General features: G+C 39.7%; 46 protein-coding genes and 3 pseudogenes (1 of these 49 running past the window's edge). 31 read left to right on the forward strand and 18 right to left on the reverse strand.

Going from position 1 to position 57,671, the window contains the following annotated elements; genetic code table 11:
• Positions 1-18 precede the first annotated feature (18 nt).
• Positions 19-1,744, reverse strand: a pseudogene (locus ADICYQ_RS15275) (phospho-sugar mutase).
• 199 nt (positions 1,745-1,943) lie between these two features.
• Here ADICYQ_RS15275 and ADICYQ_RS15280 point away from each other — a divergent pair.
• Positions 1,944-2,366: a hypothetical protein gene (locus ADICYQ_RS15280; RefSeq protein ID WP_020892394.1), complete on the forward strand. Its 423-nt coding sequence runs from the start codon at positions 1,944-1,946 to the stop codon at positions 2,364-2,366.
• 283 nt (positions 2,367-2,649) lie between these two features.
• Here the strand turns inward: ADICYQ_RS15280 and trpS are convergent, their stop codons facing one another.
• Complete coding sequence (trpS, locus tag ADICYQ_RS15285; protein ID WP_020892395.1) at positions 2,650-3,624, reverse strand: tryptophan--tRNA ligase; 975 nt, start codon at positions 3,622-3,624, stop codon at positions 2,650-2,652.
• A gap of 71 nt (positions 3,625-3,695) precedes the next feature.
• Here trpS and ADICYQ_RS15290 point away from each other — a divergent pair, with 71 nt between their 5' ends.
• From ADICYQ_RS15290 to ppk1, 7 genes and pseudogenes are all read left to right on the forward strand, one after another.
• A complete protein-coding gene (locus tag ADICYQ_RS15290; RefSeq protein ID WP_051160239.1) occupies positions 3,696-4,568 on the forward strand; it encodes a DUF1573 domain-containing protein in 873 nt (290 codons plus the stop codon).
• A 19-nt stretch (positions 4,569-4,587) separates the two neighbouring features.
• Positions 4,588-4,794, forward strand: coding sequence for a DUF1573 domain-containing protein (locus tag ADICYQ_RS26845; protein ID WP_235114712.1), 207 nt, complete (start codon positions 4,588-4,590; stop codon positions 4,792-4,794).
• A gap of 180 nt (positions 4,795-4,974) precedes the next feature.
• Positions 4,975-5,946 (forward strand): tryptophan 2,3-dioxygenase family protein, encoded by a 972-nt coding sequence (locus tag ADICYQ_RS15295; protein WP_040416574.1) that lies wholly within the window; start codon positions 4,975-4,977, stop codon positions 5,944-5,946.
• Positions 5,947-5,949: 3 nt separating this feature from the next.
• The gene (locus tag ADICYQ_RS15300) at positions 5,950-7,539 is read left to right on the forward strand and encodes an NAD(P)/FAD-dependent oxidoreductase (RefSeq protein ID WP_020892399.1); all 1,590 of its coding nucleotides are present in this window, start codon (positions 5,950-5,952) and stop codon (positions 7,537-7,539) included.
• A 36-nt stretch (positions 7,540-7,575) separates the two neighbouring features.
• A pseudogene (locus ADICYQ_RS15305) lies at positions 7,576-7,935 on the forward strand (CoA-binding protein); the annotation flags it as partial.
• 323 nt (positions 7,936-8,258) lie between these two features.
• Positions 8,259-10,220: a DNA topoisomerase (ATP-hydrolyzing) subunit B gene (gyrB, locus tag ADICYQ_RS15310; RefSeq protein WP_020892401.1), complete on the forward strand. Its 1,962-nt coding sequence runs from the start codon at positions 8,259-8,261 to the stop codon at positions 10,218-10,220.
• Positions 10,221-10,333: 113 nt separating this feature from the next.
• Positions 10,334-12,457, forward strand: a complete 2,124-nt coding sequence (gene ppk1 / locus ADICYQ_RS15315; RefSeq protein WP_020892402.1) for a polyphosphate kinase 1 — start codon at positions 10,334-10,336, stop codon at positions 12,455-12,457.
• Between the two features lie 147 nt (positions 12,458-12,604).
• Here the strand turns inward: ppk1 and ADICYQ_RS15320 are convergent, their stop codons facing one another.
• Positions 12,605-12,814 (reverse strand): hypothetical protein, encoded by a 210-nt coding sequence (locus tag ADICYQ_RS15320; protein ID WP_020892403.1) that lies wholly within the window; start codon positions 12,812-12,814, stop codon positions 12,605-12,607.
• Positions 12,815-12,895: 81 nt separating this feature from the next.
• A pseudogene (locus ADICYQ_RS15325) lies at positions 12,896-13,170 on the reverse strand (DUF202 domain-containing protein).
• A gap of 142 nt (positions 13,171-13,312) precedes the next feature.
• On the opposite strand from ADICYQ_RS15325, the gene ADICYQ_RS15330 reads away from it, so the two are divergent.
• The 8 genes from ADICYQ_RS15330 to ADICYQ_RS15365 all read left to right on the forward strand — a co-directional run bounded on the left by ADICYQ_RS15330 (position 13,313) and on the right by ADICYQ_RS15365 (position 21,922).
• Complete coding sequence (locus ADICYQ_RS15330) at positions 13,313-14,215, forward strand: DUF3078 domain-containing protein (RefSeq protein ID WP_020892405.1); 903 nt, start codon at positions 13,313-13,315, stop codon at positions 14,213-14,215.
• Between the two features lie 756 nt (positions 14,216-14,971).
• Entirely contained in the window at positions 14,972-15,868 is an 897-nt protein-coding gene (locus tag ADICYQ_RS15335) for an AraC family transcriptional regulator (RefSeq protein WP_020892406.1), read from the forward strand.
• Positions 15,869-16,021: 153 nt separating this feature from the next.
• Positions 16,022-17,404: a glycoside hydrolase family 88 protein gene (locus ADICYQ_RS15340; protein ID WP_020892407.1), complete on the forward strand. Its 1,383-nt coding sequence runs from the start codon at positions 16,022-16,024 to the stop codon at positions 17,402-17,404.
• A complete protein-coding gene (locus tag ADICYQ_RS15345; protein ID WP_020892408.1) occupies positions 17,401-18,231 on the forward strand; it encodes a sugar phosphate isomerase/epimerase family protein in 831 nt (276 codons plus the stop codon). Before ADICYQ_RS15340 ends, ADICYQ_RS15345 begins: the two co-directional genes overlap by 4 nt.
• A 10-nt stretch (positions 18,232-18,241) precedes the next feature.
• Positions 18,242-19,384, forward strand: a complete 1,143-nt coding sequence (locus tag ADICYQ_RS15350) for a Gfo/Idh/MocA family protein (protein WP_040416577.1) — start codon at positions 18,242-18,244, stop codon at positions 19,382-19,384.
• Positions 19,385-19,395: 11 nt separating this feature from the next.
• Positions 19,396-20,166: a 3-ketoacyl-ACP reductase gene (locus ADICYQ_RS15355; RefSeq protein ID WP_020892410.1), complete on the forward strand. Its 771-nt coding sequence runs from the start codon at positions 19,396-19,398 to the stop codon at positions 20,164-20,166.
• Positions 20,167-20,279: 113 nt separating this feature from the next.
• Positions 20,280-20,507, forward strand: a complete 228-nt coding sequence (locus ADICYQ_RS15360; RefSeq protein WP_040416581.1) for a hypothetical protein — start codon at positions 20,280-20,282, stop codon at positions 20,505-20,507.
• Complete coding sequence (locus ADICYQ_RS15365; RefSeq protein WP_020892412.1) at positions 20,504-21,922, forward strand: sodium:solute symporter family protein; 1,419 nt, start codon at positions 20,504-20,506, stop codon at positions 21,920-21,922. Before ADICYQ_RS15360 ends, ADICYQ_RS15365 begins: the two co-directional genes overlap by 4 nt.
• Before the next feature lie 240 nt (positions 21,923-22,162).
• Here the strand turns inward: ADICYQ_RS15365 and ADICYQ_RS15370 are convergent, their stop codons facing one another.
• Entirely contained in the window at positions 22,163-23,167 is a 1,005-nt protein-coding gene (locus ADICYQ_RS15370; protein ID WP_020892414.1) for a Gfo/Idh/MocA family protein, read from the reverse strand.
• 653 nt (positions 23,168-23,820) lie between these two features.
• Between ADICYQ_RS15370 and ADICYQ_RS15380 the strand changes: the two genes are divergently transcribed.
• The 6 genes from ADICYQ_RS15380 (at position 23,821) to ADICYQ_RS15400 (ending at position 30,803) form a co-directional block, all read left to right on the forward strand.
• Positions 23,821-24,207, forward strand: a complete 387-nt coding sequence (locus ADICYQ_RS15380; protein ID WP_020892416.1) for a VOC family protein — start codon at positions 23,821-23,823, stop codon at positions 24,205-24,207.
• A 436-nt stretch (positions 24,208-24,643) separates the two neighbouring features.
• The gene (locus tag ADICYQ_RS15385; RefSeq protein ID WP_020892417.1) at positions 24,644-24,889 is read left to right on the forward strand and encodes a hypothetical protein; all 246 of its coding nucleotides are present in this window, start codon (positions 24,644-24,646) and stop codon (positions 24,887-24,889) included.
• Between the two features lie 166 nt (positions 24,890-25,055).
• On the forward strand, positions 25,056-27,863 hold the full coding sequence (locus ADICYQ_RS15390) for a DUF1553 domain-containing protein (protein ID WP_040416585.1): 2,808 nt from the start codon (positions 25,056-25,058) through the stop codon (positions 27,861-27,863).
• Positions 27,860-29,347 carry a DUF1501 domain-containing protein gene (locus tag ADICYQ_RS15395; protein ID WP_020892419.1) on the forward strand — a complete coding sequence of 496 codons (1,488 nt, stop codon included), beginning with the start codon at positions 27,860-27,862 and terminating at the stop codon, positions 29,345-29,347. The genes ADICYQ_RS15390 and ADICYQ_RS15395 overlap by 4 nt, the downstream gene beginning before the upstream one ends.
• Positions 29,348-29,352: 5 nt before the next feature.
• Positions 29,353-29,718, forward strand: coding sequence for a DUF2231 domain-containing protein (locus ADICYQ_RS28800; RefSeq protein WP_020892420.1), 366 nt, complete (start codon positions 29,353-29,355; stop codon positions 29,716-29,718).
• Positions 29,718-30,803, forward strand: coding sequence for a c-type cytochrome domain-containing protein (locus tag ADICYQ_RS15400; protein WP_235114714.1), 1,086 nt, complete (start codon positions 29,718-29,720; stop codon positions 30,801-30,803). The genes ADICYQ_RS28800 and ADICYQ_RS15400 overlap by 1 nt, the downstream gene beginning before the upstream one ends.
• Before the next feature lie 145 nt (positions 30,804-30,948).
• Here the strand turns inward: ADICYQ_RS15400 and ADICYQ_RS27770 are convergent, their stop codons facing one another.
• The 5 genes from ADICYQ_RS27770 to ADICYQ_RS15425 form a co-directional block, all read right to left on the reverse strand.
• On the reverse strand, positions 30,949-31,143 hold the full coding sequence (locus tag ADICYQ_RS27770; RefSeq protein WP_020892422.1) for a hypothetical protein: 195 nt from the start codon (positions 31,141-31,143) through the stop codon (positions 30,949-30,951).
• 22 nt (positions 31,144-31,165) lie between these two features.
• Entirely contained in the window at positions 31,166-31,888 is a 723-nt protein-coding gene (locus tag ADICYQ_RS27775) for a hypothetical protein (RefSeq protein ID WP_020892423.1), read from the reverse strand.
• A gap of 290 nt (positions 31,889-32,178) precedes the next feature.
• Positions 32,179-33,321, reverse strand: coding sequence for a hypothetical protein (locus ADICYQ_RS15410; RefSeq protein ID WP_040416588.1), 1,143 nt, complete (start codon positions 33,319-33,321; stop codon positions 32,179-32,181).
• Positions 33,322-33,480: 159 nt separating this feature from the next.
• A complete protein-coding gene (locus ADICYQ_RS15415) occupies positions 33,481-36,441 on the reverse strand; it encodes a DNA polymerase III subunit alpha (RefSeq protein ID WP_020892427.1) in 2,961 nt (986 codons plus the stop codon).
• A gap of 1,638 nt (positions 36,442-38,079) precedes the next feature.
• Positions 38,080-38,712, reverse strand: a complete 633-nt coding sequence (locus ADICYQ_RS15425) for a hypothetical protein (protein ID WP_020892429.1) — start codon at positions 38,710-38,712, stop codon at positions 38,080-38,082.
• Positions 38,713-39,061: 349 nt separating this feature from the next.
• On the opposite strand from ADICYQ_RS15425, the gene ADICYQ_RS15430 reads away from it, so the two are divergent.
• The 5 genes from ADICYQ_RS15430 to ADICYQ_RS15450 all read left to right on the forward strand — a co-directional run bounded on the left by ADICYQ_RS15430 (position 39,062) and on the right by ADICYQ_RS15450 (position 41,751).
• Positions 39,062-39,460 carry a hypothetical protein gene (locus ADICYQ_RS15430; RefSeq protein ID WP_020892431.1) on the forward strand — a complete coding sequence of 133 codons (399 nt, stop codon included), beginning with the start codon at positions 39,062-39,064 and terminating at the stop codon, positions 39,458-39,460.
• 194 nt (positions 39,461-39,654) lie between these two features.
• The gene (locus ADICYQ_RS15435; protein WP_020892432.1) at positions 39,655-40,293 is read left to right on the forward strand and encodes a class I SAM-dependent methyltransferase; all 639 of its coding nucleotides are present in this window, start codon (positions 39,655-39,657) and stop codon (positions 40,291-40,293) included.
• Positions 40,294-40,312: 19 nt separating this feature from the next.
• Positions 40,313-40,894, forward strand: a complete 582-nt coding sequence (locus ADICYQ_RS15440) for a YdeI/OmpD-associated family protein (protein ID WP_020892433.1) — start codon at positions 40,313-40,315, stop codon at positions 40,892-40,894.
• 72 nt (positions 40,895-40,966) lie between these two features.
• Entirely contained in the window at positions 40,967-41,383 is a 417-nt protein-coding gene (locus ADICYQ_RS15445; RefSeq protein WP_020892434.1) for a VOC family protein, read from the forward strand.
• A gap of 59 nt (positions 41,384-41,442) precedes the next feature.
• Positions 41,443-41,751, forward strand: a complete 309-nt coding sequence (locus ADICYQ_RS15450) for a DUF2200 domain-containing protein (protein WP_235114728.1) — start codon at positions 41,443-41,445, stop codon at positions 41,749-41,751.
• 171 nt (positions 41,752-41,922) lie between these two features.
• Here ADICYQ_RS15450 and ADICYQ_RS15455 read toward each other — a convergent pair whose 3' ends face one another.
• Both ADICYQ_RS15455 and ADICYQ_RS15460 read right to left on the reverse strand, forming a co-directional pair.
• Complete coding sequence (locus ADICYQ_RS15455; RefSeq protein WP_161625606.1) at positions 41,923-43,422, reverse strand: SusD/RagB family nutrient-binding outer membrane lipoprotein; 1,500 nt, start codon at positions 43,420-43,422, stop codon at positions 41,923-41,925.
• A gap of 32 nt (positions 43,423-43,454) precedes the next feature.
• Positions 43,455-46,688: a SusC/RagA family TonB-linked outer membrane protein gene (locus tag ADICYQ_RS15460; RefSeq protein WP_081652373.1), complete on the reverse strand. Its 3,234-nt coding sequence runs from the start codon at positions 46,686-46,688 to the stop codon at positions 43,455-43,457.
• A 608-nt stretch (positions 46,689-47,296) separates the two neighbouring features.
• Here ADICYQ_RS15460 and ADICYQ_RS15465 point away from each other — a divergent pair.
• Positions 47,297-48,034, forward strand: a complete 738-nt coding sequence (locus ADICYQ_RS15465) for a hypothetical protein (RefSeq protein ID WP_020892438.1) — start codon at positions 47,297-47,299, stop codon at positions 48,032-48,034.
• Positions 48,035-48,189: 155 nt separating this feature from the next.
• Positions 48,190-49,017 (forward strand): glycerophosphodiester phosphodiesterase family protein, encoded by an 828-nt coding sequence (locus ADICYQ_RS15470; protein ID WP_020892439.1) that lies wholly within the window; start codon positions 48,190-48,192, stop codon positions 49,015-49,017.
• Between the two features lie 160 nt (positions 49,018-49,177).
• Here the strand turns inward: ADICYQ_RS15470 and ADICYQ_RS26145 are convergent, their stop codons facing one another.
• Entirely contained in the window at positions 49,178-49,978 is an 801-nt protein-coding gene (locus ADICYQ_RS26145) for a helix-turn-helix domain-containing protein (RefSeq protein ID WP_051160242.1), read from the reverse strand.
• A gap of 164 nt (positions 49,979-50,142) precedes the next feature.
• Positions 50,143-51,000 carry a ChaN family lipoprotein gene (locus ADICYQ_RS15480; RefSeq protein ID WP_020892441.1) on the reverse strand — a complete coding sequence of 286 codons (858 nt, stop codon included), beginning with the start codon at positions 50,998-51,000 and terminating at the stop codon, positions 50,143-50,145.
• Positions 51,001-51,209: 209 nt separating this feature from the next.
• Between ADICYQ_RS15480 and ADICYQ_RS15485 the strand changes: the two genes are divergently transcribed.
• Both ADICYQ_RS15485 and ADICYQ_RS15490 read left to right on the forward strand, forming a co-directional pair.
• Complete coding sequence (locus ADICYQ_RS15485) at positions 51,210-51,665, forward strand: hypothetical protein (RefSeq protein WP_020892442.1); 456 nt, start codon at positions 51,210-51,212, stop codon at positions 51,663-51,665.
• 135 nt (positions 51,666-51,800) lie between these two features.
• Positions 51,801-52,643, forward strand: a complete 843-nt coding sequence (locus tag ADICYQ_RS15490) for an oxygenase MpaB family protein (protein ID WP_020892443.1) — start codon at positions 51,801-51,803, stop codon at positions 52,641-52,643.
• Between the two features lie 4 nt (positions 52,644-52,647).
• Here ADICYQ_RS15490 and ADICYQ_RS27440 read toward each other — a convergent pair whose 3' ends face one another.
• From ADICYQ_RS27440 to ADICYQ_RS15505, 4 genes are all read right to left on the reverse strand, one after another.
• Entirely contained in the window at positions 52,648-52,821 is a 174-nt protein-coding gene (locus ADICYQ_RS27440) for a C1orf53 family protein (protein ID WP_020892444.1), read from the reverse strand.
• A complete protein-coding gene (locus ADICYQ_RS15495; protein WP_020892445.1) occupies positions 52,822-53,553 on the reverse strand; it encodes an SIMPL domain-containing protein in 732 nt (243 codons plus the stop codon).
• 216 nt (positions 53,554-53,769) lie between these two features.
• Positions 53,770-55,596 carry a RagB/SusD family nutrient uptake outer membrane protein gene (locus ADICYQ_RS15500; protein ID WP_020892446.1) on the reverse strand — a complete coding sequence of 609 codons (1,827 nt, stop codon included), beginning with the start codon at positions 55,594-55,596 and terminating at the stop codon, positions 53,770-53,772.
• A gap of 21 nt (positions 55,597-55,617) precedes the next feature.
• Positions 55,618-57,671, reverse strand: partial view of a SusC/RagA family TonB-linked outer membrane protein gene (locus ADICYQ_RS15505; protein ID WP_020892447.1) — the 3' portion only. The gene runs 1,099 nt beyond the window's last position; 2,054 of the gene's 3,153 nt are visible here — the last part of the coding sequence; the start codon falls outside the window, past its right edge — the gene reads right to left on this strand; it ends in the stop codon at positions 55,618-55,620.

The following is a 57,671-nucleotide window of genomic DNA, read 5'->3' on the forward strand; positions in this document are numbered from 1 at the left end:
GCATTTTTTATGCTGATTTTATTCAAAAAACTTCTTTAAAGCATTGATTTTTGCTTCAAGAGAAGCTTCGGTTGCTCTGTATGCCTCTCTATTAGGTAATTTCTCATTGACAGAGATATAGTATTTGATTTTAGGCTCGGTGCCTGATGGTCTTGCAGAAATTTTGCTGCCATCTTCTAGATAAAATTGGATAACATTGGATTTTTCCAAATCCAAAACCGATTCCGTTCCATCTGTCATGTCATAGACCTTGCTTTCCTGAACGTCCACAATTTTACTTATCGCTATTCCATTAATTGACTTTGGCCTATTTGTTCTAAAGCCTTTCATCAATTCTTGTATTTGTTCAGCACCATCCTTGCCCTTTTTGGTGATGGAGATAAGTGATTCTTTGTAGAAACCATATTCCATGTATATCTCTGCCAGGACATCGATGATATTCATGTTTTTCTGCTTGTAGTAAGCCATTATCTCAGCTACTATTGCACAGGCAGAAACACCATCCTTGTCTCTAACGAAATCACCCACCAGGAAGCCGTAACTCTCTTCGCCTCCCGCGATAAATTCTTTTTACCTTCATTGGCAAGTATTACTGCAGCAATGTTTTTGAAGCCTGTAAGTACATCATAGTAAGGGACATTAAAACCTTTACTTATTTCCCCCAAAAGACCTGTGGTCACTATAGTACTTACCGTAAATTGATTGCCAGTAAGTCTACCTTGCTCTTGGTACATAGATAGCAGGTAGTAAATAATAAGTGCACCAGTCTGATTGCCATTTAGCAATTCGTATTCGCTTTTTCGTTTTTAACAACGGCAGCGTATCTGTCTCCGTCTGGATCACATGCCAGAACCAGCTCAGCATTTATTTCTTTGGCCAACTTAATAGAAAGATCCAAAGCTTCAGGTTCTTCGGGATTCGGGTACTTTACAGTTGGGAAATTACCATCAGGCTCTATTTGTTCTTTTACCACATGGATGTTTTCAAAACCGAAAACTTTTAGCGCAGCAGGGACCATTTTTCCCGAGGCACCATGTATGGGTGAAAATACAATAGACATGTCTTTTTCCGCCAAATTAGTTAGCGGAGACATGCTTAATTTCTTTACTTCGTTTAAGTAGAAAAGATCAAAGTCTTCTTCAATATATTCTTTGAGCGCATCATTTTTGTTCCAATTAACATCATCGATGGACTTGATTTTTAATACCTCTAAGATGATGTTTTTATCATGTGGAGACACTACCTGGCCACCATCATCCCAATAGACTTTGTAGCCATTGTACTCTTTAGGGTTATGAGAAGCGGTTACCATTACACCACTTTGACAGCCATAATACCTGATGGCATAGGAGAGCATAGGGGTTGGTCGCATTTCTCTGAAATACTTTACTTTTATGCCATTTGCGGTAAGGACATTGGCAGTAGTTTCTGCAAATAGGGTGTTGTTAATTCTAGAGTCATGGGTGATTGCAAGGCTGATTTCTTCACCTGGAAAACTTGCTTTTAAATAGTTTGCCAACCCTTGGGTGGCCATTCCGATGGTATAAACGTTGATTCGATTAGAACCAACGCCCATCAAGCCTCTGAGGCCACCAGTTCCAAATTCTAGGTCTTTATAAAAAGAATCGATAAGATCAGTATTGTCCGGAGCATTTAGTAAGTCCTTTATCTCTTGCTTGCTCTTTTCATCGATGTTACTATTGAGCCAAGCCTCCGCTTTGTTGATTATGGATGAATCTGTCATTTTTTGAAAAAATTAATTTTGGTTTGAGAATTATGTCCAAAATATAAGCATTTATATGGATTTAGCCTTGAAGTGTCTTTAGATTTTTAAATGCCTCAAATATATAGCATAGCTTAAGTACTTTTAATAATTCTAAGTTGGAATATGATTTCAGATTATTTACCTTCATGTAGTTAAAAATATAATAGTAATAGCTTATATGGATTTTGAAAAATTAGATGTGGAGCTCTCCAAGATCGTACAGTTGCGAATTAAGTTGAGCGAAATAACTTATGCAGACCCGAATTATGATGACATTGAGGAGGAATTGCATGACCTTGAAGATGATCTGAATGAGGAGTTTGGAGATGAACTGGAAGGTAAATTAGAGGATATTTATGCCACCTTGGTTTCGGACAATGATGTCCTGCTTCCTTCAGCGTATTTGGCCAACAAATACGTGCCAATGTTACCAGATGCCCGAGGAGTAATCACCTATGATGTTCAGGGGAGAGAGGGTGTTCCAATTGAATCGGAACAGTTTGATGGTCAGGATGTAAGAATTGTTCTGGTACCTAATCCAACCAGGTTTGTCATGGTTATAAATGGCAAATCGTTGAAAGACCTTTGGAGATCGAGATAAGTAGTCTCTTTAAGATTTCCTGACAAATGGTAATTAGTTTAAACCTATAATTTTTGGTTAGAACTGATTACCATTTTTTTTGATTGAAATGGTGAAAAAAATGATCTACGCATTTTCTTTAACCTGCCCTCTCCCGGGAGTGACCCCAACACTTAATAATAAATGTTAGTACATATTTTTTGGGTTCAGCTCAAAAAAAAATCAGATGCCCACGCATCTGATTTCCTTTGATTTTAATCTTCTTAAATATAGCCCATTTGAAAGGGGTATTGAACTTAACCGCCTATCCGAAACCCAGTCGTTTCCTTAGGGTAGCTAAAAGTTGATCGGCTTCTTCCCTGGCTTTTTCTTCTCCAGCCATAAGCTTCGATTCCAGGTCGGGAAGGTTGTTCATATAATAATTGAATTGCTCACGTTCGTTTTTGTAAGTGTCCAGAATTAGTTCTAGTAACTCTTTCTTGGCATGGCCAAAACCAAAGTTTCCCGCAAGGTATTTTTCTCTAAGGTCTAAAGTTTGGTCTTCGTTGGCGATTAACTTATACAGTTTATAAACATTACAAACGTCCGGATCCTTAGGTTCTTCTAAAGGAGTGCTGTCTGTGATGATAGTATTCACATTTTTCTTTAATTGCTTTTCGGGCAGAAAGATGTCAATATAGTTGTTGTAGGACTTGCTCATTTTTTGTCCATCAGTTCCTGGGATGATCATTACCTCATTACTGATACGTGCTTCAGGTACTTTGAGCAGTTCCTCTCCGATACGATGGTTAAAGGTATTGGCAATGTCTCTGGAAATTTCTAAATGTTGCAATTGATCTTTTCCAACAGGGACAAGATCAGCCCCATACAAAAGGATGTCAGCAGCCATCAATACTGGGTAAGTAAATAATCCCGCATTGACGTCCGATAAACGATCAGATTTGTCTTTAAAGCTATGGGCATTAGCCAACATAGGGTAAGGGGTAAAGCAACTCAAATACCAGGTAAGTTCAGTTACCTGAGGGATTCTTGACTGCCGGTAAAAAACGGATCTATTGATGTCCAAACCAAAAGCCAGCCATGCTGCTGCTACAGCATTAACATTGTCTATCCTCGCCACAGGGTCTTTAATTGTGGTGAGGGAGTGGAAATCAGCAATGAATATATAAGACTCATTGTCCTCGTTTTTGGTTAGGGCTATGGCTGGTTTAATTGCACCCAAAATATTACCTAAATGCGGTTTTCCTGAACTTTGTATCCCTGTGAGTACTCTTGCCATTACTGTGTTTTTGACACAAATTTAAGGAATTTAAGCAATAATTTGTGGTTATTTTATCGTTATTTGTCATTATGAAGTACACAGTGTTTTTGTTAATAGTCAGCGTTTTTTTGTTTTCCTCTATAGTAGAGGTTAATAGTCAGGAACTTGAGCAGGAAGGATTGGTCTGGGAAAACAATCTGATAAATATTGGTGCGGTAATGCCAGAGCAAGGGGAGAGGATTGCAGATTTTTATTATTTGAACCAAACTGATTCCAATGCTTATATTAATGAAGTAATTACTGATTGCGGCTGTGCAGTTGTTGCCTATTCTCAGGATTCATTAGCACCCAGTAAGATAGGTCACCTTCAAATTACTTTTGATCCGGAATCTCGTGGAGGTACTTTCTCTAAAATGATTGTTGTTAAATCCAATGTAAAACCATTAGGGGACTCCTTATTTTTAGAAGGGGTAAATGTTCACTTTCCAAGTGATCCTGAATCCCATTATAAAATTAAAAAGGGTGGTTTGGGGTTTGTTTTCGATCAAAACAATTTGGGTACACTTTATACAAATAAGCCTAAATTTAAAGTCGTAGACTTTTATAATTTCAATGACTTTCCTGTGCAGTTGAATTTAAAGCAGGATAGCGTGCCTGACCACGTAAAAGTGCGAATGGTGCCCCCTGTAGTAGAAAGCAATACCAGGGGTGTTTTAGAAATAGAATATGATCCCATTATAAAAAATGACTTAGGTTTTGTTCGCGATTCATTTACGCTCTCCTTTTTGTCAGGTGAACATTTTGAAATACCGATTAATTTATTGGCTACCATTCATGAATACTTTGATCCTTTACCGGTAAGTCAGGTAGATGAAGTGCCCAAATTGTTAATTGCTGAAATGGAAATTAATTTGGGGAAGATAGGTTCTAAAAAATGTGGTTTCACGAATACTAACACTTGAGAATGAGGGGCCAAAACCATTGAATATAAGAAAAATAGTTACCAACTGTGATTGCCTGAGTTTTGACATTCCTACGATGGATATACCAAGTGGAGAAAAAGTTGATCTTGTATTTACCTTTGACCCAAAAGGAAGAAGAGGCATCGATCACAAAACCATAACCTTCTTCAGTAATGATCCACTGACACCTACAAAGACTGTGGTTATAAAAAGTAGAATAAACTGAAATTAATATCCCTAGCGATTTCATGATTCAGGTCATTGTTAATCGATTTTTGGTTTAAAGTGTCGTTGATTACAAAGAAAAACGTATTAATTTGCCTTTTCGAAAGAATTTTTACTCGCTTTATATCGAAAATTATTCTCTATAGCGTATATTAATAAACTAATGCTTCGGCACCTTTGCATGGAAAAAAAATATCCCGAAAAGGAAATTGTAGATAAAATTAAACTACTAGAAGAAAAATTTAGGGCTTCAGGACAGGATTTATCCTCTTATTTGGAAGGACTGTTGCATGCCGATTATCTCAACTACTGGGATTATATAAATTTAGACACGCTACTCACCCTACAACAGCCCCGAACTTCTTTTAAGGATGAAAAGATTTTCATTATTTACCATCAGATTACCGAGCTGTATTTTAATCTTATCCTTTGGGAGATAGAACAAATGGCGGCTGTTGAAAATATAGGGCTGAAGTTTTTTAAAGAGAGGTTAAAAAGGGTCATTATGTATTTTGACTTGCTGATCTCTTCTTTTGCAGTGATGTGGAAAGGGATGGAAAGAGAACAATTCATGAAATTCAGGATGTCTCTGCTCCCAGCCAGTGGTTTTCAAAGTGCCCAATATAGAATGATTGAGATCATGTGTACAGATATTCAAAATCTTGTTTACCTGGAAGAGCGAGAAGACTACAAGGACATTAACCTAACTAGCATCGATAGCCTTTTTGATATTCTCTATTGGCAATATGGAGCCAAAGAATTGGCTACCGGCGAAAAGACACTAACTCTCAAGTCATTTGAAGATAAATATGGCGATGAATTGAAGGAGTTGATTTCTAAATTCAGGAAGAACAACTTGTGGAAAAAGTATGTTTACCTTTCAGATAAGGATGCTGAATTGACAGATTTAATGAAAGAGCTGGATGAGAAAGCCAATGTTTATTGGCCCCTTGCTCATTATAAATCGGCTGTTAAATACCTGCACAAAAACCCAACCGATATCGCCGCTACTGGTGGTACCAATTGGCAAAAGTTTTTGCCTCCTCGATTTCAAAAAGTAATATTTTATCCGGAATTGTGGACAGAATCGGAAATCAAGGAATGGGGCAAGCACTGGGTAGAGACTGAATTGCTTGACGCGGTGGAGAAATAGAATATGAAAAAAGAATTGCAGCTGGTACTCAGCCCTGAAGAAGCCTATAATGAGTTATTGTTTCAAAAAATAGCAGCTGAAAAATCAGGCTTTGCTGGGCAGAAAGATTTAATCATAAGGGCTACAAAAAGATCTATTGATGCAAGGAGCAGAAAGGTTAAGATAAATGTTACCGTAGAAGTTTACAGTGGTCAGGTTCCGGAACCATTGGTGAATAGTGGGAAGTATTATCCCAATGTTAAGCACAGTGACCCATTAATAATTGTAGGCGCAGGTCCTGCAGGTCTTTTTGCGGCCCTAAGGGCCATTGAACTTGGTATAAAGCCAATCGTCTTGGAACGGGGCAAAGATGTACGTGCCAGGAGGAGAGACCTTGCTGCACTGAATAAAGAACATATTGTAAATCCTGATTCTAATTATTGTTTTGGAGAAGGGGGTGCTGGGACCTATTCTGATGGTAAATTATATACCAGATCCAAGAAAAGGGGTGATTTACGGCGCATAATGGAGATCTTGGTTGCACATGGTGCCAATGAAGATATCTTGGTGGATGCCCACCCTCATATTGGTACCAATAAGCTACCTCAACTTATAACCCGGCTTCGTGAAAGTATTATTGAAGCTGGAGGTGAGGTTTTATTCAATACAAAAGTTACTGAGCTCCTCTTAAATAAAGATACCATCGAGGGAGTAATTACAAGCGATGGAGAAAAAATCACTGGTTTAGGCGTGATTTTAGCAACTGGGCATTCTGCCAGAGATGTTTTTCAATTGCTCACAAGGCAGAAAGTATTGATTGAGGCAAAGCCCTTTGCCTTGGGAGTACGTATAGAACATGACCAAAAACTGATAGATAGCATTCAATACCATTGTCCATCAGATAGAGGGCCATTTTTGCCAGCATCTTCTTATAGTCTGGTCCAACAAACTGTCTTGGACGGAAAGCAGCGAGGCGTTTTCTCTTTTTGTATGTGTCCAGGAGGTTTTATAGTACCCTCGGCTTCATCACCGGGTGAAATAGTCGTCAATGGAATGAGCCCTAGTAGAAGAGATGGTAAATTTGCCAATTCTGGTATGGTTGTGGCAGTAGAGTTGGAAGACCTGCCAACTTATCAGAAATATGGCCCACTTGCAGCTTTAATGTTTCAACAGGAGGTAGAGAAGGCTGCATGGGTTGCAGGAGGTGAAACTCAGGTGGCACCGGCACAGAGGATGGTGGATTTTGTAAATAATAAACAAAGTAAAGACTTACTGCCTACCTCATATCAGCCGGGTTTGAAAAGTGTTAATATGAACGATGTGCTCCCCGATTTTATCGCAAAACGTTTGGCCATGGCCTTGCCACTTTTGGATAAAAAAATGAAAGGGTATTATACCAATGAAGCACAAATAGTAGGTGTGGAAAGCAGGACATCCTCACCAGTGAGAATCCCCAGAAGCAAAGAAGGATTTGAACACCCACAGATAAGCAGGCTTTATCCATGTGGGGAAGGGGCAGGCTATGCAGGAGGCATTGTTTCGGCCGCCATGGATGGTGAACGTTGTGCTGAAAAATTGATTGAAAAGTATGGCAAAGCTGGTACTCGTAATTAATAGTTTCAAAGAAGAGGCGAAAAATGGAAAAAGTAAAAAACGGTAGTTTTTGGTGCGAGTCCAAATCCTTCTAGGTATGCACATACGGCAGCTACCATGTTGAAAGAAAGAGATATACCTTTTATTCCTGTTGGGATTAAAACGGGCGTAACTTCAGGAGAAAAAATACTGAATCTAAGAGAAAAACCAGCCCTAACAGATGTTCACACGGTTACCCTTTATGTAGGTCCTCAAAATCAAACGGAATGGTATGACTATATACTTTCCCTTAAGCCTGAAAGAATAATTTTTAATCCGGGAACTGAAAATCAGGAATTAATGGATTTAGCTAAAGAAAGAGGAATCACCGTTTTGCCAGCCTGCACACTGGTAATGTTAAGTACGGGACAATATTAAATTGCAAACAGCGGGGATTTAAAAGTATTTTCAATGTACCTGAAATAATTGGCTGTTCTATACTTGGTGAAAACGATACCTTATAAATACAATGGATGCTGTAATCAATGGAATGGCAATTGACTTTATAGCTATTTATTAATAAGAGCACTTTTTTATAAGCCATTATATAATACACTGCCCAAAGTAACCGGAGGCGCATAATATAGTAACAATAGCCATTAAAAGGGTTACATTCTCGTTTTTTTTGTGTATTTTTGTCTTTAGTTTAGTTTAAAATATTTGAATTTGAAATGGCACTTCTTTTGCCATAAAGTCTAACTATGAGTCAGGAAAAAGCGTCGTCGAATAAAAGCGATTATTCAGCCCAGAATATTCAGGTGTTGGAAGGGTTGGAAGCGGTTAGAAAAAGACCCGCCATGTACATTGGTGACATAGGTGTTAAAGGGTTACATCATTTGATTTGGGAGGTAGTAGATAACTCCATTGATGAAGCACTAGCCGGTCAATGTGACACCATTTCAGTCACTGTTCATGAGGACAATTCTGTTTCGGTACAGGATAACGGTAGGGGTATACCTACAGAGTTTCACAAGAAAGAAAACAGGTCCGCTCTAGAGGTGGTAATGACTGTTTTACACGCTGGTGGTAAGTTTGATAAAGATACTTATAAAGTATCTGGCGGACTTCACGGAGTGGGTGTTTCATGTGTGAATGCCCTTTCCTCTCTCATGACTGTAACAGTCAAAAGAGATGGAAAAGTACATGAACAGGAATATGTTAGAGGTGTTCCTCAATATGTGGTTAGGGAGATAGGGAAAACAGATGATCGTGGAACCCATGTCCATTTTAAGCCTGATCATGAGATATTTCAGGTGTTGGAATACAAGTACGAAACAATTGCAAACCGTTTACGTGAGATGGCCTTCTTAAATGCAGGCATTAATATATCTTTAAAAGATCTTAGAGAAAAAGATGATGACGGTAACTTCAGAACTGATAATTTCTATTCTGAAGGTGGTTTGGTTGAGTTTGTTGAGTACTTGGATGAAAACAAACAAAAGATAATTGAAAAACCAATATATATAGAGTCTGAAAAGAATGGTGTGCCTGTTCAGGTTGCCATGGGCTACAATAACTCCTATACAGAGAATGTTGTTTCCTATGTTAACACCATTAACACTTATGAAGGTGGTACACACGTTTCAGGTTTTAGAAGAGCACTTACCCGAACGCTTAAAAGCTATGCTGATAAATCAGGAATGCTTGATAAGTTGAAGCTGGAAATTTCAGGTGATGATTTCCGAGAGGGACTTACAGCTGTGATTTCAGTAAAAGTGGCAGAGCCGCAGTTTGAAGGGCAAACCAAAACCAAGCTGGGTAACTCTGACGTAACAGGAGCTGTAGATGCTTCAGTTTCAGAAACACTGCAATTTTGGCTTTTAGAACATCCTAAAGAGGCTAAAATAATAATTGGTAAAGTAGTGCTGGCAGCTCAGGCCAGACATGCAGCCAAAAAGGCCCGTGAGATGGTTCAGCGTAAGAACGTACTTGGCGGTGGTGGACTTCCTGGGAAATTGGCCGATTGTGCTAATTCAGATCCTGCTGTTTGCGAATTGTACCTGGTGGAAGGGGACTCGGCTGGTGGTTCAGCTAAGCAAGGAAGAGATAGAGATTTCCAAGCGATATTGCCTTTGAAAGGAAAAATATTAAACGTAGAAAAAGCGCATGAGCATAAAATCTACGACAATGAGGAAATCAAAAATATATTAACAGCTCTAGGTGTCAAATTCGGTACCGTAGATAACGAAAAGGAATTGGATTTATCTAAACTCCGTTATCATAAAATCATCATTATGACGGATGCTGATATTGATGGTTCTCATATTAGAACACTAATTCTTACCTTGTTCTTTAGGTACATGAGAAGCCTGATTGAACATGGGTACCTTTACATTGCTCTTCCACCATTTTATCTTCTGAAAAGAGGGAAAGATGAAAGATATATCTGGACTGAGGAAGAAAGACAAAGAGCAATCAAGGAGATGGCTCCTGATGGTAAAGAAGATAGTGTGGGTATTCAAAGGTACAAAGGACTTGGAGAAATGAATCCTGAGCAACTTTGGACTACAACTATGGACCCTGAGACCAGGACTTTGAAAAGAGTAACCATTGATTCCGCTGCAGAAGCTGATCATCTATTTAGTATGCTAATGGGTGACGAAGTGGCTCCTCGTAGAGAGTTTATTGAGAAGAATGCTAAGTATGCCAAAATTGATACCTGATGGTTGCCTAATGGTTTTCCGTTAAGAATAAAAAAAGGGCTAAATGCCCTTTTTTTATTCTCTAAATAATTTAGTATCATTGATCAACTTTTTCCCATTTTAATGAAATAAACATGAAACTGATCCAACTCGATAAAATTGAAGAAACCATTAATAACAGTAAATTAATCAGCAGAGACCTTAGCTGGTTAAAATTTAATGACCGGGTTGTTGATCAAATTAAAAAAGACAAACGGAATATTTTCGAGAAATTTAAATTTCTCGCAATTGCAGCTTCTAATCTTGATGAATTTTTTATGATCAGGGTTGGCTCTTTGTACAATTACCTCGACTATGATAAAGTAAGAATAGACTATTCTGGCTTGCGAGAAGATAGCTTCAAGAAGAAGCTAATGATTGAATCCCAGATTTTCCACAACAAGCTTCAGCGACAGTTTGTAGATGAATTGCTTACGACTACCAAAGACGCTGGTTTTCAATTAAGCAATGTGCGTAATCTTTTGGCGGAAGAGCAAAAGACAATTGAAGATTATTTTTACAAGGCAGTTTACCCTATGTTGACGCCTATGGTCTTTGATGGTTACCATACCTTTCCCATTTTGATGAACAAACTGTTGATTTTTGGGGTGGTAACTATAGGCCCCGGAGAGAAGAAAGACAATAAGAAACTGTCATTTGTGCAGATACCTTCCAATATCCCAAGGTTTTTTGAGTTGGAAAGGGAGGACATGACCATCTGTGTGCCAATAGAAGAAATGATAAGGGAACATATTGTCTCCTTGTTTAGAAATGTAAACATTGAATCAATAAACCTTTTCAGGATCACAAGAAATGGAGATTTTACCTTAGAGGAAAGTGAAGACATGGATTCCAATTTCTTGGAGGAAGTGAAACGGAAACTCAATGAGCGTAAGACAGGAAGGGTTGTTCGGATTGAGATTGAGGAAGGCTATAGCAAGTACATGGTCAATTTGCTAAAACAGCGGTGGACACTCAATGATGACAGTATATTTAAAATTGAGCGTAAAAGTCTAATGGACTTTACCGGCTTATGGCAGGTGATTGGTAACAAGCGCTTCAAAGATAAAATCCCAGCTATCCACGATCCAATTCCACCATTGTCCTATCCTGAAGCTGCATCTGAAGACATCTTCCAAGTGCTAAAGAACAAGGATGTTTTGCTACATCATCCATACAATGATATGGAGCCGATACTTGAGCTTCTGGATAAGGCTGCAGATGACCCGCATGTAATGGCCATCAAGATGACGATTTACCGCCTTGCGAAAAATTCAAGAATTGTTGGGGCTTTACTAAAAGCGGTAGAAAATGGCAAGCACGTCTCCGTATTGTTTGAGGTTAAAGCTAGGTTTGATGAGGAAAATAATATCAGGGAAGCAAAAAAGATGCAGAAAGCAGGCTGTTTTGTAATCTATGGTGTTAGTAATTTTAAGACCCACACAAAATTACTTCTGATTGTTAAAAAAGAAGAAAATAGAGTTACCCGTTATGTTCATTTAGGCTCAGGGAATTATAATGAAGAGACCAGTCGTATTTATACGGATATTGGACTTTTAACGACAGACGAGACCCTTGCCAATGATGTGTCTGAGTTTTTCAATGTAATCACCGGACATTCAGCTCCTACAAGCTATAAAAACCTTATCACCTCACCACGTGATATGCGGAATAATCTGATAGAATTCATTAATATCGAATCAGAAAATGCAAGCAAAGGACTGCCTTCTGGGATATTTATAAAAATCAATTCTCTGGAAGATTCTGAATTCATCCACGCGCTTTATAGTGCATCTCAGGCTGGAGTGCCTGTTAAATTGATCGTGCGTGGCATCTGTTGCTTGAGGCCTGGTAGGAAAGGTTTGAGTGAAAATATTGAGGTGATCTCAATTGTAGGAGATTTCCTAGAGCATTCTAGAATTTATCATTTCCATAACAATGGTGATCCTACGATTTATGTTGGTAGTGCTGATGCCATGGTTAGGAGTTTTGATAAAAGACTTGAGTCCTTGTTTAAGGTGGAAAATCAATTTCTACAGAAGCAGTTAATGAATATCTTAAAGTATAACCTTTTGGATAATGAAAATGCCTATGTAATGCAGGAGGATGGAAAATACCTCCCTAAGAAACCAAAAGAAGGGGAAGAAATCTTTAATATTCACCAAAGGTTTTTTGAACTGGAACCAGAGATGATCGAAAATGTGAAATTGATTGATTGAAACAATTAATTAATCCCAGGTCTTCAAATCGCCACAATCTATAGGTTGTGGCGATTTTTTTTAGGAAGTGCTTGCATTAACTGATAGATTGGTCACCGTACATGTCTGCCGGCAATTCGGCTTTACTGCATTGGATCCACAAGAAGATTATTTCTTCCTTCCAACAGCTAATAAAACAAAACCAGCAATTACAGCAATTCCTCCTGCATAAGGTGGCCAGGCTACACTTTGTTCTTTGTCAGCGCTTAATTTCAATGGTCCAGCATCTATTACTGTCTCTTCGGTAGTGAACGAAAATCCAGTCATTAAAAACATGGCGATGCCTGCAATAATCAAAACTATTCCTAAAATTTTCATTTTTCTAAAGTTTGGTTTCAATTTTTAGTATACAAATAGCTTACCAAATTTAAAATAAGAATGATTCAAGCATCCTTCTTTTCACATTTTCTCGTATCTCCCTTTAGATAATTTTCTTTTAAGTTTAAAAAATTAATAAAGCCAATAATCAATAAAATCACACTTATCATAAAAGAGAAATACCCAAGACTTTTTACATTTTCGAGGTCATTGACTTTCATTAAAGCTGTTCCACTCACAATGAAGTATAAACTCGTCCTTATATAAGCTAAAAGCGTACGGTCATTGGCGAGCTTTGTTCGTTGCCTTGCTAAAAAATCTCTAACAATCAGTGTTTCTTCTGTTTGATTTTCCATAAATTTGCGATTCGTTTCGATTTTCTAATGAATTTAAAATTTTATTTCCAACTTTTAGTTTAGGGGATGTTTAAAATTAAACGCTAGGTCTCGAAATTATTTAGAATAAAACACATAATAATAAAATCTAATAAAAAAAAGCATGAAAAATTTTCTACTAACCTTATTGGTTTTTGTCGTAACAACAACGGTTATAACAGCCCAAGTGGTTTCAGACTCGTTGGCGCAAATACCTGCAGATACCACTTATTGGCAATCTGAATTTAGCGCTGGCTTAAATTTCAATCAGGCCGGCTTTAGCAGTAATTGGAAAGCAGGAGGGGTCAACTCCGTGGCATTTGGGAGTATAATAGCTGGGAAAGCACTCTATCAGAAAGACAGGATTTCCTGGGACAATGAATTGGAGCTTCTTTTTGGGATTGTCCGCAATGAAGGTGAAGGAACAAGAAAATCCAATGACAGAATATTTCTAGATTCAAAAGTAGGTTACCAATTGAATAAAAATTGGTCAAGTTACTTTTCTGTAAATTACCTTTCACAATTTGCTGAAGGGTATAAATACAATGATGATGATACGCAATCATTGATTTCTAAATTCATGGCTCCAGGCTATTTAACATCTTCTCTTGGGTTTGAATTTAAACCTAGTAAAGAATTCTTTTTGAGAATAGGTCCCTTCTCACCAAGGTTTACTTTTATGTCGGATAACCAGATTATAAACAATGTGCCATCTAATTATGGTGTTCTACCTGGTGATAAAGTAAGAATAGAATGGTTGGCAATGCAAGTGTTTGCCAGTTTAGATAAAGATCTATCTGAGAATCTAAACCTTAAGTCTCGGTACACAATGTTTGCTAATTACGAGACCCTTTCAATGAAAAACATTGACCACAGACTAGATTTAACACTTACAGCAAAAATATCAAACATCATAAACGTAACCTTCACGGGAATATCTCTTTATGATATCGATCAGGATGCTGCAATTCAGTATAGTCAAGGCCTTTCATTAGGCATATTGTATAAAGTAGGTAACAAAAAATAGATAATTCACCATATTTTATCTTCAAAATTTGGTTTTTAATCAGTTATTGTTAATTTTGTTTGTATTATGGTAGTTAAATAATAGTTGGTTTAGTTTTCAAAATAAAAAGCAGGAGATATTCTCCTGCTTTTTTATTTTATAGCTGTTTTTTTCAATAAAGGCGTTAATAATTCGCTGAATGCGTATTTAGCAATATGATTCTCGGTCCTTGCTCAGGATGAAATGTGTTTTCGAAAATAGTAGTGTGGGATTGTTTCTGGATTGATCCAATTCGAAATTGATTGGCTATTTCCTATTTTGGATTTGAGGTAAAGTTAAATTCCATTGTGTTTTTTTTGCACAAAAAAAAGCTATGAAACAATGTCTCATAGCTTTAGTCAATTAACAATAAACCCAAAATAACCTGCTGTAGGAGAAGGAGTTGAACCTCCACGGAGCAGTTAGGAAAAATACGAGCTCGCTATTTTCTTTGTTCTGTGATCTCCACCCTCGAGACAGGAGGGCATGTCTGCCAGTTTCATCATCCTACAGTATAAGAGACCATTTGTCTCTGTTTGATATTTCAAAGGTAATATTTTACCTCGGTTTTTAAAAATATGATAATAAATAAATTGAAAAAATACATTGTATTTAATATTGGGCAATAATAATTATAAATATGGTAAAACGAATGGATTTTTATCTGCTTTTATTGACGATTTATAAAAGACAGGCTTATTATTTTGGTTATCTTAGAAGTTGAATGTAAAGATTACAATGGAAGAACCTATCAAAACGTACGAAATGCCGGAGATAACCAACAAAAGGCCATTTCAAATTTATGAGGTACAAGGGAAAACCATACAAAACAGAACCTATCCTCATGAGACTGATAGGCCACATCGGCATAAGTATTATGAAATATGTGTTTTTGTAAATGGTGCCGGAAAGCATGAGATAGATTTCAATGACCATTCCATTCATTCGCAAAGTGTACATTTCCTTTCACCTGGACAGGTTCATAAAATCAGTAGAGAAAATGATTATCATGGGTATTTAATGGTTTTTTCCAGAGAATTTTATGCCTTAGATACCAAAAATGAAGAATTCCTTTTTCAACTTCCCTATTTTAATAACCCCACCTTAGTACCTATTCTCAACTTAAATTCGGTTGATTTCAAGGACATTACCGATTTGATAGAGACGATTAGCAAAGAGTACAAACAATGGAACAGTTTTACCACCGACATTTTAAACAATTACCTCCAGATTTTCCTGATTAAGTGTAAACAGTATTACCTTAGGTACTTTGCGGACAAAAAAAACACACTTGATCCGGATTTCGCCCTGGTCCAACAGTTTAATGCATTGGTTGAGCACAAGTTTAGGCAAGTACATCAGGTTCAGGATTTTGCAGAAATGATGAGCCTTGCGCCGAGTATCCTAAACAAGCATGTTAAGAAAATTACGGGTATGACCGCCGGAGAGGTCATTTTGGAGCGTTTGATGCTTCAGGCAAAGAGGTATCTTATCTATACAGACCTTTCGAATAAGGAAATTGCCTATCAGTTGAATTACCAGGATCCTTCTTATTTTAGTAGAATTTTCAAGAAAAAAACAGGCGTTTCTCCGTCTGAGTTTAGGTCGCTAGAAAACGAAAAGTACCAGCATTAGATTGAATTATGCTTTTATATTTGATAAAATTTAAGATATCTTTAACTTCTTAAACAAAAAGTGCATGGTTTGACAGACTGAGATTCAGACAATAATTCTGAATTCTAAGGATGAAAATCTCAAATCCAAAATAAACTTAAACCCATTAAATTTATGATTGCAATTGATTCTGAAATTCAAGCTAAAGATCTGAAATCAGCTTTGGATAAATTTTGGCAACTCTCTGCTGAGAAAATCTCCGCAATTGAAAAGGAATATCCCCAAAATCAAGGTTCACCGGTTTTTACCGTAGATGGGAAATATGCAACCAGAGGATGGACTGAATGGACACAGGGCTTTCAATTTGGGTCCTCCATATTGCAGTTTGATGCCACTGGCGAGAAAAGTTTTCTGGAAAAAGGAAAACTAAAAACGCATCAGTACATGGCGCCACATATCAGCCATACTGGTGTTCACGATCATGGCTTCAATAATGTCAGTACTTACGGCAATCTATTGAGGTTAATGGTAGAAGAGAAAATCCCATACGTAGAATGGGAAAAAAATTATTACGAGTTGGCATTGAAGATTTCTGGTGCTGTACAAGCCAGTAGATGGTCTCCAATCAAAGATGGTGGATACATGTATTCCTTTAATGGACCACATTCACTTTTTGTGGACACCATTCGTACTGTCAGGATTTTAATGTTAAGCCATAGCCTTGGTCACGTTCTTCAAGAAGAAAATGACAAAAAAGTAAACCTATTGGTAAGAGGCTTGCAACATGCGAAAGCTACGGCAGACTACTCTGTCTATTATGGAGAAGGAAGAGACCGCTACGACCTTTGGGGGCGAACTGCTCATGAGAGTGTCTTCAATACCAATGATGGCAATTACCGTTGTCCAAATTCTCAACAAGGTTATACAGGATTCTCAACATGGACGCGTGGATTGGCTTGGGCCATGTGTGGTTTTGCTGAGGAACTGGAATACCTTGAGACTTTATCAGATACTTCTCTTAAAGCCTTTGGTGATCCTGCCGAAATCAAAGCGTTTATGTTGAAAGCTGCCACTGCATCTTGTGATTTTTATATAGAACATACGCCAACGGATGGTATCCCTTACTGGGATACAGGAGCACCTAATCTTCATAAATTGGGAGATTACTTGTCCCGTCCAGCAGACCCTTATAATGATTTTGAACCGGTAGATAGTTCTGCAGCAGCCATTGGCGCACAAGGCTTATTGAGATTGGGTCATTACCTTAAGAAAAAGGGTGATTCCGAAAAAGGAGATAAGTATTGGAAAGCAGGCCTTACCGTATTAAAAACCTTATTGGGCGAACCTTATCTTAGTACAGATAAAAACCATCAAGGATTGATCCTGCACTCCATTTACCATGAGCCAAATGGTTGGGACAATGTACCTGCTGGACAAAAAATTGCTTGCAATGAATCCAGTATGTGGGGAGATTATCACGCCAGAGAATTGGCCCTATATGTTCAAAGAATCATAGATAAGGATACTTATTATACTTTCTTCAACTGTCTATCATGAGCGTAGAACCAATAAAAGACCTTAGCAAGCTCTGTATACATACGATTACAACAAAACCATGGAGCTTAGAAGAATCAGCTGAAAACTACGAAAGAGTAGGGGTGAAGGGCATCTCAGTTTGGCGTCAATACCTTGGAGGTAGAGACATTGTAGCTTCTGGAGACCGGTTAAGGAGTCATGGACTGGAAATTGTGTCCTTGGTAAGGGGAGGGTTTTTCCCTTCCGTTTCCCAAAAGACCCGTGACCAGGCCATTCAGGACAACTATGTTGCCATTGAAGAAGCAGCTGCACTAGGAGCTCCGATGATCGTATTGGTTTGTGGTGCAGACCCAGGCCAATCTTTGGTTAAATCACGTGAGCAAATCAGAGAAGGTATCGAAAAAGTGTTGCCTTTTGCCATTGAGCATGGGGTAAAGCTTGCCATTGAACCTTTGCACCCTATGTATGCTGACACCAGGTCGGCTGTCAATACCATGCGTCAGGCCAATGAAATGGCTGAAGCAATTGGGTCTGACCATGTAGGTGTAGCGGCTGATGTTTATCACCTTTGGTGGGATCCTGATTTGAGAGAGGAACTGCTAAGATGTGGACGAAATGAAAATCTTTATGCTTTTCATATTTGTGACTGGATGTGCCCAACTGTAGATTTCCTAAATGACCGAGGCTTGATGGGAGAAGGATGTATTGATATCCCTATCATTAGAGGATGGGCCGAGGAAGCAGGATTTTCTGGGTTTAACGAAGTGGAAATTTTTTCTGACAGGCATTGGGCTGGAGATCAGAAGGCGTTTTTAGACAAGATTGTAGAAAGTTATTATAAGAGTTAAAAAAATTAAAATGGAACACAAGGTAGGAATAATCATGAACGGTGTCACCGGAAGGATGGGTACCAATCAACATTTGATGCGTAGCATCGCAGAAATCATCAAACAAGGTGGCGTAAAATTAGACAATGGGGATACCATTATGCCCGACCCTGTTTTGGTAGGAAGAAATGAAGCGAAACTGAAAGCTTTAAGCAAGCGTTCTGGTGTGGCCAAATACACTACTGATTTGGACAGTGTCATGAATGATGACGAGTACAGCGTATACTTTGATGCCCAAACTACTGGTAGAAGAGCAGAAGCGGTTAAGCAGGCAGTAAAAGCAGGTAAACATATTTATTGCGAAAAACCAGTGGCTGTAGATACGGCAACAGCTTTGGAATTACATGAAATTTGTAAAGAAGCAGGTGTTAAAAATGGCGTAGTACAGGATAAACTTTGGTTACCTGGTTTAAGGAAACTTCAAAGACTAATTGAAAACGGATTCTTCGGAGAGATTCTTTCTGTAAGAGGTGAATTCGGCTATTGGGTATTTGAAGGACAATCAATACCTGCTCAAAGACCATCCTGGAATTATCGTAAAGAAGATGATGGTGGTATCATAGTGGATATGTTGTGCCATTGGAGATATGTTTTGGACAATATTTTCGGCAAAGTGAAAGCGGTATCTTGTTTAGGAGCCACGCATATTAAGGAACGTGTAGATGAGCAAGGTAAGCCTTATAAATGTACTGCAGATGATGCTGCTTATGCCACATTTGAACTAGAAGGAGGCGTTATTGCCCAGTTCAACTCTTCCTGGACTGTAAGGGTTAGAAGAGATGATCTACTAACTGTACAAGTGGATGGTACCAAAGGTTCTGCAGTTGCGGGTCTTAGAGAGTGCTACATCCAGCATTATGGCAATACGCCAAAGCCAGTATGGAATCCAGATATCGCGCAGCCGATTGAATTTTTTGAAGGATGGTCTAAAGTGCCTGAACAAGAGCCTATGGACAATGCCTTCAAAGTACAGTGGGAGTTGTTTTTAAAACATATCGTGACGGATTCTCCATTCCCTTGGGACATGATGGAAGGTGCTAAAGGTGTTCAGTTAGCCGAAAAAGGCTTAGAAAGCTGGGAACAAAGAGCCTGGTTGGATATCCCTGAACTATAAAAGATAAACCCATGAAAAGAGTAGCCTTAGTCACTGGGGGATCCCGAGGAATAGGATTAGGAATAGCAAAATGCCTGGCCAAGCAAGGTTTTGACTTGGCCATCAATGGCATGCGTAAGGAAGAGGATACCCTCTCCAGCCTTGAAGAATTGAAGGCTTTGGGAGCAGATGTACTTTATTGCCGAGGAGATGTTGGGAGTGCTGAAGAAAGACAGGGGATTATGGACAAGATCAAATCCCATTATGGTCGATTGAATGTTTTGGTCAATAATGCAGGTGTAGCACCCAAAGAGCGAAAAGACATTTTGGAGGCCACTGAAGAAAGCTTTGACTATGTGTTGAAAACCAACCTCAATTCAGCTTATTTCCTCTCTCAATTGGCAGCAAACTGGATGATTGAACAGAAAGGAAAAGAAGCCGATTTTGTTGGTTCCATCATCAATGTCTCTTCAATTTCTGCAACAGTTGCCTCAGTAAACAGAGGTGAATACTGTGTAGCGAAAGCTGGGATGAGTATGGCCACCCAATTGTTTGCAGTGAGGCTTGGGGAATATAACATCCCTGTATTTGAAGTTAGACCAGGAGTGATTGCAACAGACATGACCTCGGGTGTAAAAGAGAAATATGACAAGTTGATCGGTGAAGGGTTAATGGTTCAACCAAGGTGGGGCTTACCCGAAGACGTAGGTTTGGCGGTAACAGCTTTAGCTAAAGGTGATTTTCCTTATTCCACAGGTCAGGTGATCATGGTGGATGGTGGTTTGACGCTTCCTCGACTTTAAATTTTACTAAATGGCCGGAGTTTATTCCGGCCATTTGGCCTTTTAAATAAATTTTTGTTCAGAATCAACCAACAATTGTATATTGTCAATTAAAGGTATTAAACCCAATTCAAATGGAAAAAAAGAAATTATACTGGAAAATTTGTTGTTATGCAGCCGTTTTCTTATGCATCATAACCTATACCCCCCTAATCATTCCTCAAGGAGTGTCTAAACCAATGCTGGGAGGAATTCCTTACAGTCTTTGGACGAGTTTTATAATTACAGTGCTATTGGTTGTCATTACCTTTATAGGTACTAGGGTACATCCAGGCATGCAAAATGAGGAGGACGATATATGATTTTCTGGGTTTGGGTTTTTGGTCTGATTTACGCAGGCCTTTTGGTTTTTGCTTCTCTCAAGTCTTATAAGAAAGGGAGATCTTCTGAAGAATTTATGATGGCAGGCGGAAATATTGGCCTGTCTTTGGGGGTGCTGACGTTTGCTGCAGCACTTTTTAGCACATTTACATTCTTGGGAATGCCTGATTTCTTCCGTATCAACGGTATAGGAGCATGGATTTTCTTAGCGGTTTCGGATGGTGCGATGGTATTTGTATTGCTTTGGTTTGGTTACGAAATTCGTAAAAAAGTCAGAGGAATGGAATTTAGAGGTGTATCAGGGCTGATTTCACGTTGTTATGAAAACAAATTAGCAGGATATACTTTCTTTCTTAGTGCCTTTTTGTTTTTGATTCCTTATGTAGGGATTCAAATTCAAGGGATTGCTATATTTATGGATGCAGCATTTCCTGAATCTTTACCAGCCTGGGGTTGGTCTTTAGGTATCGTGTTAATCATGTTGACCTATAGTGAGATAGGTGGGTTAAAAGCGATTATCTTTAGTGATGCCATTCAAGGTGTGCTTTTGCTAGCCGTGATTTGGATCATAGGATGGGCTTGTCTTGATCACTTTGGTGGCATAGGACAAATGTTTGAAAAAGTAGGTTCTGTAAAAGAAGAATTACTTTCAACACCAGGACCAAAAGGATTGCTTACTCCTCAATTTCTGCTTGCTTCGCTAATCGCAATATTGATGATTCCTGTCACTCAACCTCAATTTACTACCAGGATTGTAGTAATGAAAAGTATGAAAACGATGAAATTGATGGCTGTATCATTGGGAGCATTTGCTATCTTGGTGATCATTCCAACTGTTTTTATCGGGATGTACGGAGCAGATCTGTATGGTGAGTATAGTAGTCAGGAGTTCTTTGCCATGGCATTTCTTAATGACCAACATGAGGCCGTTGCTGCGCTTGCCATTATTGGTTTGATAGCTGCAGGTTTGTCTACTACCAATGCAATGATTTTTGCAATGGGATCAGAATTAAGAGGGCTTCTTACAGGAGCTGAGAATGTGATTATGAAGCGAACAAAAATTGGGATATTCATTTTCTCAACCATTGCTTTTATTTTCTCAATCATTGTTTTCGATCAATTGGTATTGCTTGCAAGGGTAAGTTTTGCAGGTACAGGTATCATGGGGCCAATGATTTTACTAGGCATTTTGAGCGACAGAAAAATTTCACCAGTGATGATCTACTTGTCTTTAGGTGGGCTGGCGATATTCCTAATGTCTTTGGGAGGAATAATCCCTAATATGTATTTTGGAATCCGTCTAGACTTGTTGCTGTTTATTGTTCTTGGAATCTCCGCAGTAGGAAGTTACCTGAGCAGTGAAAAACGCATTGTTACTGACACTAAAGTCAATTAAGAATAAAAATTACAAATGGAACCTGAGGTTGATTGTTTAACAATCTAAGGTATCCAATCAGATTTTCATTGCGCCTCTGCTTTCTCAAAGCAGGGGCGTATTTGTTTCTGGATTTTATAAAGGCTGTCAAAGGAATTGATCCTAAAGAAAAAGCTTCAAAAAGTAGACTGATTAAAGGAATTACTAGTCTGCTTTTTGAAGCGTATTTACCTATAGTTAGGGATTAGTATTGAATTAGCATCAAATAATGTTCACCCATTTTTCACTGCTGGAAGATTGGAAAATGGCTTGTAGCACCTTCGTGTTTGCCTTGGTATTTTCCAAAGAAACAGGAACCTCTTTGTCTTCAAGAACCGCATTGGAAAAATCTATGGCCTGCTGGGTATATTGATTACTGATAGGCAATACAATCTTTTCAGCGTTGGCTTTAGAGAAGTCACCCTCATGAATATAAATTTCATTGGGTTGATCCGAAGGCGCATTGAAAGGAATCCTGATTTCCATAATTTTTTTCTCACCAAAGAAGAGCATCCGCTGATAAGCAGTCAGCTGTGTGCTAATGGTAAATGTCATTTGGATTTCATGAAAATCCAGTAGTACGGAGCCCACTTTATCGGTTCGGAACTGAGGGTCAAATTCCAGCATTGAGACCAGTCTGCCAGGCTCTTTATCTAGCACAAACCTGGATGTGAAAACAGGATAGCAACCAATGTCCCAAACGCCACCGCCTCCCATTTCCTCAATGTTCCGGATATTGTCTTTGTTGTCATTAAAATAACTGAAAAAGCCTTGAACTGCTTTTATCTTACCCAAATACCCACTTCTAACCAGTTCCCTGGCTTTCAACCACTGGGGGTTTGAAGCTACCATAAAGGCTTCACCTACTTTTACATTGAATTTGTCCCTTGCAGTAATTAGTCCATCTATCTCCTCGTTGTTCAATGCCATAGGTTTCTCACAAAGCACATGCTTTCCTGCCTCTATACACTTAAGTGTATAGGATACATGCATGTCATTTGGCAGTGGGTTATAAATGACATCTATCTCAGGGTCATTGATAAGTTCATCATAGGAGCCATAAGCTTTGGGAATTCCCAGGCTTTTCGCTGTTTCTTTAGCTCTGTCCAAGTTTCTGGAAGCGATGCCATAAATCTCATACAAATCACTATTTGCCATTGCAGGAATGACTTTTTCCCTGGCGATTTTGGCAGTACTAAGTACTCCCCACTTCAGCTTTTTTTTCATTGGTGTTCGAGTTTAAAGAAAATTTACAATTATTATCCCTTATTCTTGGGCTGTGTTTATTGAAGCAATTTAATATTATTGTCTTCCAATGCCAAAAGGAAGGCAGTCTTCTTTTTGATAAGGTTTATTATAATTTAAATACTTCGCATGCTTTTTTTTCAATAGCTGAAACACCAAAAATGGGAGTGAAAAGTGTCGATATGAACTACTTTAAAAGTCATTTTGGTGAAAAAGCCGCCATTAAAGGGATGTGTTCAGTCAATCCTTTACCAACTTTTAAAGAGGTAGGCTAAGTACGAAAAACGCATTTCTCTCAGTGAAAATTTGATTTTTTTGATATTAATGTTTAAATATGTGAATTGTAATAAATATTTAAAAAATACGAGTTGGCACACTAATTATTAATTGGTAGCTATCTCCTTGGAAAATAAGTTTTCAAGTTTTTCATTCAGGTATTTCTCTACATTTGTGCTTTAAAGTAGCGATTCAAAATCGAACAAATGTTGCGCTGATATATAATAGCACTTAACGAATCATCAAAGATTATTTTTATTTTTCCCCTCCATAAAGGTTTCACGATCCATGGAGGGGTTTTTTGTGTAAACGCACTAAAAAAATTGTTAAAAACTCATTTTATCGAAAAATACAGACGCATGAAAATTGAACACATCGCTTTTAATGTAAAACATCCCTTAGCCGTATCAGATTGGTATGAAGAGCATTTAGGTATGACAGTGGTTAAAAAAATGACCACCTCTCCCTACATGACCTTTTTGGCGGACAACAGTGGGAGAACAATGATTGAATTGTACAACAACCCTGATGCTGAAATATTGGATTATGCTAATTTGAATCCATTAATGGTGCATTTGGCTTTTGTATCTGAAAACCCAGAAGAGGAAAAGGAAAGAATGCAAAAAGCAGGAGCTGTATTAATAAGTGACGACACTTTAGAAGATGGTACCCGATTATTAATGATGAGAGACCCTTGGGGACTCGCTATCCAGTTCTGTAAAAGAGCCCATCCTATGTTGAAATAAGGCATTTTGATGCCTAATGCGGATCTCATTAATATTGTAAGGGAACCTGCCAGGAATAAAATCTGCGGGAAATGAACCACTAAATAAACAGTCGAATTGTACCTGTATTAAATTAAAGGATGATCTGTGTTTTCCCTTTATTAATAGGAGCGCTTATCTCCATGTTATCTGGCTGGCACTATTTTAGAATGGCGCCAGCTTTTTTTTGACTCGCATTACAAACGTATCCGCAGCCATTAATTTTTACTGAGTCAAATGGATTGCAGTCCACAGTCTTGACCTTGCTCCATTTTCTTTCGGTTTTGTAGCAGTTTTTAATTCAATCTGAACTTGACATTTTTGTGGCGCTTAATAAAAAGTAATATTTTTTCACTTTTTCAGGACAAAGAATAAAAAGCTATCGTAAGGACTAAGAACCCACTATCCAATTATTGAAATGAAAAGCAAATTACTGTTTCTACCGGATGTTTTATTGCTGTTGTTCATATGTATTGCTTGTGAGCGTCATGAGTTACGCCACACACAATTTAGAACGAATGGTGAAACGGTAATTTCCTCCAAAAAGACTGAAAAAAACATTTTCATGAGAGACAAGAATAACAATGAAATGGCTTGGGAAACCATAAAAGACAACCTTACCGAACATTTTGCTGGATTAAAAGCAAAGGTGTTGGAAGACTAGTTGGTGATTTTTTTATACTTCTTTTTAATAAAGGTAAGTGTTCGGCGCTTACCTTTTTTTGTTTCAAAAATCTTAGTAATTACCCATTCATGAAATCTATTATTTGAATTAAGGGTGTTTTTAATTACTTTGTTTCGTAATTAGATTGATTGGGCAAAAATTGAGTATGATCGGCCGGAAAAAAGCAATAGTTTACATATTAACATCCACGTTTATTTTAGGGTTATTATGGTGGGTAGTACGGGTAGTTCCTTTGGAAAATAAGCATAGGTATTTGCCAGAGGTATTGCTTGGAGAAAGGGTTGATTTCAATCATGACATTAGACCTATAATCAACAACAAATGCATTGCTTGTCACGGTGGCGTAAAGCGTTCTGGGGGATTCAGTTTGCTGTTTGAAGAAGAAGCTTTAGAAGCCAATGAGTCTGGAAAAAGGGCCATTGTACCTGGAAATGTGAATAAAAGTGAGCTAATGCAAAGGATTTCTCATAAAAATCCGGAGTACCGCATGCCTTTAGAATCCACGCCTCTTTCTGATGAAGAGATAGCTTTGTTTTCTCGTTGGATCAATCAAGGAGCACAGTGGGATGATCACTGGGCCTATAAAGCTCCTGAAAAACAAATTGTACCTGAAACCGATAATGAATGGATCAGGAATGATATAGACCGTTTTGTCCAAGCAAAATTAGAGGAAAAGCAGCTTAGCCCAAATCCTACTTCGGACAAGCAATCCTTGCTCCGAAGACTTAGTCTTGACATTACAGGGCTTCCTCCCACAATTACGGCTATGCAGGAATTCATCAATGACGGCTCTGATAATGCCTACGAAAAAGTAGTGGACAGCTTATTATCTTCGCCCGCATATGGGGAACGCTGGGCGGCCATGTGGATGGACTTGGCAAGGTATGCTGATTCGAAAGGATATGAGGCAGACAGGGCCAGAGAAATCTGGAAATACAGAGACTGGTTGATCAATGCGTTCAATGAAAACCTTCCCTATGACCAGTTTGTCATTACACAATTGGCCGGGGACCTTATGCCATCTGCCACAGATCAGGATTTTATTGCGACAGCTTTCCACCGCAATACGATGAACAATGATGAAGGAGGCACAGACAATGAGGAGTTTCGGGTAGCAGCTGTGCTGGACCGGGTCAATACTACCTGGACGGTCTTGCAAGGGACTACAATGGAATGTGTTCAGTGCCACAGCCATCCCTATGATCCGATCAGACACGAAGATTTTTTCCGAAGTCTGGCCTTTTTTAATCAAACAGCAGATGCTGATGTGCCTAGTGAAGCACCAGTGCTGATCTCCTACAAAGAAGATGAGGACTTAGAAAAGTTAGAACTGATAAAAAATTGGGCCAATGATCATGGTACTGATGCAAGAAACGGTCATTATTATGATCGCTTGCTGAGGTTGGGTGTTCCCAAATTGTATGCACATTATTTTTACCAAATGGATAAAGGCCTTCCTATTAAAGGAACAGCTACATTCAAGGTAGATCAGGAAGTATATTCATTTACAAAGAATTTGCCCTTTGAAGGAGAAGATAGGTTGGTTTTTAAAGCAAGAACAAATGGGAATGAGGGCAAGATTACTTTTCACCTCGACAGTATCAATGGGCAACAAATTGCCGAATGGAAAGTGAAAGCCAGGTTTAAAATAGAGTACGATGAGGAGGACAAAAAGGATGTCACCTATTACCTCAATGAGGTCATTACTTTGCCTATAAAAGCTGTGACAGGAGTTCATGATCTTTATATGGTTTGGGAAGGAAAGGAAGGAATCGAACAAACAAGTACTTTTGATTGGTTGATGCTTCATCATGGCCTGCCTGGAGAAAGGGATGAGAAATATTCGGAAGTGGAAGAAGCAATGTACGCGCTATTCAACTCCGAAAATGAAATGGAAGCTACACCAGTAATGGTTGATTTACCAGAAAATCAGCATAGGGTGTCAAGGGTCTTTGAGAAAGGGAGTTGGATGGTGCCAGGCGAGGAAGTAGAAGTAGGTGTCCCGGATATTTGGAATTCCTTCAATGATTATTCTAAAGACCGAATGGGGCTGGCCAAATGGTTGTTTGATGAGGAGAATCCACTTACTTCTCGTGTGATGGTCAATAGAATCTGGGAACAATTTTTTGGAAGAGGTATAGTTTCCTCTATGGAGGATTTTGGTTCCCAAGGTTTCGCACCTACCCATCCAGAGTTATTGGATTGGCTGGCGATTAAATTCAAGGATGATTTTAAATGGGACATAAAGAAATTAATGAAAGAGATTGTCATGTCGGCTACCTACAGACAGTCATCTCATTTCACTAAAGAGGGTACAGAAAAGGATGCTTTGAATGAATGGTTGGCAAGAGGTCCTAGGATTAGGTTAAATGCGGAGCAGGTAAGAGATCAGTCTTTGGCTGTTTCTGGTTTATTAAGTGGGAAAATGTTAGGCAAAAGTGTGATGCCTGAACAACCAGATGGGATCTGGCAGGTAGTGTACAGTGGAACAAAGTGGGAGACAAGTAAAGGAAGTGAAAAATACAGAAGGGCATTGTATACTTTTTGGCGAAGGACCAGTCCTTATCCGTCTATTATCTCCTTTGATGCACCAAGTAGGGAATTTTGTCTGCCCAAGAGGATAGCGACCAATACACCGCTTCAGGCTTTGGTGACCCTAAATGATCCGGTTTACCTTGATGCAGCCATTGCTTTGGGTAGGGAGGTTCTTTTGTCGTCGGATATTGATGAGGAAGAGCGACTTTCACTACTTTATAGCAAGGCGATGATAAAAGGGATAAGCGAAGAAAAACTGGAGGACCTTCAAAATATTTACCAGCAAACAATAACCTATTTTGAAAATAGCCCGGAGGAGATTTGTAAACTAACCGGAGAAGAGGATAAGGCCCTGGCTGTATATACAGTGATGGCCAATGTTATAATGAATTTGGACGAATTTCTGATGAAATCATGAGTAGAAGGATCGATTTAACCAATGAATACCAATACCGGGAAATGCAAAGCCGGACCAGAAGGCATTTTATCAAACAATGCACTACAGGTTTAGGGGGCATTGCCTTGGGAGGCTTATTGGGTTGCAATAGAAATGCCCCAGTAGATCCTGTGCCTGACCTGGAATCCTATATTCGTAAACAAGTACCACATTTTGCTCCCAGTGCCAAGAGGATTATTTACCTGCACATGGCAGGGGCCCCTTCACAGCTGGAGCTTTTTGATTACAAACCGGAATTGGCAAAACTGGATGGAAAGGACTGCCCTCAGTCACTTTTAGAAGGGAAGAAATTTGCTTTTATTCAGGGGGTTCCAAAAATGTTGGGGCCACAAGCGGCTTTCTCCCCAAGAGGAAATTCAGGCATGGTGGTTTCAGACAATTTGCCGCATTTCTCGTCCGTAGTGGATGATGTGACTTTAATCAAAACCATGCATACGGACCAATTTAATCATGCACCGGCACAATTGCTTTTGCAGACAGGCTCACCGCGCCTTGGCCGTCCAAGTATGGGGAGTTGGGTAACCTATGGCTTAGGCTCTGAAAATGAAGATTTACCCGGATTTATGGTTCTGGTTTCTGGTGGGAATACGCCTGATGCAGGGAAATCGGTCTGGGGAAGTGGTTTTTTACCGTCTGTCTATCAAGGGGTACAATGTCGCTCTGAAGGTGATCCAGTACTTTTTGTTTCCAATCCATCTGGGATAAATGGAAGCCTCCGTAAGCAGACCATTGATGCCATCAACGACATTAATGAAAAAGAATACAAAGAATTTGGAGACCCTGAAACCCTGACCAGAATCTCACAATATGAAATGGCCTACCGCATGCAAACTTCGGTACCAGAAGTGATGGATATCAATGATGAACCTGATTACATCCATGAAATGTATGGGACTGAACCGGGCAAAACTTCGTTTGCCAATAACTGTCTGCTTGCCAGAAGACTTGTAGAAAAGGGGGTTCGTTTTGTTCAGTTGTTCGATTGGGGCTGGGACATGCATGGAGTAGCAGAAAGGGAAGCATTGGACACTGGCTTGCCAATAAAATGTAAACCCATAGACAAAGCCATGACCGCATTGGTCAAAGACTTGAAACAAAGAGGTTTGTTGGATGATACCCTTGTTGTGTGGGGTGGAGAGTTTGGACGTACGCCTATGCAAGAGAATAGAGGAGGGAAAGAATGGCCTTATAAAGGTAGAGATCACCATACGGAAGCCTTCCCTGTGTGGATGGCTGGAGGTGGCGTAAAAGGTGGATTTACCCTTGGAGAAACCGACGAAATAGGTTATTATGGCATCAAGGATAAAGTACATGTCCATGATTTACAGGCAACAATTATGCATTTAATGGGTATGGATCATGAAAAATTCACCTATTTTGCGCAAGGAAGAGATTTTAGATTGACGGACGTGTCCGGTAAAGTAGTTAGTAAAGTTATCGCATAAGTTAAATGGAGCAAGGATCAGATATTATTATTTTCTTTGGCAGGTTTCACCCCCTGTTTTTACACTTACCAATAGGGTTTCTAGCCCTTGGATTTCTTATGGAATTGCTTTCCCGGAAGGATCAGTTTGCCCACCTGAAACCAGCTGTAGGATTTGTTTTGGCACTTGGAGCCCTATCTGCATTGGTGACAGCAGTTCTCGGCTTAATGCTGGCGCAAGCTGGTGATTATGGTGAAGACTTGCTTTTTATTCATAAATGGTCAGGAATATTATTGGTACTCTTTGCGTTTGCAGCCTGGTGGTTGCACTTCAAACGAGAAAAAAACCTACCCTCCAAATTCAAAGGGCTTACCTGGGGACACTTTCTGTAATGATGTTGCTTCTAGGTGGTGCGGGGCACTATGGGGGATCGCTGACACACGGCTCTACCTTTCTTACCCAGTACATGCCTGATACCATGAAAAAGTTGGCGGGTATTCCTGTAGAAGAAAAAGGACCGAAATTGATAGAGAACCTGGATGAGGCAGTTGTATATGTGGATATTATCCATCCCATCATGGAGCAGCGATGCAATTCCTGTCACAATGCCAGCAAAAAGAAGGGTGACTTACAGATGCATACTAAGGAAGCGCTTTTGAAGGGTGGAGAAAATGGCGCCATATTAGAACCTGGAAGTGCTGCGGAAAGTGAGCTGATCAAAAGGGTTCACCTGGAAGAAAATCATGACGACCATATGCCCCCCAAAGGGAAGTCTCAATTGACCGATGATCAGGTGCTTTTGCTTGAATGGTGGATCAATGAAGGAGCATCTTTCGATAAAAAAGTCGCGGAACTTCAGGCAGATGAGGAAGTGAAAACGGTATTGCTTACTTTATCTGACCCCAATGCAAACAAAAGCGCTGTAGAGATATTACTGGCAGAAGGTACAACTCCTTTTGACGAAGAAAAATTAAACGCTTATGTGAGTGAAGGCATTGCAATCAAGCGACTTTCAAATGAAGACAACTGGCTTCAGGTGACTTTGTACCGAAAAGATTCAGTAGATGCCTTACTTGGGAGATTGGCCACAGACTTTCCTGATCAGATTACATGGGTAGATGTTAAAGATACCCAATTGTCCGATGTAGGATTGGAGGCAGTAGGGAAATTCAAGAACCTTACCCGTTTAAGGGCTGAAAAAACAGCTGTCACAGATGCAGGATTGACCCATTTGGCAGGCTTGAGCTTTTTAGAATCGCTTAACCTTTATGGTACTAAAATTACGGATACAGGACTTGATCACCTGTCTAAATTACCGAACCTAAGACGCTTGTATGCCTGGGATACAGAGGTGAGTAAAGAAGGGGCTACCAAATTCATGGAGGAAGCAAGTCTAATAGAGGTCAATCTTGGATATGAAGTCAATATGATAGATTCTCTCACAGTAGAAGTCAAGCCGATTGCCGTGAGTAATTGATTTTACTCCTGTATTCATTTCCTGAAAAACAATAATCGTAGGTGTATTGATTACGGATAACGACAAATACCAAGCCCCCAATCCAGTTTAGGATTGGGGGCTTTTACATAGTGGTTCTTAGAGTAAGAAATGGGATGTTTATTACCTAATTTTGGGTTGAAATCGGATTGGCTTCAACATAATTCAATAATATGCTTTTTACATCTTCTACTGTTCCTGATTTCATCCCTCCATCAGTTGCTCCAGTAGCCCAATAGAGAACCATGCCTGCATCAGAGCAATCCCATTTGCCTTTTTGAAATTTAACTACATCATCTACTTCTGCTATTTTACCTAGCATCCATACCCACTGGATTCTGGGATCAGCGTGATTTTTTTGCCCAATCCCATTGTGCTAAATCCACCTTGAGGTTTGTGTTTTGGTCTGGAATACGAACTTCTTCTACCTCAAAATCCAATAGCTGTTTCCAGGTATAAAAATCCCCTGCATTGTCATTTGCCGGATGATGGGTAATAACCTTTACGAATTGGTGTTTATCACTGGCAGCAGCTTCCAAAGCAAGTCCTATAATGTCAGGTTCGCCAGCTTCAATGATCCACAATGGATTTTCGGCTGAAGACTCATTTATTGCTTTAGCCAAATCATTGACCGTTTCCCCTTGTTGCCAAAGGGCATCGAAAAATACCAGGGAATCATATCCTCCCCATTTACGGGCCGTAACATCGCAGGCTACTTGCATCAAATAGTGCCGCTCTCTTTCAGCCCTTTCAGAAATCCTTGAACCTCTAACCAAATCACAACTATGGGAATAATGCACCAATCTGTCTGTTAAACCTGTTGCACGCAACAGGGCCAAAGAAACAGCTGTTCCACCAAGATCATCCGGGTCGGGAGAATTGCCATCCGCCACAATTGCCATTCTTCCCAGTGGAGGAGAAATTACTATACTGGTTTTAGTATTGATACTTTGTAATGATTTTTCTTCAGCCCTATCTCTGTCTTTTGAACTTCCATTAATCGCATTATTTGGATTTATCCCTATATGGCCATCATCCCTTACTGAATTTTGTGCTTCTGCATTCATGCTTAAGCAGACCAAAAAATAGCGGAAAGAAAAATTACTCGCATTGTGATTGTCTTTTTGGGATTATTGGATGATGTATTTCACATCGCCAGCGGTTTCAAAATTCATCGATTGGTTCTTATCCGACTTTTTGGATGTGATTTGTAAAAATATCATTTAAAACCAAAAAATCTGCTTAAAACCAATGCTAGCAACCTGATTTCGAGTTAAAATGGGCCTAAATCTACTAAATCGTCACTACGTACCCTTTTTTGGGCTACTAAGTCTCTCGCTACTTCTAGTAAAGATATTTACTGCGGGACCAATGCTGCCTGATAAATGGTATAGAATTCAGGCTCCTGATCCAAAAGCTCAACATGCTGTCGCGCCCACAGCCGATTTTTACCATCCACATACGTAGGGGTAAAATTGGTGGGACAGAGGCCAACTTCGCTGTATATCCCTTTAGCTTCTCTCACAAGAAACTTTAAGGGGTTTAATCGGGCGTTGATTTCGTCCCATTCCTTTCTGCTAACAGTTTCCCGGGGTGGGGTAGCTTCAAGAGACAGGCCAGACCGGTAAAGGATCAGGTCTTTCTCATCCACCCTAAAATAGCTTTCTACTACACCTTTCCTAGGTTTTGGGGTGTCATAATCTTCACTTCCCCTAAATGGGTATCCCGGATTAAGGATAAAATCATCAAATGGGATACCTTCCACGGTTAATCCATTTTCGGCTTTGCTCAGGTCATGGGTATGAAATAAGGTGTCTGTGGCAAAAACAAAATGAATCTTGTCTTCATTTACCTGAAACATTGGCCTGATAAAATTAAAAGCTTTACCCTGTTTGTACCTGCTTTTGGGATGCAGGGGAGTAATGGGTACGTAGCCCCCTGAATCAAGGCTGATAAGGTCAAAGGTGTTGAAATGGTTGTAATAGTCCTCCTGATTTGTTGCGACTGGATGTTGGGCTCCTCCGGTAAAGGCAACTAGGTTGGTTTCATCGCCTATATTGACCTTATGCAAATGATCAAAGCCGGAGTAAGTCATACCTTGACCTGCATAGGGTTTTTGATGACTTTTAATATAATCAAAATCAAGGTTATATATCACCAGCTTTTGTCGCCCCATGACGACAATACTGTCTCCGACAAAAGTAGCGGAACAAGCGGTATTGCCATAGGAGCTGGGCGCATCGCCGGGTTGATCGAAGGTGGAAAGAACCTCCCCGTTTTTATCCGTGAGGATGAATTGATTTTGCCGGAATTCATGGAAAAGAAATAAATCTTTGGTGGAATGAACCGCATAAAGTGACAGGCTCCCCAGAAAATCCACCTGTACTGAATCTACTATTTCTAAAGCGTAGGAGGTAGCTGGTGCCTTATCTATTGCAGTGGGGCCACATGATAAGAGGTAATTGACCAGACACAGTTGTAGCAGGATTAATTTTTTCATACCATCGAATTTGGACTATTAAATTAATAATAAATTAGGTGAATCCAATTTGAATAGGAATGATATTCATTTTGTTGGAAGGAAGAAGCAAGTAGTCTCTGAGAATTCCCTCCTAATGGGATGTCCGGAAGTGTCCATTCTTTCCCATTTTTTCTACTGTCAATCATCTGCATTCCAATACGCCATTCTTTCACAGCTACTTACCTCTATGCTGTAAAAGTCAAATTCCTCGGTTACCTTTCCTTTAAGCAGATAGATTCCTCGGCCTTTTAAGGGTGTTTTTTTTACTACGGGAGGAAAGTGTACTGTGTCTATCCAATGCCCGTCTTTGTCTATAAAAGTGCCAAAATTCATGACATCCCCCTTAACGGTACGCGTGTACTTGACCGTGACCAGGTAGCCAACAAGTTGTACGCGCTTGCCAAGGAATTGCTTCATTTCCAATGCGGCAATTCCTGAAGTCTTCTGATCTTTTACCAAGTGGAAAGGGCTGATCAGCGGAAATTCCAATATTTCAAGTTGGTCGATAATCTCCTGCCTCAGGTCTAAATCTTCCAGAACAGGTGTCTCCAGCTCACGGAAACCAGCATTGGTAAATAAACGCTGACTTCCACCAACAGGGCTTTTTTTGCGGTGCATAATAAAATGGGCTTCCCAAAGATTCTCTTGTTTGCTCTTGCCTGTAAAGCGAAAGCAACCGATACGGATCAGGATCAGCACTTGCTCCAGGCTGATGTCTACCCTGGAGATAAAGTCAGTCAGTCCTGCATAGGGCCCAGCTTCTTGCCTTTCAGCCAATAGCCTGTTGGATGTTTCCTTTTGCAGGTATTTCATATGTACAAAGCCCAGGTAAACTGTTTTTCCCTTGATATTGGTGAAATAGTCACTTTCGTTCAGGTGTGGGGCCTGTACATCTGCTCCATTCATTCGCAGCTCGTGGATGTAGAATTCTGTATGATAAAATCCGCCAAAATTATTGATGACAGCCACCATGAATTCAAGTGGATAATGGGCCTTCAGGTACAGGCTTTGGTAGCTTTCTACGGCAAAAGATGCTGAATGTCCCTTGGCAAAGGAGTACCCAGCAAAACTTTCGATCTGATGCCATACTTCCCCTGTTACAGTTCCATCCCTGCCCATTTCCTTGCAGTTGCTAAAGAAGCGCTCTTTGACCCTTTGTATGGCTCCTTTAGAGCGGGATTTGCCACTCATTCCCCGGCGAAGAACATCTGCTTCACTCAGTGTGAGCCCCGCAAAATGGTGGGCTACTTTGATTACATCTTCCTGGTAGACCATAATACCATAAGTTTCAGGCATGATGTCTTTCAATACAGGATGGGCCCTTTCCCTACGGGCCGGATTAACATGTCTCAGAATGTATTCCCGCATCATGCCTGACCGGGCTACACCTGGCCGGATGATGGAACTGGCTGCTACCAGCTCCAGGTATTCATCGGCTTTCATTTTGGCGAGCAGCATGCGCATGGCGGGAGATTCAACATAGAATGCCCCGATGGTACGGCCTTCACGAAGGTGCGCTTTGATGCTGGGGTCTTTCTTAAAGGCAGCCACCTGACGAATATCCACTGTTTTTCCCTGATTTGTGTGGATCAGCTCCAGTGCACTTTTGATATGTCCAAGGCCCCTTTGGCTGAGAATGTCGAATTTATGCAACCCAATGTCTTCTGCCACATGCATGTCAAACTGGGAAGTAGCAAAGCCCTTGGGCGGCAACTCGGTAGCGGTGTAATAGTGTATAGGCTTGTGGGCAATCAGTATTCCACCAGCGTGGATGCTCAAATGGGAAGGCATGTTTCGGATCACTTTGGCGTATTGATAAATCAGTTTGCCGTATTGGTCGGGAATGTAATTGCTGCTCTCCAGCTTGTCCCCATGATAGATCAAAGATTCAATTTCTGACTTGGGTAGCCCAAAGACCTTTCCCAATTCCCTCAGTACGGAATTGTATTGAAAGGTGTTAAATGTTGCCAGCAGACAGACATGGTCCTGTTTGGGTTGGTTATAGGTATCGAATATATAATGGGTGATTTCATCTCGGTCTTTCCAGGAAAAATCAAGGTCAAAATCCGGTGGGTTTTCCCGGTAAAGGTTGATGAAACGTTCGAAATAGAGGTCCAACTCAATGGGGTCCACATCTGTGATGGCCAGGCAATAAGCCACAATACTGTTGGCTCCACTGCCCCGGCCTACATAGAAGAAGTTTTTGTGTTGCGCGAAATTGACAATGTCATAATTGATCAGAAAATAAGAAACAAAGCCTTTTTGCTGGATGATTTCCAGCTCTTTGATGATGCGCTTTTCCTTGATTTCATCCAGGTTGCCATAGCGGCGAATGGCTCCTTTGTAAGTTTCTTGCCGCAGGTAATCAAAATCCTCCCAATCAGACCCCAGAATATCCCGCCGGTTTTTTACGGCCTGAAAATAAAAGGAAAACTGGCACTGTTCCAGGAGCTTTTGAGAATTGTAAATCAGGTAACTGTGTCCTTCACAGCGCCCAACCATGTCGGCATAACCATAAAACCGATCCGTAGGATCCCCCTGCTCGCTAAGCGCAAGCTTGCTGAGCAGGGTATTTCCATCCATGGCCCGTAGCAGACGATGGGCATTGAAGGCCGTTTTGCTGGCAAAGGAAACCGGTTGCAAAAGCACCAGGCGTTCTTTGTATTTGGCCCATGGGCTGTAAGGGAGTCGGTTGAGTAAAGCAGGGCGTATGCCAAGGTATTCATTTTCCTTCAGGTCAAAGAAAGTTTCAGTAAAAGGGTAGATCACCACACTGTGGTCGAATGCCGGTGCCCTTTCGGGAAAAGGTAATTTGTTCATCAAGTGATGAGAGAGATATCTGTTCAGCTCATAAAAACCTTCCTGGTTTTTAGCCAGACCAATAAACTGCTGCTTGCTGCCATTGCGAAAATCTATTCCTATGACTGGATGAACGCCATTTTTCTGGGCCTCTCGGATAAAAGGAAACACCCCCGAACAGCTGTTGATATCTGTCAGGGCCAGGGCATCGAGTTTTTGCTTCTTGGCTTCCGCTACAAGCTGCTCAACAGAGAGTGTGCCGTACTTGAAGCTGTAGTGACTGTGGCAGTTAAGGTGCATTTTGTTTATATTATTAACATTTAATGGTTAATAATATAAACAAAACGAATTGATTTTAGGGATTTGGTAGGGAAATTTTTAACTCAGTAAAGGCAATACTGGGTATTTCCAACACAGGATGTATCTATTAAAATAGCCATTAAGCTGCTTTTTTATCTTTATTCTATTGGTGATTTATTTCCTAAATTTTTTTATTTAAACCCGGATTATGTAATAGGATTCGTGATGGCCTGTCCTGTGTTTACGGGAAGTGTTGCAATCGCAAAAAAAAATCAGGCTGTTTGGAGATTTTAGCATAGCACCGCTATGGTGAAATTGAAGACAGCAACGAAGTGGCTGATTTTGAAGCGATTTCAGCACGTAATAGATTGTCTATTGCATATTTCGGGTTTAATTGAATATGTATAAGAAAACCAGAATTGTAATACCCAAACCATCACTTCCTAATTTCAGTTCTATATTAATAGGAAAGAAATATTATTAATAGAAACGTTACTGGTTAAACGCTCCATTGTAAGTTTGGCTTTCTAAGTGATTTTATCCCTAGAAACACTGGATTGCCGTTCATTTCTTTTCCCCTGAATTGCTACGCTTCAGGACAGGCATTAATGAAAAGAAACGAACCAAAGAAAAATCTAGCCAAATCTAAACTCCCGCCCGCAAGGCCCAACGCCGCCTCGTAGTATTGGCCCGGCCACCGCACTCTAATATTAACGATTCCGTTATAAATTATTGCATCCTCATTGCGAACCCTTTTTTGGGTAGGTGCTGCATTGAGAAAGAGTGTGGCAATCTCATTACGTTGGAGATTCCTTCAGCTTTCTCGGCTCAAAGCCCTCTCTAAGCCTACCAATGATGTGTTTATAAAACTGAATTTGGTTCAGGTCATATGATAAATTAATTTCCGCCTTGTAGATTTTCGGCGTTAAGAAATTTGAGCAGGGATTAGCAAGGACACAGGCATGTTTGACCAAGGTTTATAGAATGAGTACTGGGGAAGTAAGTGGGCAAGTACAAGCCTAAAAATCAGGAGTTTGCCTGTGTGAGGGTAGCCTTAAATTTTAGCCAAAAAGATACTCAGCGGCGGGGTTTTCCCTGAAGTCTCAGGACAGGTTGGTTACTTTTTTGACCACTGATTTACTGCGTTTCAGGGCCTGCCCTGATTTACTGCGTTTCAGGGCAGGCCTGCAGCAAAAAAGTAACAAATGCAATAGTAAATATTTTGGCATAGATATAGGAAATTGAGATGCTGGGCATATTATTAATGTTTTTGGCAAAGGTAAAGGCATATTTAATATTTATCCGTTCATTTCTTTTCCCCTGAATTGCTACGCTTCAGGACAGGCATTGATGAAAAGAAACGAACCAAAGAAAAATCTAGCCAAATCTAAACTTCCGCCCGCAAGGCCCAACGCCGCCTCGTAGTTTTGGCCCGGCCACCGCGCTCTAATATTAACGATTCCGTTATAAATTGCTGCATCCTCATTGCGAACCCTTTTTTGGGTAGGTGCTGCATTGAGAAAGAGTGTGGCAATCTCATTACGTTGGAGATTCCTTCGGCCTTCTCGGCTCAAAGCCCTCTCTAAGCCTACCGATGATGATTTTCGGATGATATTGCGTATAAGCTTAAGTCAAGAATTACCTTGCCACCGGTTGGCCGTGAACTTCTATCCAGTCCAGTCTTGAGCAGGCTTTGGATTGGCCACCAGGCATCAAATCAGTAAAGCCAATTTCCTCTACATTCGATAAGTCTGGATCAGTTGCTGGACCCATGGCCACTATACCTGTAGGATCCAGGTGGTGCCAGTTAATGTCCTGGATATTGAATTCCCAGATGCGCCAGTCTTTAGAGGCGCTGGCAGACTGGTCACTTACCAGCCACTTGCCATCAGCCAGTTTCAGGGTAATCCTAAGTTCTCTTAGGCCGACTTGTTTGGAGCGAAATTTCACTTTGGCAAAACCTGTAAGGTCCACGTTTTGTTTACGGTGCTTTAGGCCAAGCATCCAGTTGCCCTCGCATAAACCTGACCAGATATAGAAAGGGTCATCGACAGGTTTTTCATGGTTGCTTTTTTTGATTACATCTTTCCCTGGTCCGTACAAATGAACGGTTAAATTCTCATTTTGAACATGGTTTTGGTTGACGGGTATTTCTGCGGGTGTTTCTTTCCAGTCTTCCCTAAAAAAGAGCTCGGGACGGTAGCTGCTTTGAGCGACGATGATTCCAGTAAATACAAGGTAAAAGCTGAGGGTTAGGAGAATTTGTTTCATGGGTGAATGGTTATTTTGATACGATGGCCCGGCCTTATTCTGCCAATGCCTTTAATGCAAGCAATTTACAGTTATTTCCCAAATAAGGGAAATAGGAGGTAAGGTGGAGAGGTTTTTTTACGGGTATGTTTCTAAGAAAATTCAATGTGTCCTTTGAGGAATAATACATGTTTGGTTGGAATGAGGTGCCGCTCCCTTGGAGCTCCCGATCAAAGACGGTACAATATTCTATAAAAATATTGCTCGTCTGGAGCATTAAAATTTCAAATTAATATCCGTAAATATTGTTTAAACTGTTATCTTAAGAGATCTATAAATTACTGGTTTTAAAATTTTAAGCGATTAGATTATGGAAAAACAAATTGAAGATGAAATTAATTTGATCTTGGATGAATGTCATGAAAATGGCATGATCCCTTTTTATGGAAGCATTCCCGATATTAGGGATAAAGCCATTACCCGTGCCGAAATTTTAGGCTTAATTAAGCGTAAGAATAAGGGTGCTTATGAACTTTCTATAGAAGGACTAAAAGTGCTTGACTTTGATGGGGGAGTTCGGGAATACCTAATGAATATTGAATCAAAAGAGGAGAAAGATGATTTGATAAGAGATCTTTCTATTAAGGATTTAAAAGGTAATATCTTCCAATTTAAATTGGCCAAGCTTTTCTTTGTTTTGAATGTAATTGCCTCATTTATTGCAGGTAATTTCGAATTGGTTTCAAAATGGTTTGATTTGATTCGATAGGGCTTAAACTTTTGTAGGATAATAATAACTTATGTCCAAAGCTCCGTAGGAGTTTTATTTTTGTAGGATTAAGTTATTGAATTATTGCTAGCTCCATAGGAGTGATACCTGAACTTTAACGAGATAGCGAATACCAATTGAAAAATTTATAAATTGGTAGACAATGCCAAGAGTTTTGGTGAAAATGTGAAATCATGACAGAATTTTGGGAGGAGAGCTTCAGGGACAAGCAATCCATGTGGGGCTTTACTCCGGCTGATGCTGCCCTCGATACGGTGAAATTGTTTAAGGAGCATGGACTTCATAATGTACTTGTTCCCGGCTTTGGCTATGGTCGAAATGCAAAGGTTTTTACAGATCATGGATTTGAGGTAACTGGTATAGAAATTTCAGAAACGGCAATTGCTATCGCGAAAAAGGAGTATGGAAGTCAAATAAAGGTTCACCATGGATCAGTAAGCGAAATGCCTTTTGACAATGAAACTTACGACGGGATCTTTTGCTACGCATTGATCCATTTGCTCGAGGAGAAAGACCGAGCCAAACTAATCGCTGATTGCTACAAGCAGCTCAGTGAAAATGGCTACATGGTTTTTGTGGTCATTTCTACAGAAGACAATGCTTATGGGAAGGGAAAAGCGATTAGTAAAGACAGGTTTTTGACCCGACATGGTGTTGAATTGTTCTTTTATAACCTAGATTCTGTAAACAATGAATTCGGGAGGTATGGACTGATTGATTCAATGGCAATACAAGAGCCTGCAAAAAATATAACAGATAAGCCCAGTCAAAAATTCTGGCAGATTGTATGCAAGAAAGCTGCTGTAGGTTAAAAGAAATTAATAATAGCACATGACCAAGGTGAAAATCGAGGATTTCTGTCCATCAAATAAAGAAGAATGGAGCAATTGGCTAGAACGCCATCACATAATAAAAGAGGCTGTATGGCTCATTGTTTATAAAAAGAAATCACCCACTCCAAACCTTACCTGGAGCGAATCTGTAGATGAAGCTTTGCGGTTTGGTTGGATAGATAGCCTGAAAAAGCCCATAGATGATGAAAAGTATAGACAATACTTCAGCAAAAGAAAGGCAAACAGTATCTGGTCTAAAACGAATAAAGATAAAATTGAAGCCTTATTAGAGAAAGACTTGATGTCGGAGGCCGGCTTGAAAACGGTTGAAATTGCCAAAAAAAATGGCTCATGGTCTATCTTGGATGCTGCTGAAACCCTGGAAGTGCCCATTGATTTAGCTAGTAAATTCAATGAATTCCCAGGGTCAAAGGACTTTTTTGATGGCCTAAGTAAATCTGGCAGGAAGAGCTTGTTAGTATGGATTTCGATGGCTAAAAGAGCAGAAACCAGAGAAAAAAGAGTATTGGAGATTGCAGAAAGTGCAGGCCAAAAACTAAAGCCTAAAGCCTTTAGATAGGGGATGAGCGAAATATAATAAATGATAACATGGCCGTTTTAACGGTAGGAGGGAATAAAAAAGGAACCCAAAATGAACAAAATATTTGATACTTACCGACCAGGTGGATTTGGAACGGTAAATAGTTATTTATTCGTGGAAAACCCAGTTGAACTAATCGATTTTCTGAAAGCTGCTTTTTATGCAGTAGAAATTAACCGCTCTACACACCCTCAAACAGGTAACATTGCCAACGTCATTCTGAAAATCGGTACTTCATGCTTTATGATCAGTCAAGCAAGTGGTGAATTTTTAAATATGCGGACGGCATTTTATTTATATGTCAACAATGTTGATGAAATCCACAAAAGAGCAGTCAATAATGGGGCAAAGGTGGAGTTCGAACCCTCAGATATGGACTATGGAGACAGGCAGTCTGGGGTAGTAGATCCTAGTGGAAATTATTGGTGGATCTCAAAACGTCTTATAGAAAAAGATTATCAAGAATAGAATATGAAAGACACAAGTCACCACGATGAGCGCATTGCCAATATGACATATGCCTCGGTATATCCGCATTATGTTACAAAAGTGGAGCGGAAGGGAAGAAAAAAGAAGAATTGCACCAGGTAATTGAGTGGTTAACGGGCTATGACGAGAAACAGCAGCAAGCACTCATTGCAAGCAAGGCTACTTTTGAAACGTTTTTTCAGCAGGCCACATTAAACCCAAATGTTCACCTGATTAAAGGCCTTATATGTGGCTACCGGGTTGAGGAAATCACAAATCAATTGACACAACAAGTTAGGTGGCTGAACAAGTTGGTGGATGAATTGGCCAAAGGTAAAAAGATGGAAAAGATAATGAGGGTGAATTGAATGAATAAAACGATTTTGCTACGAAATGTGATTAAGTGAAATTCACATTTACCCATGACTTGACATGCAGATCATTGGAGGCGAATGTTTTATATAAGTGATAAATATAGAAAAAGCCGGCAATTGTTGCCGGCTTTTGTCTTAATAGGATATAGTTTCTACTTATGGCTATTAGTTTGGAGGGAAAACATCCTGGAGTGGATGCGTGAAAGGTACACCTTCGCGTGCATCCCACCAAACTCGGGTCATCAAGTCATTGCCTCCCATTCTATCTGCTGCTGCCTTGACATTTGCCTCATTTTTGAGGTATTCGTCATTCGGATAGGTTAACCTTCTAGGAATCTGTCCATTTGTAACGCCTGGATCATTTCCAATCCAAACCCTCGGGTAACCTGTTCTTCTAAACTCAGCCCATCCCTGATAGTGTTGGAAGAAGGTGGAAATGTATTTTTGGGTGACTATTTTTTCAAATTGCTCCTCTTGGGTACCCGTTAGGCTTCCTACTTCTTCACTTAGAAAACCTTGGGTGTCTGTTTCAGAAATAGCATATTGTTCCATTGAAGCTTGGATACCCAGGCGATATTGCTGATTGGCATCTTCTCCTGTGATGCCTGCAAAGGCAGCTTCTGCTTTTAAGAAGAAAACTTCAGCTGCATTCATAACGATTATATCATAGGTTTCCTCTTTTAATAAAGGACCTACACTAGCCACCATTTCATGTCCATAGGGTACTTTCTCCTCTTGCAGAAGCTGTATTGGCCTTCCTCGAAAGGATTCTGAGCCATCTAAAGTAGGACTAGCCAATACTGGTAATCTGGGATCACCTGTAGGGATCATTACATCCATTATGGGGAAACCGACAAACATGGGGATGGTTGCCGTTAATTCTCTGGTCCATATGTAATTGACATTGTTGGTGTTTTCAGAGGAAGTAGGAGGAAGGGTTCGCAATGATGCATTTTCGGAATTCACATCGATTAACGGACTGTTTATCACATCAGAAATATGTTCGGAAGCCAGTGATGCATCTGCAAAGCGAACCCTGATGGCAAGTCTTAAACGTAGAGAATTGGCAAATTTTTTCCAGTTTTCCACATTCCCTTGGTACAGAATGTCCGCATTTCCGAATGACAATTGATCTCCCTGGGCCCCCAATTGAGTCTCTGCCTCTTTCAATTCATTGAGCAGGTCTATGTAAATTTCTTCCTGTGTATTGTATACAGGAAGATTAATTACATTTTCTACTCCTTGTGCGGCCTCAAAATAAGGAATGTCACCATAGGCATCGGTCACCCAATGGTACAGCCAAACCTTCCAAATCCTGGCCATGGCATTTTGATCATTTTTCTGTGCATCATCAGCAGTGAGGCGCACGACTTCACTAATGTTAATAATATAATCTCTGTAGTAATTGAATGGGGAAGTGTAATCCGTGTTGGAGAAAATATCACCACTAGCCTGATTGGCAAAGTATCCAGAAAATTCTCCGATATTACCACTGTTAAAGGACTCAAATATAGAGCTTTTTAGCACATTGGTAAAGATGGTTTTGGGTTGAATTTTCTCCTTTGTCAATAATGTAGGACTCGTATTGATGGCATCAAAATCCGATGTACAAGCAAAGCTTATCATTAGCATCATCAAAAGAGATGCAATGCTTTTAATATTCATGTTTAATTTCATTATATGCATATCTCAGTTGATTAGAAAGTCAAAAATAAGTTAAAACCCATGCTCCTAGTTGTGGGGAGGCCACGTGCCTCTACTCCCTGGGCAGCAGTGGAACTGTTAAAGGCTGACTCTGGGCTAATACCCATCAACTTAAATTCGGGATCACGGTACAGGTACATTAAGTTTCTTCCGACAATGGATAAGCGGGCATTAACAAATGGGGTCTTGGTTAAAAATCCTTTGCTAAAATTATAGCCAAAAGTAAGTTCTCTTAAAGCCATGTAATCAGCATCGATGACCATGGTTTCGGCAATTCCTCCCCAAGGACCTTGCGAAGCATAGTATTGATGGGACAATAACGAAATATCATTTTCAGTAAATGTTCCGTCAGCGTTTTCAATCAGACCATCCACAATCAAATCCTCGGGATCTCTTGCTTCTGTAAATATACCCGTGCCCTTGGCCATTTGATCATACTTACTGTAGGAATATACTTGTCCACCTAATCTAAAGTCGAGCATTCCACTTAAAACAAATCCCTTATAGGAAAAAGTATTGGTAATACCTCCCAGAAAATCTGGTTGGATGTTTCCTAATACAGTAATTTCATCTGCCCTTTGCCATCTTCCAAGTTCGGTTACCAAAATCCTTCCGTCCTCATTTCTCTTTTTAGCAAATCCTACAATATTCCCATAGGGTTGACCTACCCTGGCTTCAATAGTTCCTGTTCCACTCAATAAAGTGTGACTGTTTATGCCCGGTGCCAGAGAGACAACTTCCGATCTGTTTCTAGATCCATTGATGCCCAAGTCCCAGGTGAAATCGCCTGCCTTTAATATTTTGGCATTGATCATTAGTTCCAATCCTTGGTTACGGATTTCGCCTGCATTGATCAAACGAGTATTGAAACCAGTGGCTGCGGAGATCTCTACAGGCAAGATTTGATTGGTGGTTGATTGAGTATAATAGGTAAAATCAACTCCCAGTCTATTATTAAAGAACCTCAAATCCATACCTAACTCAAAAGAAGTAGTTAGTTCGTTTTTTAAGTCCTCTAAGGGTACATTGCTTTGGATGGTGGCCAAGCGCATTCCATCGAAGGTTTCACTACTTAATGAATATCCTCCTTGGGTCAAATAGGGGTCGGCGTCATTTCCCGCTTCTGCATAGGATGCCCTGAATTTTCCGAAAGTAAGGATGGGCGAATCTATTTCCAAGTAGTCTGTAAAAGCAAAGCTTGTGCTTACAGAGGGGTAAAAGAAGGATTGATTTTCTAGCCCTAAAGTAGAGGACCAGTCGTTTCTTCCTGTAATATCAAGAAACAGGTAATTTCTATATGCCAATTGGCTTTGAAAATAAACCGAATTCATTTGCTTTTGAATGCTGGAATTTCGTGGAAAAACCAGAGATGCATTGTTGATGTGGTACAAGTCGGGAATGTCCAGGTTTTGACCACTTACCTGTACAACTTCTTGATCTCGGTTTAAATGATTGGCACCTAAAGAAAGAGTCGCATTGAAATCACTGTTTAAATCACCAGTAGCAGTCAATAAGATATCGCTGTTTTCTTCCTTTACACGCCACATGGTGTTTTTTACCTGACCATTAAGATTGGAGCCTCCTGGAGTTCCCTGAGGAACCATCGAAAACCTGTTGTCCGTATAAAAGTCTGTCCCGGTTCTACCTTGTATGCTCAGCCATTTTGTGAAATCGTATTTTACTCTAGCCATGCCAATGATCCTGTCTCGGGTGTCATTGTTCTTGAATTTTTCAGTAATCCAATATGGGTTATAAGGCGTGCTTGGTTTAAAACTGGTCATAAGTCCGTCTTCTCTGGTATGGTCCCTAAGCCAATCCAGATCTATGCTTCTTGGCATTACTTCCAGACTCGCCTGCAAGCCTCCGTAGTTGATCCCATTTTGAACGCGATTATTGCCTTCTTGCCTTGTGTAGTTGATCTTTGCATCGATTAGTAGCTTTTCAGACACCTGATGTGAACCTCTAAGTGTGATGGTTTGCCGATCGAGGGTATTGTTGGGAACAATACTCTTGTTATTCATATTAGAAAAAGAAAGCCGTAAGGTACTGGTTTCATTTCCTCCAAAAACAGATACGGTATTTGTACTGGTCGTTCCAGTTCTATAAAAATTCTCAATATTGTCTGTAGGCTGGGCGGTGTAGGGTTGTACTCCCCAATCCCTGGCATAATCATATATTATAGGCCTCCCGTCCATAGGGCCTCCCCATTGGTCCAAAAGCCAACCTGGCCATACCAGCGTCTCCTGCCCATCAATGGTTTCAGTGGTGAATGCACTGTAATTGTCATCGTATCCTCCACCCCAGGTGTTTTGAAAGGTAGGATTCACACTTGGCGTCTCGAAAGTATAATTCGAATTGAATTCTACACCTATGCCTTGTCCTTTTTTTCCTGATTTGGTAGTGATCAGAATCACTCCATTTGCTCCACGAGCACCATACATGGAAGCAGCGCTTGGGCCTTTTAATACAGAAATGTTTTCAATGTCATCAGGATTGATATTGCCAATACCATCTCCATAATCAAATCCCGAAGAACTGGATGCAGGATCGAGGGTTTGATTGTCAATTGGTATTCCATCCACTACATATAGGGGTTGGTTATTTCCGGTTAAAGAACTGTTTCCACGGATGACCACATAGGATGAACCCCCAGGGCCACCAGAGGTAGGGTTTACATGGACCCCTGCTACTTTACCCTTGAGGGAATTGACGACGTTTGGTTCTCTTGCCTGGGTCAATTCTTCTGTATTGACTTCCTGAACAGAATAACCCAAAGCTTTTTTCTCTCGCTTAATCCCAAAAGCCGTTACGACCACTTCTGAAAGTTCACTCACCTCAGGATCCAATTGAATATTGATTTCGGACCTGTTTCCAACCTTTATGGTTTGTGAAATATATCCGATACTTGAAATTACCATTGTGGATTCAGGTCCCTGAACGGATAGACTGTATTTGCCATTTATGTCCGTCACCGTGCCCCGACTGGAGTTTAGATCATCCTGCAACAAAAGAGTAGCTCCGATAATTGCTTCACCATCTTCCGTGGACGTTACCGTTCCTTGGACAACAGGTTCTTGGGCTTTTATCTCTTCATTTATGAGTAAATAAATGAAAAAAAGGAAACCATTCCCTTTAAGAGTAATTTGTTTTTCATAGGTGTTTTGTTTAGTTAAATAGAACTTAAAAAAAAGTAATAAAAATTTTATGCTAAAACATAAGTTTCGAATTTATAAAATAATATTAATAATTAATACATGATTTTATATTTTTATTTTGATAAAAAAATGATGTCTGTGTTTATAATTGATGTATTTACAATGAAAAATTTGTTTAACGATTATTTTTTAATTTAATCTAGGAACCTTTACCGCCATTTGTAGCGTCCAATTTGTTTAGATTTCTAAGGCAAATGAAAAAATCAATAAAGCCGGGTGTTATATAGAAAATTAACAGCACTGCTTTTGAAAACGATGAAGCCCCTTCGATTTATTTAAAATCATAGGTTGCAAATCACAACAACTCAATTCTGAGATAGAAAAATTATTGATTAAAAAAATTCTTAGGACATGTTTTCATTCAACGCTATAGGGAGTAGTGTGATAAATCAGAGGTGTAAGGATAAAAAGCAAAATAGTAATCCCTTTTAAATAGTTAGCACTTTGCATAAGAGTATTGCAGAATAGTCTTCAAATCTATCTGATAACGCTAATTATTCACATCCTTGAATCATTAGCGTTTCTTAAAAATGAATGAATAGTTTTGGGGATTTTGAGGAGCTTAAACCTTTGTCCGAAAGTTTTAAAATAATTACTTTTGATTCCTTAAATTGCATGAAATGAGAAAACCATTGTTGTTGGCCTATCTGTTTGTGATCTTGGCTTGTACGGAGGAGGAAGGGCCTTCACTGCCCGTTGTCTATGAAGGGAACCTGGAAGTGCGTTCACTTTCAGATCTTGAGAACATTGCTGAGAAAGGATATACGAAAATAAATGGCGTTCTGGCCATTCATTATATGGATGAAGTGGAGGACTTGTCCCTCTTGAAAGACCTTCAGGAAGTAGCAGGACTTATTATTCGTTACAATGATAATCTGCAAAGCTTAAAAGGCCTGGAGAATATTCAAACAGTTGATTTTTTGGAAATTGAAAGTAACCTCCAGTTAAAAGAATTGACGGGTTTGGAAAATTTGGAATCTGTTTCAAGAATTCTGTCAATTAAAAACAATGACCAATTGATTTCCTTAGAAGGATTAAAAGCCTTGACTTCCTTGAACGAGCAATTTGTGCTTTTTGACAACCTATCCCTGAGCAATTTAAATGGACTGGAAAAATTGCAGGTAGCCAATCAGGTACTAATCACCAATAATATCAACTTAGAAACCTTGGATGGCTTAGAAAACTTAAGCGAATCTGCTGATATACGGATTTACTCTAATGATTCACTTGTGGATTTATGTGCGTTGGGGAATTTTGTGGCACAAAAAGGAGAATCGGATACCTATGTTGCCCAATTGAATAGATATAATCCTACTTTGGAGGACTTCGAGAATAATAAGTGTGCCATGGAGCCATAATTCACAATTAAAGCCATTATTTATCGGCAAGAAAAACATTTTTGTTTCAGAGTGATTCCTGAGATAACCCTATAATTTTTGAAAAAACAATAGCCTGCCTTTACCTTTTGAGGTATAGGTAGGTGTTATATTACTGATAGATTAAAAAAAAACGTATGCACCTGATTACAAAAAGGATTTTAGCACCATTTTTATTGTTTTTCTTATTCATCCAATTGGGACAGGCCCAGGTCGATGAAATTAAAGACAAGTTTCTTAATTCGTATGATTTGATGGTGATTGCACATCGCGCAGCCAATCAAAATTTCCCTGAAAATAGTATCATCGCTATCGAAGAAGCTATACGCATGGGAGTAGACATTATAGAACTTGACATCAGGGTGACTGCAGATGGAGTAGTGGTTTTGATGCATGATCAGACCGTAGATCGTACGACTACTGGTACCGGAGATGTTGAGGCATTGACTTACAGTTATTTGCAGTCTTTGCAGTTGTTGCATAAGGGTGAGCCTACGAATGAGAAAATCCCAACACTGGAAGAAGCTTTAAAGGCAACAAAAGGCCGTATAATGGTGGATATGGACATGAAAACGGATAAGGTGAAAGAGGTCCTTGAGGTGGTCAAAGCCATGGATGTTGTGGATGAATTGCTGTTTTTTGATTCTGACTGGGATGTATTGGAAGCTTTTCAAGAAAGTCTCCCAGATGCTTTTATCATGCCTAGAACCTATAAAGCAAAAGAGATAAAAAAAGCTGTAAAGAGATTTAACCCTAGGGCAGTACATATTGACCCGAGTTTTTATACACCCAAAACAGTGGCAATTGCCAAAAAATATGGGGTGAGACTGTGGATCAATGCATTGGGAAACATTGATAGAAAAATGCTAGCCAATCCTGATCAAGAATGGGCAAGAGAATGGCTTGACAAAGGAGCAACAATGGTACAAACTGATGTGCCTAGTTTTTGGACACAGTTGAAATAAGACAAATTTACAATCATCGAAAGTGCGGCAATGTTTATTTGCCGCACTTTTTTTTGCTTAAGCCAGGTTACTGGCTAAACCAATAATAGCAACCATTCATTTTTTATAGATAGTTGAGCCTAACTTTTTTTATTAAGTCTATGAATGTCGATTCTTACGATTATTGATTGCGGATTTTATCATAAGCGCGGTACAAGATCACAAGGGCTAGCACCTCACTTACTGCCAGCAACATCAATCCCAGCAAAGCAAAAACAACAGAAATAAAAGCCAATCCGGTCAGTATGGCAACAATTCCTGCAGCCAAAGCCATGTTGCCAAATTCCTTTTGATAATTGACCAGCCCGTAACCAAAAACAATGTAAATGCTGCCGAAAACGATGGCTTCACCGGCCATTACTGCCATGGCATTGGTATCATTGATATGAAACAAGTACAGGTCCGCGACAATGCAGATCACAATTCCAGCGATCCCTAGTAAAGAAGCCGGTTTTATCCAGCTATTTCCCCAGATATGGCCCATCTTATAAAAGCCAAGCATAAAGGAGGCGTAAAACAACAGTATACCCAGTTTGACCAGCGTATATTCCCATGGAGAAATATCAGCATCCATGGAAACGGTCAGTTGATAGTCCATAAACCCTTCCCAGAAGGCCAATAAGAAATACATCAATCCACTGATGAAAGCCAAAATAATCCATTGTGCTTCTTTTTTAGAGACTTTTGGAATACTTGGCTTTGAGCGAAGTTGGTCAAGGTCTATGTCAAGTGCCGCAAAGATCGAGCGAATAGTATGTCCCCTTGGAGTGACTTCTCCAGCTTCTATCCGTTGAATAGTCCTTACGTTTATATTGCAACGTGCGACCAGTTCTTCCTGTGTTAGCCCGTTGGCTTTTCTTAGTTCAAGAATCTTCTTTCCTAATTGGGGTTGTTCCATGGTTGTCGCTTGTTTTATTTCCATTGCAATGTCCGTTAAAAATTAATGAATCAGCCTGTATTTGCAACGGATTTGACCCGACATTTACCCGACAAAGGCTTTCTTTGGCCTGCAATCAAACAAAAACATCCAATAGGGCCTCACGCTTGTTTATGTTTCTACCAAAAATTAGTCAAAGATAAGTTTCTTTATTTTGTGAGAATAATAAAATCAGCAAGCCCTTTATCTGTGCTCCAATCCTTAGCTGTCCCTTCTGGTGTAGCAAAGCAAGAAATGGTAATGACTTTTAGTTTTCGTTTTCTCTTTTTCAATTCAGCGACAGTCCCAAGGCGTTCATCACTATGAAACCTGCCCGTAAGGTGAAGGATTTTTGTGTTTCGGGTTTTGCGGTGTGCCTTGAGTATACTTTCTGCCATGGTGGCATCTCTTAGCAGTTGGGCATGAAAAACAGTTGGCCCCATGCTGTGAGCATGTGCTCCCATGGCAGTATTGAATTTAGCCAGATAGGCATCGTCTTTTTCAGGGATTTTCACTTTTGCATACAGTTGGCGGGCCCTTCTATCTAATTGGCTTAAGGCACCAAGCCCTTGCCGGCTAACCATATTGGCATACCTTCCTGGAACATTGGCTGCTATTACCTTTTGATTACGATCCTTTGCCAAATTTACCAGAGGGGCATAATCCGAATAATTGTGCCATGCTTTACCTTCATGGATTAGTTTGCTTTCAGAAATCAGTCCTGCAAGGTATTCATTCAAGACCATTTGCACATCTCTTTCAAACATCTCCATACTTAGGGTTACAGATTCATAGCTATCCAATAATCCTTTGTACAACTGGTATTGAAGGACATGCCCAAGACTGTCATCATGTTCCTCCCCAAAAATAATCACATCGGCATCATTGACTTTTTTCTCTAATGCATCAAGTGTGATTCGATTACCTGTTGCCCTCTCATAAATTATATAGTTTTCCTGTTGGATGTTTTTAGGAAGGAGTAAGGTTTGTATTAGGAGTAAAAATAGGGCAGGGATAGAAATGTACATTGGAGGAGAGTTTAGAAAGGTTAATTAAAAATAGCCATATAGTTTTCAAATTAGTACCGATCTGGTAAAATTGTAATAATAGTAGGGGGATTATTGGTTTAAAGCTTAATTTAAAGGGCGCTTTAACTTATCTGCACAACATTCTTTAACTCAATTTCGTCTTAGATTTATATTTATTTCGACCATTTATTACTAAAACTTATACAAAGATGATCAAAAAAGGGATGATTGTGCTCCTACTAATTCTGGGAGTTGTTCAGATAGAAGCAAAAGCTCAGCAGGAATTTAAAATTGTTACCGTTGTAGAATCTATTGTACCTATGGGTATAGGTAGGTCACGTATTATTGACAGTCAATCGGATAATAATTATGAGAAATTCACGACAGACAGGACGGATGGAAAGAAAAGCAACCAAAAGGAAATCAAAAGGTCTGATATTAAAGTTGATGAGCTGGAAGAAACCAAGCTACTAAACTTTTTTAGTGCTACTGGTATCAATTTTCAAAACATAGCTTCCAATGATGCAGTTATTGCTTCGAAAATCAATACCATGTTGGCAGAAGGATGGAAGCTTACGTATGTTACCAGTGGTGTGGAGAGTAACGCAGGTGCGGACGATGGTAAAGGGATCTATATTACTCGCTTGTTTTTTTCTAATGAATAGATTCATCTATAGGATAGGGGTAAAAAAGGGTTTATCGAGTGAATTCCTTTTATTAGTCTTGTAAAAGTGGTTATAACGGTAATTATAACGCAATTTTATTTCAGAATGCCATCCTAAATTGTACATTTAGGATAGATGTCTAATAAGCCTTTTACCAAAGAAATAGAGAAGCTGGATCCAAAGGAGGATTTTGAAAAAATCTGCTTTTTGCTTACTTATCATTGCTTCCCCTGGGACATGGAGAAGGCACTTGAATTTGCCTTGTTCAGAACTTTTGCTGTCCCATCTGTTTCCCGATTGCTTGCTGCAACGGGTGCATTTATCAAGCATACTCGCAAACGTTACGATGATACGGAGCTTCTATTGTATGAGATTCTTGAAAATGGGATGGACAGTGCACGAGGGACGATAGCAATTGATCGGATCAATAACATGCATGGGAGGTACAGAATTGCCAATAGAGATTACCTGTATGTGCTTTCCACCTTTATTTTTGAACCGATTCGCTGGATGGATCAATGGGGCTGGAGGCCTTTTTCTACTAAAGAAAAAGAAGCCATACTTTACAATTATCAAATATTGGGTGAAAAGATGCATATCACTGATATTCCCAAAACCCTTGCTGAATTTGAAGCTTTTAACATCGCTTATGAACAACAGCATTTTGAATTTCAGGACTCCAATGCAATGATAGGCAATAAAACGCTTGACCTTCTGCTCGGTTTCTATTTGCCTACATGGTTATTTCCCTTGGGGAAGCCAGTAGCATTGTGCCTGATGGATGCACCTTTAAGAGATGCAATGGGGTATGAGAAGCCTCCTGATTGGTTGATAAAAACCATTAAACAATCTATGCTGCTTCGTGGCAGGTTCCTGCGATGGCTTCCTGAAAGGAAAAATCCAGTCTTGGGGACACTTCGCAAACGAAAAACCTATCCGCAAGGATATAAAGTTGAGGAATTAGGGACTTTTAGGTAATTATCTATTTTAGTTTCAATTCCTTTGTTGGATATGGGCAATGTCTGCATCCGTTGCCACAGCATTTTCCTCGGAGTAAATGATATTCTTCGGTGAAGACCATGAAGCCACTTTCAAAATAGTAATGAAGCCCTTCCTTAAGTAGGTGGGGTGGAGGAAGCTTGTTTTCTTTTGGCATTTATTTGATGCTATAATCGAGCTTCATGGTTATCGAAGCAGTTTTTGCTTTAGCAGAGGTATTGAATGTTCCTCCCCAAGAGTAGTCTTCTCCCGAATTTTGCCCAGTAATTTGAAATATACCCATATTGGCTGCTGTCAAATTACCTAACCTGGCACCAGAATTTGTAGCAATCATCTCCGCCCTTAGTTTTGCATCCTCGGTAGCTTTAGAGATCAGTTCAATTTTTAAATCAGCCAACTGTGTGAAGTAATAACGCGGTGCCTGGGAATAAAATTGAATTTCCTTATTGAGTAATTCGGTGATTTCTCTGGCCGTTTTTTCCACCTTTTCGACTTCTCTGGATTCGATGGTGATTGTTTGACTAAGAATATAGCCTAAAAATGTATTGCCCATAAATCCCCCCTGATTGTTGTATTCAGCTCGGGTGTTTTGACGGGTTTGTACGGCACTAAAAACAATCTCCTCTTTAGCAATTCCTTTGGAATTGAGGTAGGCTGTGACTACTTGTCGGTCTTTTTCAAGCCCAGTGTAAGCATCTCCCAGGCTAAGTGCCTCTTTTTCAAATAACCCTTCCCATACGATAAGGTCTGAGACAAAGTCAGTTTCTCCCAAGCCGGTTACCGTGATTTTAGCGGCTGCCTGATTTCGTTTCCAATAGGCATTGCCAAGAACAATAGCAGAAACAACAATTGCGATGGCGAAAATGACTGCAGTAAGGTGCTGTTTCATAGGGGTGATTTTAATTTACTAAACGTATACGAAGTACAGATACAAAATTACGTAATAATTGATGATTTGTTTTGAGGCTTTCTTGCCTTTCATTATAAAAAAAAGGTGCGCGTGCTCAGTTTTCAGATTTACTGAATTCCTCGTACGCGCACCCCTTGCATTCTTCAGGGCTAATCTAGGCTAGATTAGCCAAATGTATTCCTAATTGACTTGTCCTTAGTAACCTGGGTTTTGCACCAGCTGAGGAGCTCTGTTTAGCTCGTCTTGCTCAATTGGAACCCAATATAGTTTTTCTGAAAAGTTTCTTTTAGGTGCTGCAGATATTTTTCTCCAGGTGGTACTTGTAACACCATCTTCTGTAACTTCTTTGATATCTACACCATAAAGGTCAGGAGCAAAATTTTCCTCCAATAATTTCCACCTTCTGGTATCAAACCAACCCACGTTTTCAGAGAAGAACTCTACTTTTCTTTCATACCTTAAGGCTTCCATGATATCTCCCGTAAAATCCGGTAAAGCAACCCGATTTCTGATCATATTGATATAAGTTGTGGCCGTTTCGGTATCTCCCAATTCAAGAGATGCTTCAGCGTAATTCAACAGAATTTCAGCATAACGAATCCATACAAAGATGTTTTCATTGGCCATATCCCTACCAATAATCTCATCGTCCATGAATTTTTTCATCACATATCCGGTGTAATTCCCATTGGAAGGAGAAAGAGGTCCTTGTCTGGTATCCAATCCGAAACGCTCGCTTACAACAACACCGTTTTCGATTACTGTCCTTGTTCTTCTTTCGTAGATTCCAAGAGGATCAATTTGTTTCAAATCATCGAATCTAGGTTGGAAAACAGCACTGTCGTATAAGATACTGCCATAAAATCTAGGTTCTCTGCTTTTATATGGATTTTCATCTGTGAAATCTGATGATACATTGATGTATTCATCATTGGCATTGAAATTAAAATGGTCAAAGAAATCTGTGCCATCAGCCATTTGGTAGCTGTCTACAAAATTTCCATAAGGAGCATTGTTTCCATGACAAGACAAACCGTTCAGGCCATTTCTTAGATTGGTGTTAATCCTAGGGCCATCATCTGCTCTGTGCATTTTTCCCCAAATAACTTCAGGGCTTGATAAATCTCTGGCTTTAAACAAAGAAAAATAACCATAAGCCGCAGTCTCCTGATCAGGTGCGCCAAAATCCTCTAAGGCAACAGTACCAAGGTCCATTAAATCTTTTGCAGCATCTCTTGCAGCAGTCCATAGTTCCTGCCTGTTAGGATTCGCATAACCTACATATTCATTAGCAGCAGTTCCATCTGCCGTTAAATCACTGGCGGCAAATAATAATATTCTGGATTTAAGTGCCATAGCGGTTTCTTTGGTCGCCCGGCCCATTTCCATTTCGCTTTTGAGTAATAATAAATCGGCTGCAGCATCTAAATCCTTAACTATAAAGTCAATGGTTTCTTCAAAAGTGCTACGCAAGTATCCAGAAAAGTCTTCACCCAATTTTGCTGGAGTGTCCAATAAAGGAACTCCTCCATAAGACCTGCAAATATCACTGTAAAATACAGCACGAAGAAAAATTGCTTCTCCTTTTAATACATTTACTTCTGATTGGATTCTTGGTTTTTCTGAATCAGGATAAGCATCCGGTAAAGCATCAATCTGGGAAAGAAACAAATTTAGCTTGTGGATATTGGCATAATGTTGCCAGGTCAAATGTCCCCTGTCAATGCCTGGATTTCCAGCACTGATGGTTCCTCTACCGTAATCAGTCAATTCAGCCCCTTTTGTCATTGTGGTTTCTCCCACAAATAGACCCGTCTGGTAGCCATGGCTCCTTTGGTTCCACCCATATTCCACACTGTTATAAAGATCGTTTAGGTAGTATTTTACCAGGTTAATGTCCGACCAAACTACAGGGTCAGAATAGCTGTCGAGGGGAGACCTCTCCAGTAAATCATCGTTGCAAGAGAAGCTTCCAAGCAACAAGGCAACTACTATTGTCAGTTTACTTATATTTGTTTTCATAACGTAATATTTTTTAATCAATTAAAAGGAGATTTGAGCACCAACTGAAACAACTCGCATAATTGGGTAAGCTCCCATACCACTTACTTCTGGGTCCATGATATCATTTCCTGAATAAATCAACCAAAGGTTTTGGCCTGATGCATAAATTTTGGCAGACTCTAAACCTACAAAATCAAGTACATTACTAGGTACTCTATAATTAATCTGTAGATTTCTTAATCTAGCATAAGATACATTGGCATAGTTATAATCTGTAACATGGTTACTTCTCCAGTATTCTTCCAACCATTGGTAAGCACGTGGTTTTGTAGCGTCAATGTTGTCAGGTGTCCATCTGTCCTCAGCGTCATATTGGAAGTAATTCCCAGCAGTTCCAGAACGTAAATCATCATAAATGCCACGAATAGCATTGCCATGTCCCTGTACAAGAGCAGTTACCTCCCAATTTTTGTACGAAAAATTAAGGTTTAAACCGAATGTAAGTTCAGGTGTTGTTGTCAATGGAAATAACTGGCGATCATCTGTAGTGATTTCACCGTCGTTATCAAAATCTTCAATGATAATGTCACCAGGTCTTGCACCTGCAATGTGCGGCATAGAATTCACTTGTTCCTCATCTCTAAAGATCCCGATAGAGTTGTACAGCAATAAAGCACCTTGTGGATGTCCTGTTCTTACCTGCCATGGAACTGGACGTTCTGGCTCATCAGATTCAATGATTCTATTTCTCGCAAAGGCAAAATTACCTGAAACACCATAACCGATATCTCCTTTTTGATCATCATAGCTCATGATCACTTCCAGACCATAATTGTCCACTACACCGAAATTTTCATCTGGTAAAGAAAGACCTACGAAACGAGGAATAGATACATCTCTCTGTACCAAAATATCACTTCTTCTTTCGTAAAAGAAATCCGCATCGAAACCTAACTTGGTGTCAAATAAAAGTGACTCCCAACCTATGTTGAAAATACTTGCTTTTTCCCAGGTAATATTTGGGTTAGGGATCCCTTGTTGCCTTAGACCAGGAAGGTAAGCTTTGTCGTTACCCAAAGCGAGGCCTTGAACAAAACCGTAGCTAGCCAAATACTGGAAAGGAGAAACCAAATCATTCCCCATTTGTCCCCAGGTGGCCTTTAATTTAAATTGGTCGATTAAACCCAAATTGTTTTTCCACCAATCATATTCAGATGGACGCCATCCTGCCAAAACAGAAGGGAAATTCCCCCAACGGCCCGCTTCTTTTGAGAAATTTACTGATCCATCTCTTCTAAAACTAAATTGGAACAAGTAAATTTCTTTGAAATTATAGCTGATTCTACCAAAATAATTTTGTCTTGCACCAAAACTTACTGATCCAGCATTGTCTTTTTCAGCATCACCTCCGGCAAATAGGTAAGGGAGTTGGTCAGATACAAAATATCGTCTGTAAGCGTTGAAGTTTTCCTGAAATCCTTCATTTTGCTCATAGGCCATAAATGCATCAATATTATGCACCTCATTTAAAGTTTTTGTATAATCAATTTTAAAATTGAAAGTACTGGTGTTTGAATAATTGGAATAATCCGTTAGCCTAGGCTCAGGGAAGCCTTTCTGACTACCGATGATGTAGTCTGATCCATCTTCAACTCCAGTATTACCGGCAGCCAAATAAGCCTCTTCATTGAAACTATATAAGGTGAAAGGTTTTTGGAATAATTTTCTTTTTTGAAAATACAGGTCATAGGCAAAATAACTGGAGGCCGATAAACCTTCTACCCATGGGATTCGAAGATTGGCCGAGAAAATGTTATTGCTTCGGAATTGTTTGTCATCATCAAAACCAGTTTGATCTGAAGCCATAACCATTGGTTGGTAACCAAACTCGATATCAGGTCCTGGCAATCCATTAGGATATACGGCATGATTGGTTGGATACATTCTTCGGATGGTCTGAAACATACTTGATGTTGACATGCCAGAATACATTCTATTTTCCTGTATTCCCGAGATGTCTACACCTAAGTCCAAGTATTCATTGATTTTGAAATCAACATTTGCCCTTAAATTGTATCTTTTATAAGAGGTAT

The sequence above is a fragment of the Cyclobacterium qasimii M12-11B genome (assembly GCF_000427295.1).
In the GTDB taxonomy this organism is placed as follows: Bacteria; Bacteroidota; Bacteroidia; order Cytophagales; family Cyclobacteriaceae; genus Cyclobacterium; species Cyclobacterium qasimii.

Coding starts and splice junctions, on each gene's coding strand:
- ADICYQ_RS15410 (WP_040416588.1), bottom strand. CDS start 33,321: ATGAAAAAATTAATCCTGCTACAACTGTGTCTGGTCAATTACCTCTTA.
- ADICYQ_RS28800 (WP_020892420.1), top strand. CDS start 29,353: ATGGAGCAAGGATCAGATATTATTATTTTCTTTGGCAGGTTTCACCCC.
- ADICYQ_RS15280 (WP_020892394.1), top strand. CDS start 1,944: ATGGATTTTGAAAAATTAGATGTGGAGCTCTCCAAGATCGTACAGTTG.
- ADICYQ_RS15320 (WP_020892403.1), bottom strand. CDS start 12,814: ATGAAAATTTTAGGAATAGTTTTGATTATTGCAGGCATCGCCATGTTT.
- ADICYQ_RS15340 (WP_020892407.1), top strand. CDS start 16,022: ATGATTGCAATTGATTCTGAAATTCAAGCTAAAGATCTGAAATCAGCT.
- ADICYQ_RS15295 (WP_040416574.1), top strand. CDS start 4,975: ATGGAAAAAAAATATCCCGAAAAGGAAATTGTAGATAAAATTAAACTA.
- ADICYQ_RS15335 (WP_020892406.1), top strand. CDS start 14,972: ATGGAAGAACCTATCAAAACGTACGAAATGCCGGAGATAACCAACAAA.
- trpS (WP_020892395.1), bottom strand. CDS start 3,624: ATGGCAAGAGTACTCACAGGGATACAAAGTTCAGGAAAACCGCATTTA.
- ppk1 (WP_020892402.1), top strand. CDS start 10,334: ATGAAACTGATCCAACTCGATAAAATTGAAGAAACCATTAATAACAGT.
- ADICYQ_RS15480 (WP_020892441.1), bottom strand. CDS start 51,000: ATGTACATTTCTATCCCTGCCCTATTTTTACTCCTAATACAAACCTTA.
- ADICYQ_RS15470 (WP_020892439.1), top strand. CDS start 48,190: ATGCACCTGATTACAAAAAGGATTTTAGCACCATTTTTATTGTTTTTC.
- ADICYQ_RS27775 (WP_020892423.1), bottom strand. CDS start 31,888: ATGAATGCAGAAGCACAAAATTCAGTAAGGGATGATGGCCATATAGGG.
- ADICYQ_RS15485 (WP_020892442.1), top strand. CDS start 51,210: ATGATCAAAAAAGGGATGATTGTGCTCCTACTAATTCTGGGAGTTGTT.
- ADICYQ_RS15495 (WP_020892445.1), bottom strand. CDS start 53,553: ATGAAACAGCACCTTACTGCAGTCATTTTCGCCATCGCAATTGTTGTT.
- ADICYQ_RS27440 (WP_020892444.1), bottom strand. CDS start 52,821: ATGCCAAAAGAAAACAAGCTTCCTCCACCCCACCTACTTAAGGAAGGG.
- ADICYQ_RS15440 (WP_020892433.1), top strand. CDS start 40,313: ATGACCAAGGTGAAAATCGAGGATTTCTGTCCATCAAATAAAGAAGAA.
- ADICYQ_RS15345 (WP_020892408.1), top strand. CDS start 17,401: ATGAGCGTAGAACCAATAAAAGACCTTAGCAAGCTCTGTATACATACG.
- ADICYQ_RS15430 (WP_020892431.1), top strand. CDS start 39,062: ATGGAAAAACAAATTGAAGATGAAATTAATTTGATCTTGGATGAATGT.
- ADICYQ_RS15290 (WP_051160239.1), top strand. CDS start 3,696: ATGAAGTACACAGTGTTTTTGTTAATAGTCAGCGTTTTTTTGTTTTCC.
- ADICYQ_RS15455 (WP_161625606.1), bottom strand. CDS start 43,422: ATGAATATTAAAAGCATTGCATCTCTTTTGATGATGCTAATGATAAGC.
- ADICYQ_RS15395 (WP_020892419.1), top strand. CDS start 27,860: ATGAGTAGAAGGATCGATTTAACCAATGAATACCAATACCGGGAAATG.
- ADICYQ_RS15350 (WP_040416577.1), top strand. CDS start 18,242: ATGGAACACAAGGTAGGAATAATCATGAACGGTGTCACCGGAAGGATG.
- ADICYQ_RS26145 (WP_051160242.1), bottom strand. CDS start 49,978: ATGGAAATAAAACAAGCGACAACCATGGAACAACCCCAATTAGGAAAG.
- ADICYQ_RS15400 (WP_235114714.1), top strand. CDS start 29,718: ATGATGTTGCTTCTAGGTGGTGCGGGGCACTATGGGGGATCGCTGACA.
- ADICYQ_RS15360 (WP_040416581.1), top strand. CDS start 20,280: ATGGAAAAAAAGAAATTATACTGGAAAATTTGTTGTTATGCAGCCGTT.
- ADICYQ_RS15385 (WP_020892417.1), top strand. CDS start 24,644: ATGAAAAGCAAATTACTGTTTCTACCGGATGTTTTATTGCTGTTGTTC.
- ADICYQ_RS15465 (WP_020892438.1), top strand. CDS start 47,297: ATGAGAAAACCATTGTTGTTGGCCTATCTGTTTGTGATCTTGGCTTGT.
- ADICYQ_RS15330 (WP_020892405.1), top strand. CDS start 13,313: ATGAAAAATTTTCTACTAACCTTATTGGTTTTTGTCGTAACAACAACG.
- ADICYQ_RS15370 (WP_020892414.1), bottom strand. CDS start 23,167: ATGAAAAAAAAGCTGAAGTGGGGAGTACTTAGTACTGCCAAAATCGCC.
- ADICYQ_RS15415 (WP_020892427.1), bottom strand. CDS start 36,441: ATGCACCTTAACTGCCACAGTCACTACAGCTTCAAGTACGGCACACTC.
- ADICYQ_RS15445 (WP_020892434.1), top strand. CDS start 40,967: ATGAACAAAATATTTGATACTTACCGACCAGGTGGATTTGGAACGGTA.
- ADICYQ_RS15425 (WP_020892429.1), bottom strand. CDS start 38,712: ATGAAACAAATTCTCCTAACCCTCAGCTTTTACCTTGTATTTACTGGA.
- ADICYQ_RS15435 (WP_020892432.1), top strand. CDS start 39,655: ATGACAGAATTTTGGGAGGAGAGCTTCAGGGACAAGCAATCCATGTGG.
- ADICYQ_RS15355 (WP_020892410.1), top strand. CDS start 19,396: ATGAAAAGAGTAGCCTTAGTCACTGGGGGATCCCGAGGAATAGGATTA.
- ADICYQ_RS15390 (WP_040416585.1), top strand. CDS start 25,056: ATGATCGGCCGGAAAAAAGCAATAGTTTACATATTAACATCCACGTTT.
- ADICYQ_RS15500 (WP_020892446.1), bottom strand. CDS start 55,596: ATGAAAACAAATATAAGTAAACTGACAATAGTAGTTGCCTTGTTGCTT.
- ADICYQ_RS15365 (WP_020892412.1), top strand. CDS start 20,504: ATGATTTTCTGGGTTTGGGTTTTTGGTCTGATTTACGCAGGCCTTTTG.
- ADICYQ_RS15380 (WP_020892416.1), top strand. CDS start 23,821: ATGAAAATTGAACACATCGCTTTTAATGTAAAACATCCCTTAGCCGTA.
- ADICYQ_RS15300 (WP_020892399.1), top strand. CDS start 5,950: ATGAAAAAAGAATTGCAGCTGGTACTCAGCCCTGAAGAAGCCTATAAT.
- gyrB (WP_020892401.1), top strand. CDS start 8,259: ATGAGTCAGGAAAAAGCGTCGTCGAATAAAAGCGATTATTCAGCCCAG.
- ADICYQ_RS27770 (WP_020892422.1), bottom strand. CDS start 31,143: ATGCTAGGTAAAATAGCAGAAGTAGATGATGTAGTTAAATTTCAAAAA.
- ADICYQ_RS15490 (WP_020892443.1), top strand. CDS start 51,801: ATGTCTAATAAGCCTTTTACCAAAGAAATAGAGAAGCTGGATCCAAAG.